Source organism: Zavarzinia marina (assembly GCF_021568905.1).
In the GTDB taxonomy this organism is placed as follows: domain Bacteria; phylum Pseudomonadota; class Alphaproteobacteria; order Zavarziniales; family Zavarziniaceae; genus Zavarzinia; species Zavarzinia marina.
The window spans coordinates 959,929-1,016,185 of record NZ_JAKGSB010000001.1; the positions used below are offsets into that span (position 1 = coordinate 959,929).

Consider the following 56,257-nt stretch of genomic DNA (forward strand, 5'->3'; position numbering starts at 1 on the left):
GAGGATCGGCCACAGCGCCTCCTTCGAGGTGACGTGGTAGAAGCTCTCCACCTGATCGGCGGTCAGCGGCAGGCGCGAGACGGTGAAGCCGCCGTTGACGTCGTTGATGTGGACGACACGGTCGAAATCCACCCCCACCGACGGCTCGAAGATCTTCCAGGCGATCCAGGCGCCGCGCCCGGCCTCGATGCCGTTGAACAGGCTCTTCAGGGTCGGCACGATGCCGTTCGGGCTGCGGTTCGGGCGGAATTCCACACCCCCGTCGACCGCCACCTCCTCATAGGGTTGACGGTGATAGACGATCGCCAGCGACGATTTCTTCATGTTACGCCCCTACCCTGAAATCGAAATGCCTCAGGGCATCGGCGATGCCCCCCGCCCCTTCGAAGGGGCTGTGAAAGACCGTCGGCCGCGTCGCGATCGCGGTGATCAGGTCCGGTTCGGAATTGCCGACGGCGACGCCCTTCAGACCGGTCTCGAACAGCGAGAGGTCGTTCAGCGTATCGCCCGCCACCAGGACCTTGGCCGGATCGAGGCCGAAATGCTCGACCAGGCGCAGCAGGGTCGGCCCCTTGGCGACACCCTTGGGCAGCACGTCGAAGAAGCGCCCGGCCGAGATCAGGCCGTCGAACCCCTCCGCCTCGACCCGCTGGACGAGGTCGGGCGCCAGTTCCGCCGGTTTGCAGTCGTAGGAGACGCGATGGCGGAACGGCGTCGGCTGCAGGGTCAGGCCCGGCTCGTCCTTCAGCATGTCGACCACGCGGTCGCCGGCATCGCCCCAGCGGGTCGCGATCTCGGCCTCGAGCGCCGGGATCGGCTCGAAGGTCTCGCCGTCGTAGATGGAGGTGCCGACGTCGCCGATGATCAGGCGCGGCCGCGGCATGCCCGGCTGGGCCACCAGTTCGGCGATGAAATCGATGTCGCGGCCGGTGACGAAGATCAGCAGCAGGTCGTCGCGGTCCTCGATATGGCCGTAGAGATGGGCGCGCTGCTCCTCGCTGCCGCCGAGGAACGTACCGTCCAGATCGGTGGCCAGGACGCAATTCCACTCACGCGTTTCACTCATGCGGATAATCTTCCCTCTTCGGGTTGTCTTCCCTCTTCGGTCGGTTTGACGTCGTCCCCCGGCGCGGGTGCCGCCGGATGGGGGATCAGCAGGTCGTTCTCCGCCTCCAGCGGTTCGGGGCGCAGGTGGCCGGTCATCAGGCCGGCCATGACCTCGTCGATCGGGGTGCCGTTCAAGACGGCCTCGACGCCTGCGCAGATCGGCATCTCGACCCCCAGGCGGCGCGCCAGGGCGCCCACGGTCGCGGCATTGACGGCACCCTCGACCACCGGGCCGTCCGCCGACATATGGGGGTTCTTGCCTTCGCCCATGGCCTTGCCGAAGGAGAAGTTGCGCGACTGTTCGCTGGAACAGGTGAGCACCAGATCGCCCACCCCGGCGAGGCCGCCGAGACTGTCCGCCCGGGCGCCGAGGGCGACCGCGAGGCGCGTCAGTTCGGCAAGGCCGCGGGTGATGATGGCGGCCCGGGCATTGGAGCCGAGGCCCCGCCCCTCGGCGATGCCGCAGGCGATGGCGATGACGTTCTTTACCGCGCCGCCGATCTCGGCGCCGATCACGTCGTCCGACAGATAGGGGCGGAAGGTCAGGGTGGCGAGGCTGACGGCGACGCGGGCGGCCAGATGGCCGGGGCCGAAGCCGTCGTCCGATTCGGCGGCAATGGTGACCGCCGTCGGCAGTTCGCGCGCCACTTCGGCGGCGAAGGTCGGGCCGGACAGCACGGCCAGCGCATGGCCCGGCAGTTCCTCCGCGACGACGTCGCTCATCAGCGCGCCGGTCTCGCCGTCGACGCCCTTGGCGCAGACGACGACCGGCGTTCCCGCACGCATCAGGCCGCGGCAGCGCCGCGCCATGGCACGCAGGTGCTGGGACGGGGTGACCAGAAGGACGAGGTCGGCATCCTCGAGCACCAGGCCGAGATCGCCGGAAACCATGATGTCGGTCGGAATGTCGATGGGGGCCGGCAGGAAGGGGTTGCGGCGTTCCCGCGCGACCTGTTCCACGACCGCGTCCTCACGCGCCCAGAGGGCGACCCGGCGCCCGGCGCGATGCGCGGTCAGGGCCAGCGCGGTGCCCCAGGCCCCGGCGCCGACCACGGCGATTCTGTCGAAAGCCTCGGGCTCGGCCGAGGCGGCTTCAAGCGAAGCGAAATCCTGCATGGGTACCTCCACATGCGACTATGGCGCTGGCGGGCGCCCGATGTCTCCCCCAATCCACTCGATCATGAGCAAATGACGATTTACAGACCTTCTATCGGATAAATCACAACTTGTCAATATATCACAGTAAATCCACGCACCTTAGAACCACACGATAAATTAATTTCCAGCATCGAATTCGCAAAACATTATTTCGTAAAGAAGCATCAACGGAATTTCGTTGCGTTGCATTGCATTTCTATATTGGCAAGAATTTCGATTATTTTGGACGAATGAATACTTTAACTCAAGAAATTGTGCTGCCGCACGGTCATGTCGCCGCTGCGTACAACCGGGCCGCAGCGCAAAAAAAGCGGCCCGCCGGGCCGCTTTTCCGATGGGATCGGTCCGGCCGATCAGAAGGGGATTTCGTCGTCGAGGCCGGGCCCGCCGCCGAAGCCGCCACCGCCGCCCGAACGGCCGCCGCCGCCGGAAGAGCCGCCCCGGCCGCCACCACCGCCGCCGCCGAAACCGCCGCCCGAGGAGCCGCCGCCATAGCCGCCGAAGTCGCCGCCGCCCATGTCGTCGCCGCCACCGCCACCGCCGCCATCACGGCCGTCCAGCAGGGTGAGCTCGCCCCGGAACTTCTGCAGGACGACTTCGGTCGAATAGCGCTCCTGGCCGCTCTGATCCTGCCATTTGCGGGTCTGGAGCGCGCCTTCGAGATAGACCTTGCTGCCCTTGCGCAGATACTGCTGGGCGATGCGGGCCAGATTCTCGTTGAAGATGACGACGCGGTGCCATTCCGTGCGCTCGCGCCGCTCGCCCGTCATGCGGTCCTTCCAGCTTTCCGAGGTGGCGACCGACAGGTTCACCACCGGGCTGCCGTCCTGCAGGTTGCGGGACTCGGGGTCGCGCCCCAGGTTGCCCACCAGAATGACCTTGTTCACGCTGCCCGCCATGGCTCTCCCCTCGGTCGCGCGCCCCGGGGCGCGCTGATTCATCGCTGACTGAAGATAGACGCCGCCCGGTCAGATGCCGAGGGCCTTGAGGCGGGAATAGAGGGTCGTCGGCTTCATGTCCAGCATCTCGGCGGCACCGCCCCGGCCCGAGACGCGGCCGCCGCAGGCATCCAGGGCGCGGCGAATGTTGTCCCGTTCGAGACGCGCCATTTCGCCGGCCGTCAGCACACGCTCCGGCACCGGTTCCGCCGCCGGCGGCGACTCGGCCTGGCCGCCGAGGCCCGGCAGATCGAAGCGCAGCACGCCGTTCCGCGACAGGATCGCCGCGCGCTCGACGACATTCTGCAATTCCCGCGCATTGCCCGGCCAGCCATAGGATTTCAGGGCCTCGACATGGGCCTTGGTCAATTGCGGCTTGGGCACGTTCAGGCGCGCGCAGGAGAGATCGAGGAAATGGGCGGCGAGGCCCGGGATGTCCGAAGGCCTCTCGCGCAAGGGCGTGCATTCGATCGGAAAGACGTTGAGGCGGAAATAGAGATCCTCGCGAAAGCGCCCTTCCGCCGCCTCGCGCTTCAGGTCGCGGTTGGTGGCGGCGATCACGCGCACGTCCACCGGCCGGCTGCGCCCCTCCCCCACCCGCTCGACGCAGCGTTCCTGGAGAACGCGCAGCAGCTTCGATTGCTGATCCAGCGGGATCTCCCCGACCTCGTCGAGGAAGATGGTGCCGCCGTCCGCCAGCTCGAAACGCCCGACCCGGTCGCGCAATGCCCCCGTGAAGGCGCCCTTGGCATGGCCGAAGAATTCGCTCTCGAACAGGTCGCGGGGGATCGCCGCGCAATTGACGCGGATCAGCGGGCGGTCGCGCCGCGCCGAAGCGTGATGGATGGCGTGGGCGACCAGTTCCTTGCCCGTGCCGCTCTCGCCGGTGATCAGCACATTGGCGTCGGTCGGCGCCACCAGGTCGATCTGCTGCAGGAGCTTGTCGACGGCGCCCGACTGGCCCTTGATGGTGGCATGGTTGGAATGGCTGCGGATCTCTTCCTGGAGATAGGCGTTCTCCTGTTCCAGCCGCTCGCGCAGGCGGGCATTCTCCTCCAGCGTCGCGGTCAGACGCTCCTCGTTGCGCTTTCGCTCCGTGATGTCGCGGAAGATGATCACGGCACCGACATAGGCGCCGGAATCGACGATGGGGGTGGAGGTATATTCGACCCTTATCGTCCGCCCGCTCTTGGTCCAGAACACTTCGTCGTCCACGCGCTTCACCGTGCCCTGGCGGAAGGCGTTGTAGATCGGGCATTCCTCTTCCGGGTAATGGCTGCCGTCGGGCTTGTGGTGATGAATGGCGCCATGCATCGCCTTGCCCACCAGTTCCGACGGGTCATATTCCAGCATGCGCGCCGCCGCCGGGTTGACGAAGGTGGTGATGCCATGGGCGTTGACGCCATAGATGCCCTCGCCCGCCGCCGCCAGGATCAGGCGGTTCTCGCGCTCCAGCTCGCGGAAATAGCGTTCGGCCCGGCGCCATTCGTCGAGGCCCCGGCGGTGATAGGTATTCGCCTCGTCGTCGACCGTGCGCCGCGCCAGCGCCTTCAGGTCTGTGATCCCGACATAGAGACAGGGCTCGCCCTGGAAGGCGACCGCGATCGCGCGATGCTCCAGCCGCAACGGCTTGCCGTCCGCGCCCGAGACCGAAAGTTCGCGGGTATAGGCATGGCCCCGGTCCATCGCCTCCTCGGTGAAGACGTGGAGCGTGCCGCGGGCGTCGCGGTAGAGCTGGTCGATCATGCAGCCCGCCGCCCCGACCTCGGCCAGGCGGAACAGGCGCAGCGCGGCGCGGTTCAGCCGCAGCACGCGGCCCGACAGCGGATCGAGAATGAAGGCCGGTTCCGGATCGCGCTCGAAGGCGGCGCGCAGCACCGCCCCGGTCAGTTCGAGCGGGGCGACATCCGCGAGCGGCCCCGGCACCTCCATGCGCGGCACCAGCGCGCTGTGGCCATCCACCCGTTTCGCCTCGCTGCCATCCGCCATGACGCCCCACCACGAAATTTCGTAAAAGAACTCTACGAAATTTCGTGATTTACGAAAAGCCGTAATTTCGCCATCTCCTCCGATTTTTTACAACCTGTTGAAATTGCTTTCGTTTTTACACCGCCGGCAATTGGCACGCCCCTTGCCCATGGAAGGACAAACGCCGCCCGCCGACGAGGGTGGGCGGCAGGGCTCCAACGAAGGGGACAGACATGGCTTCGAAATCTCTGGGCAACCCGTATGACGGCGACACCGACCTGCGGCACGGCAAGGGCTGCACCTGCACCACCTGCGAGACCGGCTTCAAGGCCGAACAGGTGACGGCGGCGCCCGAGACCAGTGAAGAGATCCTGGAACGGGCGGTCGAAAGCGCCATCGTGCGCTCGGTCTTCGGCCATAACGAACTGTCGCGCCGCTCCTTCGCCAAGATGCTGGGCGGCTCCACCCTCGCCGCCGCGCTCGCCTCCGTGCTGCCGATCGAGAAGGCCAAGGCCGCGATCCTGGACAATCTGGGCACGCCCGAGAAGGCCAAGCTGAACGTCGGCTTCGTGCCCATCACCTGCGCCACGCCGATCATCATGGCGAAGCCCATGGGCTTCTATGAAAAGCACGGGCTGGACGTCGACGTGATCAAGACCGCCGGCTGGGCGGTCGCGCGCGACAAGTCCCTGAACAAGGAATACGACGCGTCCCACATGCTGACGCCCATGCCGCTGGCGATCACCATGGGCGCCGGCTCCACCGCGACGCCGTTCCTGATGCCGGCGGTCGAGAACATCAACGGCCAGGCCATCGTCCTGCACGTCGACCACAAGGACAAGAACGACCCGAAGATGTGGAAGGGTTTCCGCTTCGGCGTGCCCTTCGAATATTCGATGCATAATTTCCTGCTGCGCTACTACGTCGCCGAACACGGCCTCGACCCGGACAAGGACATCCAGATCCGCGTCGTGCCGCCGCCGGAGATGGTCGCCAATCTGCGCGCCGGCAATCTGGACGGCTACCTCTCGCCCGACCCGTTCAACCAGCGCGCCGTCTGGGAGAAGGTCGGCTATATCCATCTTCTCACCAAGGACATCTGGGAGGGGCATCCGTGCTGCGCCTTCGCCTGCAGCCTCGAATTCGCCGAGACCCTGCCGAACACCTATGGCGCCCTGCTGAAGTCGATCGTGGACGCGACGCAATACGCCCACGACCCGGCCAACCGTAAGGAAATCTCTGCCGCCATCGCGCCCGCCAACTATCTGAACCAGCCCGTTCCGGTGATCGAGCAGGTGCTGACCGGGCGCTATGCCGACGGTCTCGGCGAGATCAAGGACGTGCCGGACCGGATCGACTTCGATCCCTTCCCCTGGCACTCCATGGGGGTCTGGATCCTGACCCAGATGAAGCGCTGGGGCTATATCGAGGGCGACGTCGACTACAAGGGGGTCGCCGAGAAAGTCTATCTGGCCGCCGACTGCGCCAAGGTCATGAAGGACCTCGGCATCGAGGCGCCGAGCAAGACCTATGAGGGCTATACGATCATGGGCAAGCCCTTCGATCCCGAGAAGCCGGAGGAATACGTCCAGAGCTTCGCGATCAAGCGGAGCTGACCATGGCGGCGTCGCTCCGCCTGAAGGCGGCGGTCGTCTCGATCCTGCTGCTCGTCTTCGGCCTCGGCCTCTGGGAGGGGCTGACGCCGACGGTGAAATCGGCCGAGGAGATGACCGAATACGAACTCCTCATGGGGGGCGCGGACCAGGAGGCCCGCGTTCCCCCGCCCTCCGACGTGATCGGCAGGGCGTGGGAGGAATTGTCCGATCCCTTCTACGACAACGGCCCGAACGACAAGGGCATCGGCATCCAGCTCGCCTATTCGCTCTACCGGGTGCTGGCGGGTTATTTCCTGGCCGCGCTGATCGCCATTCCGATCGGCTTCCTGATCGGCATGTCGCCCCTGATGTATCGCGCCCTCGATCCCTTCATCCAGATTCTCAGGCCGATCTCGCCGCTGGCCTGGATGCCGCTGGCGCTCTTCATCATCAAGGACAGCCAGGCCTCCGCCATCTTCGTGATCTTCATCTGCTCGATCTGGCCGATGCTGATCAACACCGCCTTCGGCGTCGCCGGCGTGCGCCGCGACTGGGTGAATGTCGCCCGCACCCACGAATTGGGCCCGCTGCGCACCGCCTTCACGGTGATCCTGCCGGCGGCGGCCCCCACCATCGTCACCGGCATGCGCATTTCGATCGGCATCGCCTGGCTCGTCATCGTCGCGGCGGAGATGCTCGTCGGCGGCACGGGCATCGGCTACTACGTCTGGAACGAGTGGAACAACCTGGATCTCACCAGCGTGATCTTCTCGATCCTGACCATCGGCGTCGTCGGCATGCTGCTGGACGCCGCCTTCGGCCGGATCCAGCGAGCCGTGCAGTATCAGGAGTAAGCCCATGGAGCCACGCCCCTTCCTGGAGATCGACGGTCTCGCCAAGCGGTTTCCGGCACCCGCCGGCGGCGCCCCCCTGACCGTTTTCGAGAAAGTCTCCTTCGACATCGCCAAGGGCGAATTCGTCTGCATCATCGGCCATTCCGGCTGCGGCAAGTCGACGATCCTGAACATTCTCGCCGGCCTCGACGAGGCGAGCGAGGGCGCCGTGATCATGGACGGCACCGAGGTTTCGGGCCCCAGCCTCGACCGCGGCGTGGTGTTCCAGAATTATTCGCTGCTGCCCTGGCTCTCGGCCCTGAAGAATGTGACCTTCGGCGTCCGCGCCCGGCACCCCGACTGGTCGAAGGAACAGGTTCTCGAACATTCCTACAAATATCTGGAGATGGTCGGCCTGACCCAGGGGGCGGAGATGCGAAAGCCCTCCCAGCTCTCTGGCGGCATGCGCCAGCGCGTCTCGATCGCCCGGGCTTTCGCGATCCAGCCGAAGCTTCTCCTCCTCGACGAGCCCTTCGGCGCCCTCGACGCCCTGACCCGGGGCACGATCCAGGACGAATTGATCCGCGTCTGGTCCGGTTCCGACCAGACCGTATTCATGATCACCCACGACGTCGACGAGGCGATCCTGCTCGCCGACCGCATCCTCTTGATGACCAACGGGCCCTATGCCCGCGTCGCCGAAAGCGTGGTCGTCGACATTCCCCGTCCGCGCAACCGGGCGGAGATCGTCCATCAGCCCGGCTACTACGAGATCCGCAACCATCTGGTCGATTTCCTCGCCGTCCGCTCCCGCGAGATGGCAGGAAGCGACAAGGGCAATCCCTCGGGCATGAACCGCCCGGTCACGGTCCGCCCCGCCCTCGACGGCGGGGAGGAAGACCCGGTGGAAGGCCCGGGCACCGACAACGTCTTTTCGATCGCGCGCTGAAGAAAGGGTAGCGAGCATGATGACCAAGCTGGACGTCACCGAAATGATCATGGAGCGAAAAAGGGCGACCGGCATGACCTGGGCCGCCATCGCCGAGGCGGTCGGCCTCTCCGAGGTCTTCACCACCTCCGCCTGCCTCGGCATGAATTCCCTGCCGCGCGACAAGGCCGACAAGCTCGTCACCACCCTGGGCCTGCCCCAGGAAGCCGCCGTGGTCCTGGCCGAATTTCCGACCAAGATGTTCGACCAGTCGATCCCGACCGACCCCTGCGTCTATCGTTTCTACGAAATCGTCGGCGTCTACGGCCAGACCCTGAAGGAACTGATCCAGGAGAAGGGCGGCGACGGCATCATGAGCGCCATCGACTTCGACATGTCGGTCGAGAAGATCCCCAACCCCAAGGGCGACCGCATCGAAGTGAAGATGAGCGGCAAGTTCCTGCCCTACAATCGCTGGTAACGAAAAACTCGTCGCCCCGGCGCAGGCCGGGGCCTTTCGACGGAAGATCGCCCTTCTCGATGGAAGATCCCGGCTTGCGCCGGGATGACGATTTCGGTCCGGCCTCCTCTCTCCCTTGACATGAAGCCTCGCACGAACAGAACATATAGGGAACATTTGGCATGAGTCGAAGGTCCGCCATGGCGGCGCCTGCGTATCTGCCCTATATGATGGCGTTTCCCCATCGGCGCCGTTCCGCGTAGCAGAGGCCCCATGTCGTCCAAGTGCATCAGTGTGCGCGGCGCCCGCGAACACAATCTGAAGAACGTCGACGTCGACATCCCCCGGGACAGCCTGGTGGTGATCACCGGCCTGTCGGGATCCGGCAAATCGTCCCTCGCCTTCGACACGATCTATGCCGAGGGTCAGCGCCGCTATGTCGAGAGCCTGTCGGCCTATGCCCGACAGTTCCTGGAACTGATGCAGAAGCCGGACGTCGATCATATCGAGGGTCTGTCGCCCGCGATCTCGATCGAGCAGAAGACGACGTCGCGCAACCCGCGCTCCACCGTCGGCACTGTGACCGAGATCTACGACTATCTGCGCCTGCTCTATGCCCGGATCGGCGTGCCCTATTCGCCCGCCACCGGCCTGCCGATCGAGAGCCAGACCGTCTCCCAGATGGTCGACCGCATCCTCGCCATGGCGGAGGGCACCCGCCTCTATCTGGTCGCGCCTTTCGTGCGCGGCCGGAAGGGCGAGTACCGCAAGGAACTGGCGGACCTGCAGAAACGCGGCTTCCAGCGCGTGAAGGTGGACGGCACGCTCTACGAGATCGCCGAGGTGCCGGCCCTCAATAAGAAGCTGAAACACGACATCGACGTGGTGGTGGACCGCGTCGTGGTGCGCGGCGACATCGCCGGGCGCCTGGCCGACAGTCTCGAAACCGCGCTCGAACTCGCCGACGGCATCGCCATCGCCGAGGATGCGACGAGCGGCGAGCGCACGACCTTCAGCCAGAAATTCGCCTGCCCCGTCTCCGGCTTCACCATCGAGGAGATCGAGCCGCGCCTGTTCTCCTTCAACAATCCCTTTGGCGCCTGCCCGACCTGCGACGGCCTCGGCGTGAAGCTCTATTTCGATCAGGCCCTGATCGTGCCCGACGACGGGCTGAGCCTGTCCCAGGGTGCCATCGCGCCCTGGGCCAAGACCATCTCCGCCTTCTTCACCCAGACCCTGGAGAGCCTGGCGCGGGCTTATAAGTTCAGCCTGAACCGGCCGTGGCGCGAACTGCCGGAGAAGGTGCGCGACCTCCTGCTCCACGGCTCGGGGCGCGAAGCCATCACCATGACCTATCAGGACGGTTCGCGCCGTTTCGAGACGACGAAGCCGTTCGAGGGCGTGATCCCCAATCTGGAGCGGCGCTGGCGCGAGACCGAGAGCGACTGGATGCGCGAGGAACTCTCGGCCTATCAGTCCGCCGCGCAATGCGAAGCCTGCGGCGGCCACCGCCTGAAACCGGAAGCCCTGGCGGTGAAGATCGCCGGCCTCCATATCGGCGAGGTGACGGAGAAGTCGATCGCCGAGGCGGCGGCCTGGTTTCTCGCCCTCGACCACAAGCTGACGGCCAAGCAGGGCGAGATCGCCGCCCGCATCCTGAAGGAGATCAACGAGCGCCTGGGCTTCCTGGTCAACGTCGGTCTCGACTATCTGACCATGGCACGCGCCTCCGGCACGCTGTCGGGCGGGGAGAGCCAGCGCATCCGCCTCGCCTCCCAGATCGGCTCGGGCCTGACCGGCGTGCTCTACGTCCTGGACGAACCCTCCATCGGCCTTCACCAGCGCGACAACGACCGCCTGATCGAGACCCTGAAACGCCTGCGCAATCTGGGCAACACGGTGATCGTGGTCGAGCATGACGAGGATGCGATCCGCACCGCCGATCATGTCATCGACATGGGCCCCGCCGCCGGCGTCCACGGCGGCACCGTGGTCGCGGAGGGCACGCCGGCCGAGATCATGGCCAATCCGAAGAGCCTGACCGGGCAATATCTCTCGGGCGCGCGCACCGTGCCCGTGCCCGCCACGCGCCGCCCCTTCAACAAGAAGCGGGTGCTGTCCGTGATCGGCGCCCGGGCCAACAACCTGCGGAACGTGACGGCGCATATCCCGCTCGGCACCTTCACCTGCGTCACCGGCGTCTCGGGCGGCGGCAAGTCCAGCCTCGTCGTCGAAACCCTGTTCAAGGGCCTGTCGCGGCGCCTGAACGGCAGCCGGGAACTGGCCGGCGCCCATGACGCGATCGAGGGCGTCGAACTGATCGACAAGGTGATCGACATCGACCAGTCGCCGATCGGGCGCACGCCGCGTTCGAACCCGGCCACCTATACCGGCGCCTTCACCCCCATCCGCGACTGGTTCGCCGGCCTGCCGGAAGCCCAGGCCCGGGGCTACAAGCCGGGCCGCTTCTCCTTCAACGTGAAGGGCGGACGCTGCGAGGCGTGCCAGGGCGACGGCGTCATCAAGATCGAGATGCACTTCCTGCCCGACGTCTACGTGCAATGCGACGTCTGCAAGGGCAAGCGCTACAACCGCGAGACCCTGGAGATCACCTTCAAGGACCGTTCCATCGCCGACGTCCTCGACATGACGATCGAGGAGGCGGCGGAATTCTTCAAGGCCGTGCCCTCGATCCGCGACAAGATGGAGACCCTGAAGCGCGTCGGCCTCGGTTACATCAAGGTCGGCCAGCAGGCGACCACCCTGTCCGGCGGCGAGGCCCAGCGCGTGAAGCTGGCCAAGGAACTGTCGCGCCGGGCGACCGGCCGCACCCTCTACATCCTCGACGAGCCCACCACGGGCCTGCATTTCGAGGATGTGCGCAAGCTCATGGAGGTGCTCCAGGCCCTGGTCGAGACCGGCAATACGGTCCTCGTCATCGAGCATAATCTGGAAGTCATCAAGACCGCCGACTGGATCATCGACATGGGCCCCGAAGGCGGCAACGGCGGCGGCGAGGTGGTGGCCGAGGGCACGCCCGAGGACGTCGCCGCCGAGGAACGCAGCTATACCGGGCTCTACCTCGCCAAGATCCTGGGCGCGGCCGGACGGACACCCAAGGGTGAGCCCACGGGCGGCCGCAGGAAGCGCGCCAGAACCGCGTCCCGCGCCTGAACGGATACCCCGCCCGAGGGGACTGGCGCCGCCGTCAGGCCCAGCCCTCGACCACGATCTTGCCGCGCGTGGCGCCGGTTTCGACCCGCCGATGGGCTTCGCGCAGGGTCGCGGCGTCGATCGGCGACAGCACCTCGGCCAGCGTGGTGCGGATGCGTCCCGCGTCGATCTCGTCGGCGACGAAGGACAGCAGACGGTGCTGCTCGATCATGTCGGGGGTGCGATGCATGGCGCGGGCAAACATGAATTCCCAATGCAGGCTGGCCGCCTTGGTCTTCATGCCGGCCATGGGCATCGGCAGATCCGTGTCGTCGATGGAGACGATCCCGCCTTGGGGGCGGATCAGTTCGACCGCTTCGTTCCAATGCCGCATGTCGTTGAAGATCGCGACGTGATCGACCGTGGCGAAGCCCGCGCCCCGCACCTGCGGCACCAGCGGCGCGCGGTGGTCGACGACGTGATCGGCGCCCAATTCGCGCGCCCAGGCGATCGTTTCGGGGCGCGATGCCGTGGCGATGACGGTGAGGCCGGCGCGCCTTGCGAGCTGGATGCCGATCGAGCCGACGCCGCCGGCGGCACCGACGATCAGGATCGACTGGCCGGCGTCGGCGCCGTCGCGATCGATGCCGAGACGGTCGAAGAAGGCTTCATAGGCGGTGATCGTGGTCAGCGGCAGGGCGGCCGCCTCGGCGAAGGACAGGCTGGCGGGCTTGCGGCCGACGATCCGTTCGTCGACCAGATGGAATTCCTGATTGGTGCCGGGCCGCGTGATGTCGCCGGCGTAATAGACCGGATCGCCGACGGCGAAGAGCGTGGCCTCGGGCCCCACGGCCGCGACCACGCCGGCGGCGTCATAGCCGATGACCCGGGGCGTATCCTCCACCGTCGCCTTCGGCGCGCGGACCTTCACGTCCACGGGATTGACCGAGACGGCCTTCACCGCCACCAGGATGTCGCGGCCTGTGGGCACGGGCCGGGGCAGTTCGACGTCGAGCAGGGCTTCCGGATCGGAAACCGGCAGATAGCGGATCAGGCCGACGGCTTTCATGGTTCGCTCCTCATATTCGGGCATCCGACCGGTATCGCCGGGTGCGTCGGGAGCGAAAATAATTATTGCCTGAGCCCCGTATAATGATGAAGGATTCGAAATCGTATTTCGGCATTGGCGAACAATGAATCTCGACGCCCTGGCTCTCTTCCTGCTCATTCTCGAAAAGGGCGGCATGGCGGCGGCCGGGCGGGAAATGGGCCTTGCGCCCGCGTCGGTGTCGGAACGGCTGGCCGCGCTCGAACGGCACTATGGCGCGACCCTGCTGCGGCGGACGACACGGGCCCTCCATCTGACCGACGAGGGGCGCGTGCTGGCGGACGGGGCGCGCCGCCTTCTGGCCGAAGCGGCCGAACTCGATGCCCGGGTCAGGGCCGGCACCGAGACCCTGTCGGGCCAGATCCGGCTGAGCGCGCCGGAGGATCTGGGGCGGCGGCGCATCGTGCCGCTCGTCGATTCCTTCCTCGAACGGCACCCGGCGGTCGCCGTCGACCTCAATCTGACGGATGGCTATGTCGACATCGTCGGTCAGGGACTCGATTTCGCCGTCCGTCACGGCCTTCTGGCGGACAGCAGCCTGAAGGTCCGCGCCCTGGGCGGCAACCGAAGGGTCGCCTGCGCCTCCCCGGCCTATCTCGCCGCGCGGGGCACGCCGCGCCATCCAGACGACCTCGCCGATCACGACTGCATCGTCATGCGTTTCGGCCAGAACATCGACCGTGCCTGGCCTTTCCTGATCGGCGGCAAGCCGCATCGGGTGATGGTGCGCGGACAGCGGGTCGCCAATGATGGTGGCCTCGTGCGCCAATGGGCGCTGGAAGGGCGGGGCATCGCCCTGAAGTCCGTGCGCGATGTCGACGACGACCTCGCGGAGGGCCGTCTGGTGGAGGTCCTGGCGGCCTTTTCGACCGGCGAGACGGCGCTGCAGATCGTCTATCCGCCCCTCGCCGTACAGCCACGGCGGGTCCGCCTGCTGATCGACCACATCGCCGACGCCCTGCGCAGGCCCTGACAACGCCGACCCTGACCGCTCTGGCCCTGACCGCTCTGGCCCTGAGCGCGCCGGCCCTGAGTGCCCTGCGGCTTCAGTCGCCGGGCGCCGGTGCCCGGGCCTTGTTCTCTCGATCCAGGTCCTCGGCCGTCAGGGCGATCATCCGGCAGAAGGCGTCGAGCATGGCGCGGCCCTTGACGGGATCGCGGGCGGCGGCCCAGCGCGCGGCCACGTCGGTCATGTGGATCATCAATTCGATCGTCGCCTCGAGGGTCATGGGATCGATGTTGGGCAGCAGGCCGCGGACCACGCCGAGCAGTGCCCCCGCATTCTTCGAGACATGACCGACGTTGGTCTCGCGCATGTGGCGGTGGGTCAGGATCTCGGTCCAGACGTCGCGCATGGCCGGGTCCTGGTGGAAGACGTCGTAGTAATGGCCGACCGCCTGCTGGGCCTGGCGGATGAAATCCTCGACCGTCTCGACATCGCGCATGGCGAAGGCGAGAACGTCACGATTGGCGCCGTGATAGAAGGCGGCCAGCGCATCGCGCAGCGCCTGGTCGTCAGGAAAGACCGCGCGCGCGGCACCGACGTCGGCCTTGCACAGGTCGGCCGCCGCCGCCACCGTGACATCGGCGAAGGACCGGGTCCGTGCCAATTCCTCGGCAGCCTGCAACAGGCGATCGGAAAGATCGGGCCTGTATGTCATGTTTCGCCGCTCATCCTTGTGCCCTTATGTGTCCTGAGTGCCATCATAAGGTGAAGATGCCCTTAACCAACGCATGATGGGAATCGACCATGCTCGAATTGAGACCGGGCTGTGAGTATTGCGATCGGGATCTGCCGCCCGACAGCATGGATGCGCGCATCTGCTCCTTCGAATGCACCTTCTGCCGCGATTGCGCCGAAGACGTGCTGGGGGGCGCGTGCCCCAATTGCGGCGGCGAACTCGTGCGCCGGCCGATCCGTCCGACGGCGGCGCTGGCCCGTTTCCCCGCCACGGCCACGCGCGTTCACAAGCCGCCGGTGACGCGCGCCTGACCGGTGACGCGCACCCGACCACACGCGCCCGATCACATGCACCCGACCGGCAGCACGGCCGTCGGATTGCACCGCAATCGCCCGAAAGCCGCCTCGCCCCGGCCCGCCTAAGGTGCCGCCTCGACAGAGGGAGAGGCACGATGACACGTCTGGACGGCAAGATCGCGGCAATCACGGGAGCGGGTTCCGGAATCGGCAGGGCGGCGGCGCGCCTGTTCGCGGCGGCGGGCGCGCCCGTCGTCGTCAATGCGCGCCGGGCGGCGCCGCTGGCGGCCCTGGTCGCCGAAATCGAGGGCGCGGGCGGCCGCGCCGTCGCGGTGGCCGGCGATGTAACCGATCCGGACACTCACGCCGCGATCGTGACGACCGCGCGGCGGGCCTTCGGCGGCCTCGACATCGCCTTCAACAACGCGGGCACCGTCGGCGCGGCCCGGCCCGTCGCCGATCTCGACCCCGGCGAATGGGCGGATGTGCTGGCGGTCAATCTGTCGGCGGCCTTCCTCGGCGCCCGGGCGCAGATCCCGGCCCTGCTGGAACGCGGCGGCGGCGCGCTGATCTTCACCGGCAGTTTCGTCGGCAACAGCGTGGGCCTGCCGGGCATGGGCGCCTATGGCGCGGCCAAGGCGGGGCTGATGGGCCTGGTGCGGGGCATCACGGCGGACTACGGCGCCCTCGGCATCCGGGCCAACGCCCTTCTGCCCGGCGGCACCGAGACCGCCATGGCGGGCGATGCGGCCCAGCGCGAATGGGCCGCCGGGCTCCATGCCCTGAAGCGTATCGCGCAGCCGGAGGAGATCGCCCGCGCCGCCCTCTTCCTCGCGAGCGACATGGCGAGTTTCGTCGCCGGTTCCGCGCTCTGGGCCGACGGCGGCAATGCCGCCGTCAAGCTCTGACCTCAGGCGCGCAGGCCGCCCGGCGCGGCCAGCCCGCCGCCCAGCATGGCGCGCCAATTGGCCGGGGTGACGCGGGTCATGTAGTCGCGCTGCATCTCGGGCGTCAGCACTTCGATCATGTAGCGGTTCTCGAGCCAGAGTTCGACCACGCCGAAGACGCCGCCCCGGTCGGCGACCTGCACGCGCCAGCCGTGGCGGGCGCCGATATCGGCGATCTCTTCCGCCGAAAGCGCGCTGGCGATCGCCAGATGATCGCCGACGAAGCCGCGGCTGGGCCGGCCGGTGCCCACGGCGACACCGGCGGGCGACGGTTCCAGGGTGCGGTCGTCCGGATAGACTTCGATCGTCGTCGCCCGCTCGTCGCCGGCGAAGACCACCTGGGCACCCGGCACCGGGGGAAAGGGCATGGCCTCGCCCTGCCAGATTTCCGCCAGGGCGGATGCCACTTTGCCGACCTCGCGGGCCGGGATGGAGGCATGGAACAGCATCATTCGTCTCGCTTCTGCGGTTGAGCGGGCAGGGAATCGGGCATCGGCACGTCGCCCCGCTCGATCGCGGCGAGCAGGCGGTCGATGGCCCAGGTCACGGTTTCGCCGGCGGCCCGGCCGTCGATCTGCCAGAAGTCGCGCATGGTCGCCCAGGCGGTGGCGGAATAGAGAAGCTGCATCAGGGCGCAGACGCGGTCCGCCGCCCCGGGCGGCAGGTCGCGCAGGCGCTCTTCGAGGATGGTGCGATAGGCGGCCTGGCGTTCCGCGTTCACCCGGAGGCGGAAGGCGCGCCCGGCCTCGGAATAGACCAGGGCCGACATCATGCCGGCGCGGCGGTCGAAACCCTCGTAGACCTCGGGCGGGAGGCGGCGAAGCTCCGCCTCGCTCGCCGGGAAGCCGGCGATGCCGGCCTCGCGGTTCACCCAGTCCCAGAAGGCGTCGAGCAGTTCGGGACGCGACGGGAAATGGCGATAGACGGTGCGCTCCTGCACCCCGGCGGCGGCGGCCACGGCGCCGTAGGAGAGGGCGTCCAGCCCGCCCGCCTCCACCACCTGGCCGACCGCTTCGAGGATGGCGTCCCGGGTCGCCGCCTGCTGGCGGCGGCGGAGCGGACTGTCGTATGTCTTGCTCGGTGTATTCATGTCAGTTTTAATGACATGAATACACCGAACCTGTCAACTCACCTGGTGCCGGCCCCCTGTGACCGCGATCACTCCTCGATCGAAAGGTCGCGGAGGTAGAGCGCCACGAGATGTTTGTATTCGCGCACCATGGCATAGCCGACCGCCTCTTCCTCGAGGCTGACGGAGCGCACCAGGCCTTCCGACATATGCACCATGGTCGAGGCGGCGAGCATCAGGCGGTCGTGCCCCAGATGCGGGAACAGGGGTTTCAGCGCCTCGACGATGATCACCGCGACCTGACGGGCGGCGGCATGGTTCAGGGCCTGGAGTTCGCGGTCGGCCAGCAGGCCGAACCAGACGTCGCGAAAGGCGGTGTCGGCCCAGGTGGTGGCGAAGGACTGGTCGATGACCTGCCAGAGCTTGCGCTTCGCATCCTCTATGGTGCGGACGTCGCGCAGCTTGTCCTCGGTCAGGCGGCGGTTGGCGGCCATGTAGCGCTCGGCCAGCGCGCGCAGAATGGCGCCCCGGTCGGCGAAGAACTGATAGATCGAGCCGATGGGCACGTCGGCCGCCGTGGCGATCTCGCTCATCTTCAGGGCGTCGACACCCTTCTGTCGGATCAGCGTCTCGGCCGCCGCCAGGATCTGTTCCACGCGCTTTCGCCCGCGCGCCTGCACCGGGCGGCGGCGCGGCGCCCCGGCCTTCGGCAGGTCCAGCGCACCCGACGGATCCTCGCCCGCCGAGGCGATCTCGTTTTCGTCCTTCGCCACCCTGTCTCTTGCTCTCGTCATTGTCAGTTCCATGATGCCCCTGCGCGATTCTGTCTCATTGCGCGGCACTTGTCCGCGTCTTAGTGCCAGACGCAGCAAGGGGGGACCACGATTTTGCACGGCAGCGACCGAATTCGCCGCGGGAGGATGCGCGGAAAGGCGGCCTGGCTCGCCTGTCTGGCGCTGTTGCTGCAGCTCGTCGCGCCCCTGTCCCCCATGCCCGCGCCCCGGATCCAGGCGGGGGAGATGCCGACCAGCCTGGAAGGCCTGGCCTGGGCGCTTGCCGCCAATCTCTGTTCCACGGCCCTTCCGGCCGACGATGACGGCAAGGCCCCCGGCAAGTCCGGTCAGGGCTGCCAGATCTGCATCACCACCAATCTGGCCGGCCATTTCGTCGCGCCGCTCGCGCCGCCGCTGACCTTCCCCGCCGCCTTCGGCCGCGTCGACTGGCGGCATCAGCCGCTGGCGCCGCCGCGCCTCGCCCATGCCGTGGGTGTCCAGCCGCGCGGCCCGCCGCCTTCCGTCTGACCAACGAGAGAACCGCCTTCTAGGGGCTTCGAGCGCCGGCCGCACGGTCGCGCGCTCCGGGGCCCGCATCTGGTCATACGGAAACCGCCATGAAGATCCATTTCGAACGCGCCGCCTCCCTGGCCGCGCTGCTCACCACCCTCGCCCCCCTGCCGGCCCTGGCGGCCGACCCCCTCGCCTGCGCCGATCCCGCCGCTGAAATCACGCCGACGAAACTGCCCGTGGTGGTGGTGACGGGGCGAAGCGAGCCGGCCGCCGCCACCCTTTCGGCCGACGATATCGCCGAGGCCGGCATCGCCTCCCCCGACAGCGCGCGCCTGCTGGCCGGCCAGCCCGGCGTCAGCCTGAAGACCGGGGGCGCCATTTCCAGCCTGCCCGTGCTGAACGGCCTGGCGGACGACCGGGTGCGCATCCTGGTCGACGGCATGTCGCTCACCGCCGCCTGCCCCAACCACATGAACCCGCCGCTGTCCTATGTCGCGCCCGGCCGGATCCAGAGCATCGAGGCGATCGCCGGCGTCACCCCGGTCAGCCTCGGCGGCGACAGTATCGGCGGCACCATCGTCGTCGAGCCGGCCGCGCCGGTCTTCGCCGCCGGCCCGGGCGAGGAGATCGTCACCGGCCGGGTCTCGACGTCCTATCGCTCCAACGGCGACGGCATCACGGTTTCGGGCGACACCACGGTCGCGACCGACAGGCTCAGCGTCGGTTATGCCGGCTCCTGGTCCCGCACCCTCGACTATGAGGGCGGCGGGCCGAACCGCACCGTGCGCGCCACGGAGTCGGAGAATTACGACCACAATCTGACCTTCGGCATCCGCGCCGCCGACACGCTGATCACCCTTCGCGGCGGCCTGCAGTACACGCCCTACGAGGCGTTCCCGAACCAGCGCATGGATCTGACCGACAACGAGAGCCAATACGCCAACGCCCGCCTGCAGCGCGATTTCGACTGGGGCGGCGTCGACCTGCGGCTCTACTGGCAGCATGTCGAGCACGAGATGGACATGCTGGAGGACAAGGGCGGCGCCATGCCCATGAACACCAGGACCACCGATCTCGGCTATTCGCTGGCGGTGGACATTCCCGTGACCGACGGCAGCCTGAAATTCGGCAGCGAGTTGCACAGCCTGACCCTCGACGACTGGTGGCCGCCGCTCGCCGGCAGCATGATGATGGGCCCGAACACCTTCTGGAACATCAACAACGGCACCCGCACGCGGATCGGCCATTTCGTCGAATGGGACACCCGCTGGTCCGAGGCCTGGAGCGCGCAATTCGGTCTTCGCAACGACATCGTGCTGATGGATACCGGCAATGTTCAGCCCTATTCCACCATGGGCATGATGCATGCGGCGGATATCGCGGCGGCGGCGGCCTTCAACGCCCGCGACCATGAACGCACCGACGTGAATTTCGATGCCACCGCCATGATCCGCTTCGAGCCCGGCCCCGTCACGGCCTACAGTCTCGGCTTCGCCCGCAAGACCCGCTCCCCCTCGCTCTACGAACGCTACACCTGGGGCCGGGGCGACATGGCGCTGGCCATGGTCAATTGGTTCGGCGATGCCAATGGTTACGTGGGCGACATCGACCTCGACCCCGAGGTCGCCTATACCGCCGGCGTCACCGCCGACTGGCATGCGCCGAATGGTGCCTGGCGCGTGAAGGTGACCCCCTATGTCACCTATGTCGAAGATTTCATCGACGCCGATCCCTTCGGCACCTTCGGGCCGGCCAATGAATTCGTCCAGCTCAAGTTCGCCAATCACGACGCCCTGCTCTATGGCTTCGACGTGGCCGGCAGCGCGTCCCTGGCAAGGGGCGGCGTCATCGGCGATCTCGATCTCTCGGGCAGCCTCGGCCTCGTTCAGGGCGAGCGCATCAATACCGGCGACGATCTCTATCACCTGCCGCCGCTGCGCCTTCGGCTCGTGCTCGACCATCGCCTGGGCGACTGGTCGAACGGTATCGAGATGGTCGCCTCCGCCTCGAAGACTGCCGTGAACGCAGCCCGCAACGAGCCGAAGACGCCGGGCTACGCCCTGCTCAACCTCCGCACCGCCTATCAATGGCCGGGCCTGCGGCTCGATGCCGGCATCGACAATGTTCTCGACCAGCGCTGGTACGATCCGCTGGGCGGTGTCGACTATGCCGATTTCGACATCAACGGCGGCCCACTGCGCCCGCTGGAGGGTGAAGGCCGTTCGTTCAACGTGGGCATGACCGTCAGCTTCTGAGCCGTGCCGACAAGGGGCGCGGGCACCGTCCCGCGCCCCTTGCCTTTGGGCCGCAACAACATGAAACTCCGTCACAATAAACGCGGGAGGGAGAGCATGGAGATCGCGGATTATCTGGCCGAGGACGGGATCGGCCTGGGCGGCCTCGTCGCCAAGGGCGAGGTCAGCGCGGGCGAACTGGCGGAATGCGCCATCGCCCTCGTCGAAAAGCACAATCCCGCCCTGAACGGCGTCGTCATGAAGGCCTACGACATGGCCCGCAAGACGGCGGAAAGCCCGGTGGCCGGGCCCTTCTCGGGCGTGCCGCTGCTCTTGAAGGACATCAACGCGCTCTGCGTCGGGCTCGGCACGCGCCAGGGCTCGCGCCTGTTCGACGGCGTGATGGACGACCACGACAGCGAAATCACCATCCGTTACAAGAAGGCCGGCTTCAACATCCTGGCCAAGACCAATGCGCCGGAATTCGGCATCCTGCCGACGACGGAATCGCTTTATCACGGGCCGGCGCGCAATCCCTGGAACACCAATCATTCGACCGGCGGCTCGTCGGGCGGATCGGCCGCGATGGTCGCCGCCGGCTGCGTGCCGCTGGGTCATGCCAATGACGGCGGCGGTTCGATCCGCATTCCGGCCGCGGCCTGCGGTCTGGTCGGCCTGAAGCCGACGCGGGCGCGGGTGCCCCTGGGCCCCGACCTGGGCGACGCCCTCGGCGGCCTGGTCTGCGACCATGTCGTCACCCGCACCATGCGCGACTGCGCCCATGCCCTCGATGCCGTGGCGGGGCCGGACGTCGGCGATCCCTATTTCGCGCCGGCCCAGGCGCGGCCCTTCGCCGAGGCCCTGGAAGGGGTGAAGCGCCCCTTGCGCGTCGCCTTCGCGACCACCGATTTCCTCGGCAATCCGCTGCATGCCGAATGCCTGGAAGCCGTGAACAAGACCGCGAAGACCCTCGAATCCCTCGGCCATCACGTCGAGGAAGGGGTGCCGGCGGCGCCGGCCGACATGGTCTCCCACGCCTTCATGACGCTCTGGACCGCCGGCATGGCCGCGCTCGCCCAGGGGGCGCCCATGCAGGGCGGCGGCATCGCCGGGCCCGACACGCTGGAACCCATGACCCTGGCCCTGGTCGAACACGCCAGCAAGACCACGGCGGCGGAATACGTCATCGCCCAGGTCATGCTGCAGCGGATCTCGCGCTTCATCGCCCAATTCTTCGAGACCGTCGATGTGCTGGTCACCACCACCCTGACCCGGCCGCCGGTCGAGATCGGCTATTTCGACGTCACCTCGTCGGACTGGCAGGCGGAGTTGAACAAGGCCGCGGAATATGTGAACACGCCGGTCTTCAACTTCACCGGCCAGCCGGCGATCAGCCTGCCCCTGCATCAGTCGGCCGACGGCCTGCCGGTCGGCGTGCAGATCGTCGGCCGCTTCGGCGACGAGGATACGCTGATCGCGCTTGGCGCCGATCTCGAGAAGGCGATGCCCTGGGCGGCGCGCAAGCCCGCCATCTGGGGCTGACGAGACAGGCCGACGTCCTGTATAGGGTGGGGCATCATGACCGATAGCCCCATCCCCTCTCTCGTCCAGAGTCAGCCCGTCCATGTCGTCGGCGGCGGCCTTGCCGGTTCGGAAGCCGCCTGGCAGATCAGCCGCCGGGGCGTACCCGTGATCCTTCACGAGATGCGCCCGGTGCGCCAGACCGACGCCCATGCGACCGATGGCTTGGCCGAACTCGTCTGCTCCAATTCCTTCCGCTCGGACGATCCGGTCTCCAATGCCGTCGGCCTGCTGCACGAGGAGATGCGCCGCGCCGGCAGCCTGATCATGCGCGCCGCCGATGCCCATCGGGTGCCGGCCGGCGGGGCGCTGGCGGTCGATCGCGACGGTTTCTCGGCCTCGGTCCAGGCCGACCTGCTGGCCAATCCCCTGGTCACCCTGGTGCGGGAGGAAGTGCCGGATCTGCCGCCGGCCGATTGGACAAACGTGGTGATCGCCACCGGCCCCCTCACCTCGCCCGGTCTGGCGGAGGCGATCCGCGCCTTCACGGGCGAGGAATCGCTGTCGTTCTTCGATGCGATCGCCCCGATCGTCCACAAGGATTCGATCGACATGTCGCGCGCCTGGTTCCAGTCGCGCTACGACAAGGGCGACGGCGCCGACTACATCAATTGCGCCCTTTCGCGTGAGCAATATTACGCCTTCATCGACGCCCTGCTGGCGGGCGACAAGACCGACTTCAAGGATTGGGAGAAGGACACTCCCTATTTCGAGGGCTGCCTGCCGATCGAGGTGATGGCGGAACGCGGGCCCGACACCCTGGCCTTCGGCCCGATGAAGCCCGTCGGCCTGACCGATCCCCACACCAACAGCCGTCCCTTCGCCGTCGTCCAGCTGCGCCAGGACAATGCGCTGGGCACGCTCTACAACATGGTCGGCTTCCAGACCAAGCTGAAGTACGGCGAGCAGACGCGGATCTTCCGCACCATCCCGGGGCTGGAAAATGCCTCCTTCGCCCGTCTGGGCGGGCTGCACAGGAACACCTTCATCAACAGCCCGCGCCTGCTGGACGGCTCGCTCCGTCTCAAGCAGCGCCCGTCGCTTCGTTTCGCCGGTCAGGTGACGGGGGTCGAGGGCTATGTCGAAAGCGCCGCCATGGGCCTGATCGCCGGGCGTTTCGCCGCCAGCGACGCGCTGGGCGAGGCGCTGTCGCCGCCGCCGGCGACGACCGCCCTGGGCGCCCTCCTGAACCATGTGACCGGCGGCGCCGACGAGAAGACGTTCCAGCCCATGAACGTCAACTTCGGCCTGTTCCCGCCCCTCGAGACCCGGAAGCGCAAGGGCGACCGCAGGGCCGCGCAATCGGCCCGCGCCCTTGGCGATCTCGATCTCTGGCTGGGCCGGCGGGACGCGCTCGCGGTCTGATCCGGGCCGTTGCCGGCCGGGCGCTTTCGGGCCAAGGTGGGCCGCTCACAAGATCAGGGGGAAACCATGAGCGAGGGTCTCTACACCATTCCCGTGAAGCGGATCGACGGCAGCGAGGGTGATCTTTCGCCCTTTGCCGGCAAGGTCCTGCTGATCGTCAATACCGCGTCGAAATGCGGCCTGACCCCGCAGTACGAGGGGCTGGAGGCGCTCTACAAGGCGAAACAGGCGCAGGGCCTCGAAATCCTGGGCTTTCCCGCCAACAACTTCATGGGCCAGGAGCCGGGCACGGACGCGGAAATTCAGTCCTTCTGCACCCTGACCTATGACGTCCATTTCCCGCTGTTCTCCAAGATCTCGGTGCTGGGCGACGACCGTCACCCGCTCTACGACCTGCTGACCGGTGAAAAGCCGAGCGCGGAAGGCGACGGCCCGTTCCGCGAGAAGCTGAAGGGCTATGGCATCACCCGCGACGATCCGAGCGACGTGCTCTGGAACTTCGAGAAATTCCTGGTCGGGCGCGACGGCAAGGTGGCGGCCCGTTTCGCCCCCGACATCGCGGCGGACGATCCCCGCCTGATCGCGGCGATCGAGGCGGAACTGGCGAAGGCCGCCTGAGACTATTTGCTCGGCAGTTCGGCGACGAAGGCAAGCGCGGCGTCGAGAAGGCGCGCCCTCAGATCGTCGCCGCCGAAGGCATCGGGCCCGGCGACGATCCAGCCCGCCATGGGCCGGTCGCCGCCGGCCCGCATGACCTCGATGCCCGGCAGGGCGAGCGCCCACGCGTCCCGCCCCTTGCCGAGACGCACCATCATCCCCGTATCCCGCGCCCCGCACAGCAGATTGCCGCGCAGCAGCCACGCCATCCCACCGAACATGGGCTTGACGACGAGGCCGGGACGGTCGCCCAGGTGATCGGCGATCAGGGCTTCGAGGCCGGCGTCGCGTGCCATCGCCCGGCGCCTATTTGCCGATCAGCGCCCGCCATTTGCGGACGTTGGCATTGTGGTCGTCCAGGGTCACGGCGAAGGCGTGCCCGCCCGTGCCGTCGGCGACGAAGAACAATTCCTTGGTCTTCAGCGGATTGACCGCGGCACGCAGCGAGCTCCGCCCGGGGCTGGAGATCGGCCCCGGCGGCAGACCCGCGTTGGTATAGGTGTTGTAGTCCGTCGGGGTGCGGAGTTCGGTCCGCGTCAGGCCGCGACCCAGCGCGCCCTTGCCCTTGGTGATGCCATAGATCACGGTCGGATCGGACTGCAGCTTCATGCCCTTGCGCAGCCGGTTGACGAAGACGCCCGCGATGCGCCGGCGCTCGCTGTCCTTGGCGGTTTCCTTCTCGATGATGGAGGCGAGCACCAGCGCCTCTTCCGGGGTCGAGAACGGCAGGTCGTCCACCCGCGCCTCCCAGGCGGCGGCCAGTTCCGCGACCATGGCGCGGCGCATGCGGTCGATCATGGCCGAGCGATTCTCGCCGCGCGTGAAATTATAGGTTTCAGGCAGCAACGTGCCTTCGGGCGGCATGGGCGGCAGGCTGCCGGAAAGCGCCGGCGTTTCCGCCACCAGGTCCATGATCTGGGCGACGGTCAGCCCCTCGGGCACGGTCAGGCGATGGACGACCACCTTGCCGTCGCGCAGCAGGCGCACCGTGGCGAGCGCGCTGGCGCCCGGCGGAATCTCGTATTCCCCGGCCAGGAGCGGGCGTTCATCGCCCGGCGCGAGGCTGGCGGCGACGATCCAATAGCGCGAGCGGACGGCGCCCGCCTCTTCGAGGACGGCGCCGATCCCTTCGACACCCGTTCCGGGCTCGATGATCACGGTGACCGGCTCGATGCCCGGCCCGGCCCGCTGAATCTCGAAATAGGCGTAGAGGATCCCGGCGCCGGCCAGGAAAATTAAGGTAAACAGACTGAGGAGGAGCGCGCGCAGCATGTTACTGCCCGCGCTCCGGGTCTCAGTCGGCCTGGGCCAGGATCAGCGACGCGTTGGTACCGCCGAACCCGAAGGAATTCGACAGCACGGCGCGGATTTCCCGACGCTTCGGCGTATGCGGCACCAGGTCGATGCCGGAGACGTTGTCGGACGGGTTGTCCAGGTTCAGGGTCGCGGGGGCGACCTGGTCGCGCATCGCGAGCGCGCAGAAGATCGCCTCGACCGAGCCGGCGGCGCCGAGCAGATGGCCGATGGACGATTTCGTCGACGACATGGAGACCGAAGCCGCCGCATTGCCGAACATGCGCTTCACCGCGCCGAATTCGATCTCGTCACCCGCCGGCGTCGAGGTGCCGTGAGCGTTGACGTAATCGATGTCGGACGGCTGCATGCCGGCGCGCTTGAAGGCGGCCTGCATGGCGCGATACCCGCCGTCGCCGTCTTCCGACGGCGAGGTGATGTGATAGGCGTCGCCCGACAGGCCGTAACCCTTCACTTCGCCATAGATCGTGGCGCCGCGGGCCTTGGCGTGCTCGTATTCCTCGAGGACGACGATGCCGGCCCCCTCGCCCATGACGAAACCGTCACGGTCGCGGTCCCAAGGACGGGACGCCTTGTGCGGCTCGTCCGTGAAGCCCGACGACAGCGCGCGCGCCGCCGCGAAACCGGCGATGCCGAGCCGGCCGAGCGCCGCCTCGGTGCCGCCCGCGACCATCACGTCGGCATCGTCGAGCGCGATCAGGCGCGCGGCGTCGCCGATGGCGTGGGCACCGGTCGAACAGGCGGTGACGACCGAATGGTTCGGGCCCTTGAAGCCGTAGCGGATCGAGACCTGGCCGGAGGCCAGATTGATCAGACGGCCCGGGATGAAGAACGGGCTGATGCGCCGCGGCCCCTTCTCGGCGAGAAGGATCGAGGCGTCGTAGATACCGTTCAGGCCGCCGATACCGGACCCGATGAGCACGCCGGTACGCAGCGCCTCCTCGGCCGACGGGCTTTCCCAACCGGCGTCCTTGATCGCCTGGACCGAGGCGGCCATGGCATAGACGATGAAATCGTCGACCTTGCGCTGTTCCTTCGGCTCCATCCACTGGTCGGGATTGAAGGTGCCGTCGGAACCGTCGCCGCGCGGGACATTGGCGGCATATTTGGTCGACAGGTCGGACACGTCGAAGGACGTGATGGGCCGGATTCCCGACTGGCCGTCGAGAAGACGCGACCACGTCTCCTCGACCCCGCAGGCAAGCGGGGTGACCAGGCCGAGACCGGTGATGACGACGCGCCTCATCGGAATATTGCGCGCTGGCTTAGGGGATACGTCGCCCGGATCAGGCGACGTTCTCCTTGATGAAATCGATCGCGTCCTTGACGGTCAGGATCTTTTCAGCGGCCGAGTCGGGGATTTCCACGCCGAACTCTTCCTCGAAAGCCATGACCAGCTCGACCTGATCGAGCGAGTCGGCGCCCAGATCGTCGATGAAGGAAGCGGTCTCGACCACCTTCTCCTCTTCGACACCGAGGTGCTCGACGACGATCTTCTTAACGCGCTCGGCAATGTCGCTCATTCCATTTCCCCTGCTCTATACGCGGCGCCTTGACGCCAGTCTGATGATGCCCCGAAGCAGCTGGCTTCACGATGCCGCCAACCGTAGGTGAATGCGGTCATAATACCGCTAACGGCACGCGTCCGATCGGCAACCGACGGCTGGCTTCGTATCATAATCACACGACCTTTGCCAGCGCCGCCGCCGTGGCGGAAATCCGCGCCTTTCGCCGTCAGATCATGGCCATGCCGCCATTGACGTGGAGGGTCTGGCCGGTGATGTAGCCGGCCTCGCCCGACGCGAGGAAGGCGACCGCCGCCGCGACGTCCTCGGCCTTGCCGAATCGATTGGCCGGGATCTTCGCCAGCGTCGCTTCCTTGATCTTGTCGTTGAGCACGTCGGTCATGGCGGTCTGGATGAATCCGGGCGCCACGCAGTTCACGGTCACGTTGCGCGTCGCGATTTCCTGCGCCAGCGACTTGCTCATGCCGACGAGCGCCGCCTTCGAAGCGGCGTAATTGGCCTGGCCGGCATTGCCCATGGTGCCGACCACCGAGGTGATGGTCACGACGCGGCCGTAGCGCCGGCGCATCATGCCCTTGGTGATCGCCCGGGTCAGGCGGAAGGTGCCGTTCAGATTGACCGAGATCACCTCTTCCCACATTTCGTCGGAAAGGCGCATGAACAGCATGTCGCGGGTCAGGCCGGCGTTGTTCACCAGGATGTCGACCGCGCCGAGCGCCGCCTCGGCCGTCTCGGCCAGCGCCTCGACCTGCGCGGAATCGGACAGTTCGCCCGGCACCACATGGACCCGCTCGCCGCCCAGTTCGGCCGCCAGCGCCTCGAGCGCCGCGACCTTGCGGCCCGAGAGCGCGACCGTCGCGCCATTGCCGTGCAGCGCCTTGGCGATGGCCGCCCCGATACCGCCGGATGCGCCGGTGACCAGCGCCCCCTTGCCCGTCAGGTCGAACATGTTCGTCCCCTTCAATATGTCGTCTGGCACTATGTCGTCCGGCCGTCAGAGAGTCTTGAGGAAGGCTTCGATGTCGGCGGGCGCGTTGATCGTCGCCGACGTCAGTTCCTTGTCGATCCGCTTCACGGTGCCCGTCAGCACCCGCCCGGCGCCGATCTCGACCAGCAGTTCGACACCTTCCGTCTTCAGGCGGAGCACGGATTCGCGCCAGCGCACCACACCGGTCACCTGGGTCACCAGAAGGGCCCGAATCGTCTCCGGATCGGTGACCGGCGCGGCGGTCACATTGGCGATCACCGGCACGGCGGGCGGCAGGATCGCGATCCCGGCCAGCACATCCTTCATGACGTCGGCCGCCGGCTGCATCAGGGGGCAGTGGAAGGGCGCGCTGACGGCCAGCGGCAGGGCGCGCTTGGCACCGCGCTCCAGGGCCAGCGCCGACGCCCGTTCGACCGCGCCCTTGTGGCCCGAGATCACCACCTGGCCGCCGCCGTTGTCGTTGGCCGCCGTCACCTGCTCGTCGGGGCGCGAAGCGTCGGCCGCCACCGCCTCGGCGAAATCGAGCTCGACACCGATCAGCGCCGCCATGGCGCCGACACCGACCGGCACGGCCGCCTGCATGGCGAGGCCGCGGGCCCGCAGCACGCGCGCCGCGTCCCCGGCGGTAATGGCGCCGACGGCGGCGAGCGCCGAATATTCGCCGAGGCTGTGGCCGGCGACGAAATCGGCCATATCGGCGATCTTGCGGCCGGATTCGGCTTCGAGCGCGCGGGCCGCTGCCAGGCTGACCGCCATCAGGGCCGGCTGGGTGTTCTGGGTCAGGGTCAGGTCTTCCGCCGATCCCTCGAAGATCATGGCGGACAGTTTCTCGCCCAGCGCGTCGTCGACTTCCTCGAAGGCCTGGCGTGCGACCGGAAAGGCGTCGCGAAGCTCGCGGCCCATGCCGACGCTCTGCGAACCCTGCCCCGGAAAGATGAAGGCGCGACGCATGAGGGAATACCTGTATCCGTTGTCTATTGGGCGGGGTGTTTGCCCGTCATGACCGGCGCTGTCAAGAAACCATGCGGCGGCCGGGCGTCAGTATCGCCTCCATCGGCGCCTCGACACACCTGTATTCCGGCCGGAAAGCCGGATCAATCGGCGAAAAATCTCGAACCGCCGCGACGGGCGCGAAGCGCGCCGGCGCGACGGCGCGGGCGTTCCCACGGGACCATTGCCCCGAGGCGGCAAATGTGTATAGTGCCGCGCTTCCAACGCTCCTTGCCGGCATGGTGCCGGCTAGGCCCGTTCCGTCGCACGGGATGTTCCCGGGACGCCGGGCCGCTAAAAGCCATAAGGAGAAGCGTGGCATGGCACTCTACGAGCATATTCTGATTGCTCGCCAGGACGTTTCGAACGCTCAGGTCGAAACCCTGGTCGAGGAATATACGACGATCCTCACCGACAACGGTGGTTCGGTCCTGAAGACCGAATATTGGGGTCTGCGCAATCTCGCCTACCGCATCCAGAAGAACCGCAAGGGCCATTATGTGCTGATGCACATCGATGCCCCCCACGCGGCGGTGGCCGAGATGGAGCGCAACCAGCGTCTCAGCGAGGACGTGATCCGCACCCTGACCCTGCGCATGGACGAGCTGCCGGAAGGCCCGTCGATCATGATGCAGGTGAAGGCCGCCCGCGAGGAGCGGGCCCGCCGCGAGGGCGGCGACAATCGCCGCCGCGATCGTGACGGCTATGGCGAACGCGAGGAATTCGGAGGTGCAGCATGAGCGAGCGTAGCGCCGGCGGCGCGGCCCGCCGCCCCTTCTTCCGCCGTCGGAAGTCCTGCCCGTTCTCGGGCCCGAACGCGCCGAAGATCGATTACATGGACGTCAAGCTGCTGCAGCGCTTCATCTCGGAGCGCGGCAAGATCGTCCCGTCGCGCATCACGGCGGTTTCCGCCAAGAAGCAGCGTGAGCTGGCCCAGGCGATCAAGCGCGCCCGTCACCTCGCCCTGCTGCCCTACATCGTGAAGTAAGGAGGCGCCATCATGGAAATCGTCCTCCTGCAGCGGATCGAGAAGCTGGGCCAGATGGGCGACGTCGTCCGCGTCCGCGACGGCTACGCCCGCAATTTCCTGCTGCCGCAGAAGAAGGCGCTGCGCGCCACCAAGGAGAACCTTGCGCGTTTCGAGCGTGACCGCGTTCACCTCGAGGCCCGCAACCTGGAGCTCCGCAAGGAAGCCGAAGCCGTGGCCGAGAAGATGGACGGCCTGTCCATCGTCATGGTCCGTCAGGCCGGCGACACCGGTCAGCTCTACGGCTCGGTCAGCAACCGCGACGTCGCCCTCGCCATCGTCGAGGCCGGCTTCGAGGTCGACCGCCGCCAGGTCCAGCTGGGCCAGCCGATCAAGGTCCTGGGCGTGACCCCGGTCCGCGTCACCCTGCACCCCGAGGTCGCGGTGACGGTGAACATCAACGTCGCCCGTTCGGCCGCCGACGCCGAGCTCCAGGCCTCGACCGGCGAAGCCGTCTTCGAGAACGAGGACGAGGCCATCGTCAACGACGAGGACCTGCTGCCGGCCGCGGAAGAGGAAGACGCGCTCTGATCTGACCCGATCGGAGCCGAACGAACGGCCCGGCGCGGGAAACCGCGCCGGGCTTTTTTTGCCCGCAGCCCATTTTGCCGGGCGCGCATTCGGCGCTACCATGACGGAAAGCCATGCGGGCGCCTGAATCGGAGCTACGCAAGACCACATATTGCATATGCTTAACGCATCACTTTAAATCGGTTCCAGACAGGCCCGGCGCGCGGCCGCCGTCAGGTACGGACGACGCCGAAGTCTGATGCCCTGGAAACCAGGCGCCCTAGTCAAGCAGGGGGTTTGTGATGATGCTCGATGCCTTGCTCAAGAAGGTCATCCGCATTGGTCGGCTGACCGTCATCGGCCCGGACGGCGTTTCCCGGACCTATGGCACGGACGACGGCAGCGGCCGCTGTCCCGCGATCAGGATCCACGACAAGCGCGTGTTGCTGCGGGCCGCGATCGACCCCAGCCTCGGCTTCGCCGAAGCCTATATGAACGGCACCGTCACCGTCGAGGACGGCGACATCTACGACGTCTGCATGATCGTCGTGCATAATTTCGAGAAGGTCGGCCTTTCCGGCCTCGCCAAGGTGAAATCGATCCTGCGGCGCCTGCTTCGGCCGCTCGAGCAGTTGAACCTGGCGAGCGCCGCGCGCCGGAACGTCGCCCATCACTACGATCTCTCGGGCGCGCTCTATGACCTCTTCCTCGATGCCGACCGGCAATATTCCTGCGCCTATTTCGCCCGCCCCGACATGACCCTCGAAGAGGCGCAGGCGGCCAAGAAGGCGCATATCGCCCACAAGCTGCGCCTCGAGCCCGGCATGCGGGTGCTCGACATCGGCTCCGGCTGGGGCGGCCTCGCGCTGACGCTGGCCAAGGATTACGGCGTCGACGTCATGGGTATCACCCTGTCGACCGAACAATTGACCCTGGCCCGCCAGCGCGCCGAGAAGGCCGGCCTCGCCGACCGGGTGAAGTTCGAGATGCGCGACTACCGCCATGTCGCCGAGAGCTTCGACCGGGTCGTTTCCGTCGGCATGTTCGAGCATGTGGGGGTCGGATTCTACGACACTTATTTCAACAAGCTGCGCGATCTGCTGCGGCCCGACGGCGTCGCCATGATCCATACCATCGGCCGCACCGGCACGCCGGGCCCGACCAACAGCTTCATCGCCAAATACATCTTCCCGGGCGGCTATACCCCTTCCCTCTCCGAGGTCATGGCGTCGGTCGAACGGTCGGGCCTGATCGGCTGCGACGTCGAGATCCTGCGCCTGCACTATGCCGAGACCCTGAAGGAATGGCGCCGCCGCTTCCTGGCCAATCGGGACAAGGCCGAAGCACTCTACGACGCCCGATTCTGCCGGATGTGGGATCTCTATCTCGCGTCCTGCGAGGCCTCGTTCCGGGTCGGCGGCCAGGTGGTGTTCCAGCTTCAGCTCGGCCATCACGTCGGCTGCCTGCCGATCACCCGGGACTACCTGTACAAGGGCCCGGTCGAGACCGAACAACCGATGGCGGCGCAATAGCCCCGCTGCTGTCCCCGTCGCGAACAGGCATCCCCGACGTTCACAGGCTGTGGACGAAAAATCTGGGGATCGTCCTGAAGCGCCCCCAACTTCCCCTCGTCTCGCGGCGCCGAGGGGCTAGACTGCCGCGATGGACAATGCTCAAGCCTTCTCTCCCCCGGGCCTGCCCGACGGCACCCCGGGCGAGGACATCCGTTACCGCACGCCGCCCCACAACATCGAGGCGGAACAGGCGCTGCTCGGTGCCATCCTCGTCAACAACGAGGCGATCTCGCGGGTGACGGAATTCCTGATGGCGGAACATTTCTTCGAGCCGCTGCACCAGCGAATCTACGCCCATGCCCTGAAGCTGATCGAGCGCCAGCAGATCGCCAATCCGGTCACCCTGCGCCCCTTCTTCGAGCAGGACCCGGCCATGATCGAGATCGGCGGCCCCGGCTATCTGGCGCGCCTCGCCGCCAATGCGGTCACCATCATCAACGCCAACGAATACGGCCGCGCCCTCTACGACCTCGCGCTCAAGCGCGAATTGATCCAGGTCGGCGAGGAGATCGTGAACACCGCCTATGAGGCGGATATCGACAACAGCGCCGACGAACAGATCCAGGCCGCCGAGGGCCGGCTCTTCAATCTGGCGGAAGCCGGCAGCCGCGAAGGCGGCCTGATGCCCTTCAAGCACGGCCTGACCGAGGCGATCCGCGCCGCCGAACGCGCCTTCAAGTCGGACGGCAAGCTGACCGGCGTCACCACCGGCCTCGTCGATCTCGACCAGAAGCTCGGCGGGCTGCACCGCTCCGACCTGCTGATTCTCGCCGGCCGGCCCTCCATGGGCAAGACCGCGCTCGCGACCAACATCGCCTTCAACGCCGCCCGCGCCGCCCGCTTCGAACAGGACGCCCAGGGCCGCACGGTCGCAAGCGAGGGCGCGGTGGTCGCCTTCTTCAGTCTCGAAATGTCGTCGGAACAGCTCGCCATGCGCATGCTGTCGGAACAGTCGCGCATCGTCTCCGAGAAGATCCGCCGCGGCCTGATGAACACCGACGAGTTCCACCAGCTCGTCGCCGCCGCGCAGGAGGTGGAGCGCCTGCCGCTCTATATCGACGATACGCCGGGCATCACCATCTCGGCGCTGCGCACGCGCTGCCGCCGCCTCAAGCGCCAGTCCGGCCTCGGCCTCGTCATCGTCGACTATCTCCAGCTCGTCAATCCGTCGGGCAAGACGCGGACGGACAACCGCGTGGGCGAACTGTCGGAGATCACGCGCGGCCTGAAGATGCTAGCCAAGGAACTGGACGTGCCCGTGGTCGCGCTGTCCCAGCTCTCGCGCCAGGTCGAGAACCGCGAGGACAAGCGGCCGCAGCTCGCCGATCTTCGCGAATCGGGCACCATCGAGCAGGACGCGGACGTCGTGATGTTCGTGTTCCGCGAGGAATATTACCTCCTGCGCCGCGAACCGCGTACGGGCACCCCCGAGCACGCCGCATGGCAGGACGAGATGGAAAAGGTGCATAATCTGGCCGAGGTGATCATCGGCAAGCAGCGCCACGGTTCCATCGGCACCGTCCGGCTGCGCTTCGATCCGTCCCTCACCCTGTTCCAGAATCTGGCGCGTGAGGATTACCTGCCCGATGTCGACGCCTATTGAGTCCGTTGCTCCGACCGAATCGCCCAGCCTCGAATCCGCCCGCGTCGAGGGGCCCATCGGCGCCACCACCCGCCTGACCGTCGATCTCGGCGCCATCGCCGAGAACTGGCGCCGTCTCGCCGCCCTGGCAACGCCCGCCGTCACCGGCGCCGCCGTCAAGGGCGACGCCTATGGTCTCGGCGCCGCCCGCGTCGCGCCCGCGCTTCACGCCGCCGGCTGCCGCCATTTCTTCGTCGCCCATCTGGGCGAGGCACTGACGCTGCGTCCCCTGTTGCCCGTCGCCAGCGAAGTCCTCGTCCTGCACGGCATTCCCGCCGGCACCGCACGGGAATTCGTCGCCCATGGCGTCACGCCGGTGCTGAACAGCCTGGGCGACATCGAGGCCTGGCACGGCGCCGCGCGCCACGCCGGGCGTCGCCTGGCGGCCATGCTCCATGTCGACACCGGCATGTGCCGGACCGGGCTTTCGGCGGCCGAGGTCGCGACGCTGGCGGCGGAGCCCGAGCGGCTGGACGGGATCGCGCTTTCCGTCGTCATGAGCCACCTGTCCTGCGCCGACGACCGCGACAATCCGATGACGGCGCGCCAGCGCGCGCGCCTGATCGAGATCGCGGCCCGCATCGGCCACCGGGGCCGCCTCGCGCTCGCCAATTCGGCGGGGGTGATGTGGGGTCCCGACTATCATTTCGACATGGTCCGGCCCGGCATCGCGCTCTATGGCGGCAATCCGATTCCCGCCGACCCCAGCCCCGTCGTCCCCGTGGTGCGGCTGGAGGCCGGTATCCTGCAACGGCGCGAGATTGACCGGCCGGAGGCCGTTGGCTACGGTGCCGTCCACAAGGTGGAGCGGCCGACCCGTGTGGCGACGGTGGCGGTCGGCTATGCCGACGGCTATCTGCGCGCGGCGGGCAATCGGGGACAGGCCCTGATCGCGGGGCGGGAGGTCGCCATCCTGGGGCGGATTTCCATGGATCTGATGACCATCGACGTGACCGACGTGCCGGAGCACCTGTGCCGTCCCGGCATGCCGATCACCCTGATCGGCGACGGGCTGACCATCGACCGGGTGGCCGCCGCCATGGATACCGTCTCCTACGAATTGCTCACCCGCCTCGGCCGGCGTTTCGCCCGCCAATATCTCGGTGGTGCCTGATGTATAATCCTCTGGCGCTGGTGGGACGCGCCACGCTTTCCTTCTTCGCGTCGGCGGGACGCCTCGCGATCTTCGCCGGCAACGGCGTGCAGCATGTCGTGCGCCCGCCTTTCTATCCCAGCCTGATCGGCCGGCAGATGATCGCCATCGGCTATTTCTCCCTGCCGGTGGTGGGCCTGACCGCCCTCTTCACCGGCATGGTGCTGGCGCTGCAGATCTATATCGGCTCGTCGCGCTTCAACGCCGAAAGCGCGGTCGCGACCATCGTCGTCATCGGCATCACCCGCGAACTCGGCCCGGTGCTGACCGGGCTGATGGTGGCGGGCCGGGTTTCCGCCGCCATGGCCGCCGAACTCGGCACCATGCGGGTGACCGAACAGATCGACGCCCTGACCACGCTCTCCACCAATCCGTTCAAATATCTGGTGGCGCCGCGCCTGATCGCCGCCACCCTGACCCTGCCGGTCCTGGTGCTGATCGCCGACATCATCGGCGTCATGGGCGGCTATCTGGTCGGCACCGCCAAGCTCGGCTTCAACTACGGCAGCTATCTGAAGTCGACCGTCGACTTCCTGGAGCCGATGGACGTCATCTCCGGTCTCGTCAAGGCGGCGGCCTTCGGCTTCCTGCTGGCCCTGATGGGCTGCTACAACGGCTATTACAGCAAGGGCGGGGCCCAGGGCGTGGGCGCCGCGACCACCAATGCCGTGGTCTCCGCCTCGGTGCTGATCCTCGCCGCCAATTACCTGATCACCGAGATGTTCTTCGCGTCATGACCGTGCCGAAGCTGAAACTCCAGGGCGTCGCCAAGCATTTCGGCCACAAGGTCGTGCTGGACGGCATCGACCTGACCGTGGGCCGGGGTGAATCCCTGGTCGTCATCGGCGGCTCGGGCACCGGCAAGTCGGTGATGCTGAAATGCGTGCTGGGCCTGATACGCCCCGACAGCGGCACGATCGAGGTCGACGGCGAGAATGTCGTCGGCCGGCGCGGTTCGGCGCGCGATGCCTATCTGGCGAAATTCGGCATGCTGTTCCAGGGGGGCGCCCTCTTCGACAGCCTGAAGGTCTGGCAGAACGTAGCCTTCGGCCTGATCCAGGGCCGCGGCATGAAGCGGGCCGAGGCAAAGGAGATCGCGATCGAGAAGCTGGGCCGAGTCGGGCTCAAGGCCGATGTCGGCGAACTCTTCCCCGCCGAGCTTTCGGGCGGTATGCAGAAGCGCGTGGCGCTGGCCCGCGCCATCGCCACCGAACCGGAGATCATCTTCTTCGACGAGCCGACCACCGGTCTCGATCCGATCATGGCCGACGTCATCAACGACCTGATCGTCGAATGCGTGCGCGACCTGGGCGCCAGCACCCTGACCATCACCCACGACATGGCCTCCGCCCGCAAGATCGCCGACAAGGTGGCGATGATCTACAAGGGCCGCATCATCTGGTCCGGCACGCGGGACGAGGTCGATGCCGCAGACAATCCCTATGTCGACCAGTTCATCCATGGCAGGGCCGAGGGGCCGATCACCATGGACGTGCTGAAACCCTGATGGCGCGCGGGCCGGAATCCTGGGTCTGCCAATCCTGCGGCGCCGTCGCGCGCAAATGGTCGGGGCGCTGCGAAGCCTGCGGCGGCTGGAACACCATGGTCGAGGAAGCCGCGGCGCCCGCCCTGCCCGGCGGCCTGACCCAGAAGAGCCGGCGCAAGAGCCAGGCCCCCGCCTTCACCGATTTGCGCGGCGCCGACGCACCGCCGCCCCGCCTGCCCAGCGGCATCGAGGAATTCGACCGCGTCGCCGGTGGCGGCCTTGTGCCGGGCTCCGCCCTGCTGGTGGGCGGCGATCCGGGCATCGGCAAATCGACGATCCTTTTGCAGGTGATGGCCGGCCTCGCCAATGCCGGGCGTTCCGTCGCCTATGTCTCGGGCGAGGAGGCGGTGGATCAGGTCCGGCTGCGCGCCGGGCGCCTCGGCCTCGGTGCCGCCCCCGTGAAGCTCTTGGCCGAAACCAGCCTCGCCGACGTGCTGGCGGCGATCGACGCCGCCGGCAGGGTCGACGTGGTGGTGATCGATTCGATCCAGACCATGTTCGCCGACAATATCGAATCGGCCCCCGGCACGGTCTCCCAGGTCCGCGCCGTCGCGGGCGAACTGGTGCGCCACGCCAAGCGCAAGGGCGTGACCATGATCCTGGTCGGCCATGTCACCAAGGAAGGCCAGATCGCCGGCCCCCGGGTGGTCGAGCACATGGTCGACACCGTGCTCTATTTCGAGGGCGAACGCAGCCATCAGTTCCGCATCCTGCGCGCGGTCAAGAATCGCTTCGGCGCGACCGACGAGATCGGCGTCTTCGAGATGACCGACCGGGGTCTTGCCGAAGTGCCGAATCCTTCCGCCATCTTCCTCGGCGAGCGCCAGGAGGATGTCTCGGGCACCGTCGTCTTCGCCGGGATCGAGGGCACCCGGCCCCTTCTGGTCGAGATCCAGGCGCTGGTCGCGCCGAGTTCGCTGGGTACGCCGCGCCGTGCCGTGATCGGCTGGGATTCGGGGCGGCTCGCCATGGTGATGGCGGTCCTCGAGGCGCGCTGCGGCGTCGCCTTCGGGCCACGGGACGTCTATCTGAACGTCGCCGGGGGCCTGCGCATCGCCGAGCCGGGGGCCGATCTTGCAGTCGCTGCGGCCCTGGTATCCGCCATGGCCGATGTTGCATTGCCGCGAAACATGGTAGTCTTCGGGGAGATCGGCTTGACGGGCGAAGTGAGGCCCGTGGCCCAGAGCGAGGCCCGCCTGAAGGAGGCCGCCAAACTGGGGTTCGATCAGGCGCTTGTCCCGGCCGGCGGGGCAAAACGCAGCCCATCAACCGGCGTTAAGGATATCTCCCGGCTTGCGGACATGGTCCATCGCCTTGTAGGAGATGGATAGGGAACCGATATGGAACACCCTCCCCGGAAGGACCGCCGTTCCCTCAGGAACCACCCGCCAAGGATTCGCTGATCATGTCCGATCTGCCCTTCAATGTCGTCGACGGGGTGGTCATCGCACTCGTCATCCTGTCCGCGCTGTTCGCGTTCTTCCGCGGCTTCACGCGGGAGGTGCTGTCGATCGCGGCCTGGGTCGGGGCGGGCTTCACCGCGCTCTATCTCTACGACAAGGTTCAGCCCTATGCGATGCAGGCGACGGGCAGCGAGACCCTGTCGCTGGCCATCGCCGTCGGCCTGCCCTTCATCGTGTCGCTGCTCGTCTATTCGGTCCTGACCCATCTGATCGCCAGCCGCGTGCAGCAGAGCGCGGCTGGGCCGCTGGACCGCACCCTCGGCTTCGTCTTCGGCGTCGCGCGGGCCCTCGTGGTCGTTTCCGTGCTCTATCTCGCCGTGGTCAACCTGATGCAGGAACCGGAAGACCCGACCTGGATGCGCGAGGCGAAGACCCTGCCCATCATCCGTGCCGGCGCCGAAGTGGTCTTCGACCTGCTGCCCGACAATCTTCGCAGCCCCGAGACCCTGGATCGCCTGCAGGCCCAGGGCGGCGCCGTGCTGGACGGCGCGCGCGCGCTCGAAACCCTGGCGCCGGCGGTGGCCCCCGCGCTGTCCCCGGGCGGCGCCCCCGCGCCGGCCGCCCCGCCGCCGGCGATCCTGACCCCGCCGCCGGGCCCGCAAGGCGCGCTTCCGGGCGGCGGCATGACCGAGACCAGCTATTCGCCGGATCAGCAGAACGACATCAACAGCCTCGTCGACCGTGTCGGCGCGGGCAGCGCCAATTGAAGGAGCAGGGTTCGTTGACGACCCCATTCGACGACGATCATCTCCGCGAGGAATGCGGCATCTTCGGCATCTATCGTCACGCCGAGGCCGCCCGCCACGTCGCTCTCGGGCTGCACGCCCTCCAGCATCGCGGCCAGGAGGCGGCGGGCATCGTCGCCTTCGACGGCGCGCGCTTCCAGGCCCACAGGGCCATGGGCCATGTCGCCGAGGCGTTCGAGACCGACCGGGTGATGGCGGAACTGTCCGGCTATGCGGCCATCGGCCATGTGCGCTACGCGACTTTCGGCGCCACGATCCTGCGCAACGTCCAGCCGCTCTTCGCCGATCTGTCGTTCGGCGGCTTCGCCATCGCCCACAACGGCAATCTGACCAACGCCATGACCCTGCGCCGGCGCCTGGTGCAGGCGGGCTGCATCTTCCAGTCGACGTCCGACACGGAGACGATCCTGCATCTCGTCGCGACTTCCGGCAAGGCGACACCGATCGACCGCCTGGTCGATGCCCTCGGCCAGATCGAGGGCGCCTACAGCCTCGTCGCCCTGTCGGATTCCATGATGCTGGGCGTGCGCGATCCGCTCGGCGTGCGCCCCCTCGTCCTCGGCAAGCTGGGCGACGGTTCCATGGTCTTCGCCTCCGAGACCTGCGCCCTCGACATCATCGGTGCCGACTTCGTGCGCGACGTCGCCCCCGGCGAGGTGGTGATCATCTCGGACGAGGGCATGCGCAGCCTGAAACCCTTCGTCACGCCCAAGCCGCGCTTCTGCATCTTCGAGCACATCTATTTCGCCCGCCCCGATTCGGTGGTCGAGGGGCGCAGCGTCTACGACGTCCGCAAGGCGATCGGCGCCGAACTGGCGCGGGAGTCGGGCGTCGATGCCGACGTCGTGATCCCGGTGCCGGATTCGGGGGTGCCCGCCTCCATCGGTTACGCGGCGGAGGCCGGCATTCCCTTCGAACTCGGCATCATCCGCAATCACTATGTCGGGCGTACCTTCATCGAGCCGACGCAGCAGATCCGCAATCTGGGCGTCAAGCTGAAGCACAACGCCAACCGCCCGCAGATCGAGGGCCGCCGGGTCATCCTGGTCGATGATTCCATCGTGCGCGGCACCACCTCCCTGAAGATCGTGCAGATGGTGCGCGATGCCGGCGCGCGCGAAGTCCACATGCGCATCGCCAGCCCGCCGACCACTCACTCCTGCTTCTACGGCGTCGACACGCCGGAGCGCAGCCAGCTCCTGGCCGCGACTCACGACGTCGAGAGCATGCGCAAGTTCATCCAGGCCGACAGCCTCGCCTTCATCTCCATGGACGGTCTCTACCGCGCCATGGGCGAGCACGGCCGCAACGCCGAGGCGCCGCAATTCTGCGACGCCTGCTTCACCGGTGAATATCCGATCGCCCTGACCGACCATTGGGGCGGCGACGAGGATCAGTCGCGCCGCTCGCGGATGAAGATCGCCGGCTGACGGGAAAGCAAACGTGACAAGACCGCTCGAAGGGCGCCTCGCCCTGATCACCGGGGCGTCGCGCGGTATCGGCTGGGCCGTCGCCCGGGCCTATGCCGCCGCCGGCGCCGATCTCATCCTGCTGGCGCGCACCACCGGCGCGCTCGAGGAATTGGACGACGCCATCCAGGCCGACGGCGGCAAGCCCTCCACCCTCGTCCCCCTCGACCTGACCGACGGCGACGGCATCGACCGTCTGGGCGCCGCCATCTTCGATCGCTGGGGCAAGCTCGACATCCTGGTTTCCAATGCCGGCGTGCTCGGCACCATCTCCCCCCTCGGCCATATCAAGCTGAAGGACTGGGACAGTCTGATGGCGGTGAACGTCACCGCCAATTTCCGCCTGATCCGCTCCCTCGACGTGCTGCTGCGGGCCTCCGATGCCGGGCGCGCGATCTTCGTCACCTCGGGCGCGGCCGACAAGGGCGATGCCTATTGGGGCGGCTACGGCACCTCCAAGGCGGCCTTGAACGCCATGGTGCGTGCCTATGCGGCGGAGACGGAGACGACGAACCTGCGGGTCAATCTGCTCTCCCCGGGCCCGGTCGCCACCCAGATGCGCGCCAAGGCCTTCCCGGGCGAGGACCGCAATACGTTGCCGCAGCCGGCCGACATCGCCCCGCTCTTCGTCGAGCTGGCATGCAAGGAAGAGACGCGACACGGCCAGATCGTGCGTTATAGTCGGTCCTGACGACAACAGGACGAGGGCCGCCATGCCCCACGAGCATCGTCTTCCGGAGCGAACCTTGTTGAAGGCCGCGCCGACCCCGCTGGAAATCGAACGGCGCGGCCCCGGGGCCCCGGCGGACGTCTGGGGTGCCCTGGTGGATCACGCCGGGCGCATCGCCCGGGACGAGCCCCTGCTGACCCGGCTGGCCCGCCACTGGATCCTGTCGAAGCCCGATTTCGCGACGGCGCTGGGCGCCATGCTGGCGGACAAGATGTCCTGCGAGATGACGCCGCGCGACACGGTCGCGGAACTGGTCGCCCAGGCGATCACGGACGAACCGGACATCGCCGCCGCCACCCTGGCCGATCTCTCCGCCATCCTGGAACGCGACCCGGCCGTCGTCGGCGCCGCGCACCCCTTCATGTTCTTCAAGGGTTTCCAGGCCTTGCAGGTGCATCGGATCTCGCATCACCTGTGGCATGCCGGCCGGCACGACGCCGCCCTCTTCTTCCAGAGCCGCTCGGCCGAGGTCTTCGGCGTCGACATCCACCCGGCGGCGCCGCTCGGCCGGGGCGTGATGCTGGACCACGGCACCGGTCTCGTCGTGGGCGAAACCGCCGCCATCGGCAACGATGTCTCGATCCTGCAGAAAGTCACCCTGGGCGGCACCGGCAAGGTCACGGGCGACCGTCACCCCAAGGTGCGCGACGGCGTCCTTCTGTCGGCGGGCGCCATCGTCCTCGGCAATATCGAGATCGGCCGCAACGCCAAGGTCGGCGCCGGTTCCGTGGTGCTGCACGACGTGCCGCCCTGCGCCACCGTCGCCGGCGTGCCCGCCCGCATCGTCGGCTGGTGCAAACAGGGCGCCCCTTCGCTCTCCATGAACCACGATCTGCCGGACGAGTGACGGGCTCTATCGGCCTCGTCAATCGTCGGTATAGGGGTTTTCGTTCTTGCGCAGGTTGATGCGCACCGGCGTCCCTTCCATGTCGAAGGTCTCGCGCAGCCCGTTCATCAGATAGCGCACATAGGATTCGGGCAGTTCGCCCGGCCGGTTCATGAACAGGGCGAAGGTCGGCGGTCGGGCCTTCACCTGGGTCATGTAGCGCGGGCGCAGGCGCCGTCCGCTCACCGCCGGCGCCGGGTGGCGTTCGATCGCCGTGGCCAGCCAGCGGTTCAGCTTCGCCGTCGGCACGCGGCGGTTCCATTTGCGATAGGCGTCGAGCGCCGCCGGCATCAGCTTGTCGAGGCCGCGCCCGGTGCGCGCCGACAGCGTCACCACCGGCAGGCCGCGCACCTGGGGCAGATGGATGTCGAGCTTTTCCTTCAGCGCGACCAGGGCCGCGTTGTGATCCTCGACCGCGTCCCACTTGTTGAAGCCGACGATCAGGGCCCGGCCCTCATAGATCGCGCGGTCGGCGATGACCAGGTCCTGGCGGTCGATGCCCTGGACGGCGTCGATCAGCAGGATCACCACCTCGGCGAATTTCACGGCGCGGATCGTGTCGCCCGCCGAGAGTTTCTCGAGCTTGCTCTCGACCCTGGCCTTCTTGCGCAGCCCGGCGGTGTCGAACAGTTTCACCTCCCGCCCCTGCCAGTCCCAGACGACCGAGATCGAATCGCGGGTCAGGCCGGCCTCGGGCCCGGTGATCAGGCGGTCCTCGCCGAGGAGCCGGTTGATCAGGCTGGATTTGCCGACGTTGGGCCGCCCGACCACGGCGATGCGCAGCGGCTTGCCCGGATCCTCCGGCACGTCGGCATCGGGATCGAAAGCCTCCTCCGCCTCGTCCTCGCCCGCGCCGTCGTCGTCCGGGAAAGGATCGATGCCGCGCGCCTCGAGCTGCTCGACGATCGAATCGAAGAGATCGATCATGCCCTCGCCATGTTCGGCCGAAAGATGGATGCAGTCGCCGAGGCCGAGTTCCCAGGCCCCGGCGGCGCCGATCTGGCCTTCCTTGCCCTCGGCCTTGTTGGCGCAGAGCACCAGCGGCCTGTCGATCTTGCGCAGCACCCGCGCGAAGGCGAGGTCGAGGGGCGTCACGCCGGCACGGGCGTCGAACAGGAACAGGACGACGTCGGCATCCTGCACCGCGCGCTCGGTCTGGCGCCGCATGCGGCCTTCCATGGAATCGTCGATCACGTCCTCGAACCCGGCGGTGTCGAAGACGGTGAAATGCAGTTCGCCCAGGCGGCCCTCGCCCTCGCGACGATCGCGGGTGACACCCGGCGTATCATCGACCAGCGCCAGCTTCTTGCCGACCAGGCGATTGAACAATGTCGACTTGCCGACGTTGGGCCGCCCCACGATGGCGATCCGCAGCCGGGGTTGTTCCGAGACCATCGGGCCTCTCCCTCGTTCCAAAGCAAAACGGCACGCAGCCCGAAGGATGCGTGCCGCCGCGCGTATTCCTCCCGATCAGCGGATGGCGGCGATGCGCCCGTCCGTCATCAGGACATAGACGGTACCGTTGGCGACGACCGGCGAAATGGTCGTGCGTCCCGGCAGTTGAATGGTCCCGAGCGCATCGCCGGTATAGGGCGAGATCGCGGTCATCACGCCCGTGTTGGAGGCGAGCAGCAGGCGGTCGCCCGCCAGCACCGGGCCGGACCAGACGATGGCACCGGTCGCGTCCTCCTCGTCCTCGAAGCGCGGCAGGCGCGTGACCCAACGCACCCGCCCGCCGGCCCGGGTCAGGCAGATGACCTCGTTGTCGTCGGAGATCATGTAGATGAAGTCGCCGCCGGCCCAGGGCGTGTTGCTGGAGCCGATGGAACGGTCCCACAGCCGCGTGCCGGTGCGCAGCTCGATGCCCACCGTGCTGCCGCTGTGGCTGGAAGCAAAGACGTCGCCCCGGTCGACGACGACCTGGCCGCGGATGTCGTTGAGGGCCGCGATCGGCGTCGTCGCGCCGGTGCGGATTAGGTTGTCGGACCAGATCACGCGGCCGTTCTCGACCCGGAGCGCGAAGAGCTCGCCCGAGGAGAAGGGCACCACCACCGCCTCGCCCGAGACCGCCGGGCTGGCGGCGCCGAGGAAGCCGGCGCTTTCCGAAATGCCGACATGGTTCCACAGCACTTCGCCGTCGTCGGTCGAGAGCGCGAAGAGCTGGTTGTCCTGGGTGATGCCGAAAACCCGGCCGCCGTTCACCGTGGGCGCCGAGCGGAAGGGAATGCCGATGGGCCGGCGCCACACTTCGCTGCCGTCGCCGGCATTCAGGGCGACGACGTCGCCGTAACCGGTGGTGACATAGACCCGGCCGCCGTCATAGGCGACACCGCCGAAGAAGCCGGTCGGCGAATCCTCGTCCTCGGGCTGGAGGTTCACGCTCCAGCGGTGCTGACCCTCGAGGTCGAGCGCGTTCACATGGGCGGTGGTGTCGAGCACATAGATCGAATCGCCGGTGACGATCGGCTGCGCGATCAGGCGGGTATCGGACGAATCGCCCGCGCCCGCGCGCGCGGTCCAGGCGACCTTCAGTTCCGGCCCGGTCTGGAGGTGGTAGAGCGCATGGGCGGGGAAACCGCCCGGCTGCGGCCATTCCATGTTCAGATAGGGCGGCGGCAGGCGCACGGCGACATCGGCGATGGCGGCATCCGGTTCGACCGACAGGGACTGATTGCCGAGCACGGCGATGCGCTCGCCCTCGACGCGCTGTACCTCTTCCCCGCCGAAGGGGTTGAGGGACGAACAGGCGCCGAGGAAGCCGGTCAGCAGCACGACGGCCAGCGGCTTCAGCGGGCGGCCGTGGATGTGGGCGCGGCTCTGACTTGGGTTTGCGATCATGGGCGCGGCCCCTCGCTCTCGGACGGTTGATCGGACGTCGGCTGACCGGACGTGGGCTGACCGGGCGTGGCCTGACCGGGCGTGACGGGCGCCTCGGCCGGAAGCCGGCCGCCCAGCGCATCAAGAACCTCCTTCGCGCGATTCTTCAAGCGGGCCGGCGCCGTGGCGTCGTCGACCAATTCGCCGAGAAGGCCGCGGGCGGCCTCGGTAGCCCCTTCCCTGAGGCGGACATAGGCCCTGAGTTCGCGCACCATGGGGGCGAAGCCGGCCTGTTCGCCGACGGCGTCGAGCCGCGCGTCGAGATCGGCGGGAGCGGCGCTGTCCATCAGCGCCTGAACCGCGAGGACGCGCGCCAGGGCGCGCAGCGAACCATCGGTGGCACGCGCCGCGACCTTGTCGTAGAGCGCGACCGCGCCCGCGGCGTCGCCGGCCTCGAAACTCGCCGCGGCGGCATCGAGAAGGGCGAGGTCGGCATAGGCACCGTCCGAATCCTCGGCCAGGGCAACATAGGATTTGGCGGCCGCGTCATATTGGCCGTTACCGAGAAGATCGGCCGCGTCGGCCATGGCGACGGCCTGGGAATCGAGCTTGGCATCGGTGTGATTGCGCCAGGTGATATAGGCGGCGACACCGACCGCGAGCCCGACACCCAAGGCGATGACCGCCGTACCGTAGCGGCGCCAGATCTGCATCAGGCGGTCGCGCCGGAGATCCTCGTCGATTTCCTGAAAAATGTCGGACACTTGTACCCCACCGCAGGCAGCGCAGGCCTTGAAAGGCGTGGAACGATAGCCAAAGCCCGGCGCCTTGGCAAACCGGTCCGGCGCCTATTTCTTGTTTTCGCTTTCGGGCGACTTGTTGTCGCCCTCGAGCTTGCCGGGCGACTTGTTGTCGCCCTTGAGCTTATAGGTGAACTGCTCGCTCGGGAATCGGCGCTCGCGCACCTCGGCGGCATAGGCCGCCGCCGCCTCGCCGATGGCGACGCCGAACTCGGCATAGCGCTTCACGAATTTGGGCGTGCGGTTGGACATGCCCAGCATGTCGTCGATCACCAGCACCTGACCGTCGCAGGCGGCGGAGGCGCCGATGCCGACGGTCGGCACGGGAACGCTTTCGGTGATGCGCACGGCGAGCGGTTCCGCCACCGCCTCGACCACCATGGCGAAGGCCCCGGCCCCGGCGACGGCGACACCGTCGGCGACGATGCCGTCCCAGACCGAGGTATCGGCGGTGCCGAGAGCGGCATAGCCGCCGCTGGCGTTCACCGACTGCGGCATCAGGCCGATATGGCCCATGACGGGGATGCCGCGCCGCGTGAGGAAGGCGATGGTCTCGGCCATCACCCGCCCGCCTTCGAGCTTCACCGCCGAAGCGCCGGTCTCGCGCAGCACCCGGACGGCGTTGCGATAGGCGAGCGCGGGGCTTTCCTCATAGGTGCCGAACGGCATGTCGACGACAACCAGCGCCTTGCTGGCGCCCCGGACCACGGCGGCGCCGTGGGCGATCATCATGTCGAGGGTGACGGGCACCGTGCTCGGCAGGCCGTAGACGACCATGCCGAGGGAATCACCGACCAGCAGCAGGTCCGCATGCGGATCCAGCAATTGCGCCATGGGCGCCGTATAGGCCGTCAGGCACACGATCGGCTCCCCGCCCTTGCGGGCGCGGAGCTTCGGAACCGTATTGGGCTTGACGATGGTCGATTGGGCCGACATGACGCGGAAACCTCGATCGACCGGTGCGCGATGGCTGCCGGCCGAACGGCCGATCAGGCCAGACCGTCGCGCTGGGCCCGCTTGCGCGCCAGCTTGCGGGCGCGGCGGACGGCTTCGGCCTTTTCACGGGCGCGCTTCTCGGAGGGCTTCTCGTAGTGGCCGCGCAGACGCATCTCGCGGAAGATGCCCTCACGCTGCATGCGCTTCTTCAGCGCGCGCAGCGCCTGGTCGATATTGTTGTCGCGCACCAAAACCTGCATTCGCTTTACCTTCTCCTGTCCCCGGCGGTTCTTCCCGGAACCACGCCACGAGGCACGTTCGAAAACAAAAATCCGTTCGGTGAAGGGAATCCCGCTCCACCGGAGGCAGGCTGTATATCACGTGGTCTTCGCGATGGGAAGCGCGACGCGCCGGCCCGCGAAGCCATGCAAATGCCCCGCCCCGGCCCCTTTTGCCGCATCCCGCCACTTTCTTTCCGCAATTCGCATGATAGTGTCCCGTTCATAAGGGGGGAGGCTGTTTCGGACTCCCATTGTCGAACGGAACGGCCGTGGACGACACAACGCACAACATGATCGACGCTTCGGCGGTGCGCGCGCCTTCGATGCTTCTCAAATGGTTGCGCGCGCCTTTTTCGATCGGTGCCGTGGCGCCGTCCAGCCGCCATCTGGCGCGCGAGATGGTGGCCGCGATCGATCCCACCCAGGACGGCCCGGTGGTCGAACTGGGCGGCGGCACCGGGGCCATCACCCGGGTGCTGCTCGAAAAGCTCGGCTACGACCGGCTGATCACGGTGGAATTCGATCCCGAACTGGCGCAGACCCTGCGCCGGCGGTTTCCCCGGCTCCACCTGATCGAGGGCGATGCCGGCGAATTGGTCGAACTGCTGGCTGAACGCGGTTTCGCGGGGGCCGGCAACGTGGTGTCCGGCCTGCCCCTTCTCGGCATGCCGGCGGAAGTGCAGCGGCGCATCGTCGGCGCCGCCTTTTCGGTCATGGGACCGGCGGGCCGCTTCGTCCAGTTCACCTACGGACCGGCGACGCCGCTGCGCCCGGCCGTGATGAGGGAATTGGGCCTGGTCGGTCGTCGGGCGGGTCACGTCCTGCTCAATCTGCCGCCGGCCCGGGTCTGGTGCTACGAACGGACGGCGGCCTGAGGGCACGCCCGCCCACGGCGGCGGACATCGACGTCGGTGGCAGGGGACAGCGGTACTAGGGGACAGCGATAGTAGGGGACCGCCCGCGCGGCGGCCCAGGAGGTCTGGAGAACAAAATGCATAATATGGTGAAGGGCATCGCCCTCGGTTTCGGGCTCGCCTTTTCCGCCGTCACGCTCGGCGCCCCCGTTGCGCCCGCATATGCGCAGCGCGCGGAAGCCGCGACCATCGCCTTCGTCGACGTGCAGCGCGTCATGCGCGAAAGCGCGGCGGCGAAGAGCATCCGCAGCCAGCTCGAACGGCAGGGCAAGGCCTATGAGGCCGAGATCAACGCCCAGTCCGAAAAGCTCGCGGCCGAGGAGGACGCCCTGAAGAAACAGCGCGCCTCGCTTTCGCCGGATTCCTTCGCGGCCAAGCAGCGCGAGTTCCAGGGCAAGGTCGAGGCGGTCCGCCGCCAGGTCGAACGCCGCCGCCAGCAACTGGCCTTCGCCCAGGACGATGCCCTGAAGAAGGTTCAGCCGGTGTTCAACGAAGTGGTGTCGACCGCCGCCAAGGAATATGGCGCGACCATCGTCCTCGACACGGCGCAGGTGCTGGTCTCGTCCAATGGCCTGAACATCACCGACGTCGTGATGCAGCGCCTCGATGCCAAGCTGCCGTCGATCACGGTGAACTTCAACGCCCCGGCCGGCACGGGCAGCGGCGCGCCGCCGCCGCCGCCGCTCGCGCCGCCCTCGCGCTGATCGGGCGCGCGGATCCGGCGGGAATTCGGGGGCCGTTCACCGTGTGGACGGCCCCTTCTCCTTTTCGCACCGTTTCCTTTTGGCGGGGAAAGCGCCATGCTCTCTCGGTTCCGGCTTAAGGCGGTCGATCCCATGGCGATCTCGTCCTCTCCCCTTGCCGCGGCGATCCTCGCCGCGATGATCCTCGGCCTCGCGGCCCCCGCCCGGGCCGAAGGGCCGCCGGTGGAGGTGGCGACGGTCTCGCCCCGCCCGCTCGGCCATCGCGTCGAGGCGGTAGGCAGCCTGCGCTCCGACGAGTCGGTGGTCATCCGGCCCGAGGTCGGCGGCCGCATCACGAAGATCCTGTTCGAGGAGGGCCGCCCCGTCGCCGCCGGCGCGCCCCTGATCGAACTCGACGCATCGACCCAGGAGGCGGAACTGGCGCTCGCCCGGGCCGAACTGAAACTGGCCGAGGCGGATGCCGAGCGCGCGCGCACCCTGTTCGCCCAGAAGACCGGCACGGGCCGCGCCCTGGACGAAGCCCAGGCCCGCCTCGCCTCAGCCCGCGCCTCCGTCGACCTGGCCACCGCGCAATTCGCCAAGACGCGCATCGCCGCGCCCTTCGCGGGTGTGCTGGGCCTGCGCCAGGTCAGCGTCGGCGACGTGATCCAGCCGGGCCAGGCGATCGTCAATCTCGAGGCGATCGATCCCCTGAAGCTCGATTTCGCCGTGCCCGACAGCCTGCTGTCGCAGGTCGCCCCCGGCCAGCTCGTCGAAGTCACGGTCGATGCCCTGCCCGAGCGCCATTTCGCCGGCGAGGTCTATGCCGTCGATCCACTGATCGACGACGGCGACCGGGCGATCGCGCTGCGCGCCCTGGTGCCCAATCCGGACGGCGTGCTGCGCCCCGGCCTCTTCGCCCGCGTCAGCCTCGGCCTCGGCACCACGGAAGGCGCCATCCTGATCCCGGAACAGGCGCTGGTGGCGCGGGACGGCGCCTTCGTGGTCTATCGCCTCGCGGACGGCAAGGTCATGGCCGTGCCGGTCACCCTCGGCCTCCGCCGGGCGGGCGAGGTCGAGATCCTGGACGGCATCGCCGCCGGCGACACCATCGTGACCTCGGGCCAGCAGCGCCTGCGCGACGGCATCGCGGTCGAGGTGGTCGGGCCGGACGGCACGCCGGTATCGCCGCCGCCCCGGACCGACGGGTAGACGGCGATGAACCTGCCCGAACTCTGCATCCGGCGGCCGGTCTTTGCGACCGTGCTCTCCCTGGTGATCTGCCTGATCGGCCTCGTCGCCTATCAGCGCCTGGCGGTCCGGGAATATCCCAACATCGACATCCCGGTGATCAGTGTCCGCACCGATTACACCGGCGCCAGCGCCGGCGTGGTCGAGAGCCAGATCACCCAGATCCTCGAGGATTCGATTTCCGGCCTCGACGGTATCGACACCATCACCTCGAGCAGTCAGGACGGGCGCAGCTCGATCACCATCCGCTTCCTTCTGGGCGTCGACCCCGACGTCGCCGCCAGCGACGTGCGCGATCGGGTGGCGCGGGTGCGCCGCGACCTGCCGGAGGAAGCCTCCGAACCCTCCATCGCCAAGGTGGAGGACGACGCCCAGCCGATCATCTATCTCTCGCTCAACGCCGAAGGCGCGAGCCGCCTCGAAGTGACCGAGGTGGCGGAGACCTATGTCGTCGACCGCCTGCAGACCATCCCGGGCATTTCCTCCGCCGATCTTCGGGGCGAGCGGCGCTTTTCCATGCGCATCTGGCTGGATCCCGCGCGCATGGCGGCCCTGGCGGTCACCACCCAGGACATCGAGGACGCGCTGCGCGCCCAGAACCTGACCGTGCCGGCCGGCCGCATCGAATCGAACCAGCGCGAATTCACCGTCGACGCCAGCACCGACCTGCGCACCCCCGCAGAATTCGCCGACGTCATCCTGCGCCGGACCGGCAACTACATGGTCCGCCTCGGCGATGTCGCCCGGGTCGAGCTGGGGCCGGAGAACGAACGCCTGCTGGCGCGCTACAACGGCCGCGAGTCGGTTTCCGTCGCCATCATCAAGCAGGCGACCGCCAACCCGGTGGAGATCGCCGCAGAACTGCGCCGCCGCCTGCCCGAGATCCGCGACGCCCTGCCCGCCGGCTACGAGATCACCGTCAGCTACGATTCCTCGATCTTCATCGAACGCTCGATCGCGGCGGTGCAGGACGCGATCGTCGAGGCCGTGGTGCTGGTGATCGTGGTGATCTTCCTGTTCCTGCGCAGCGCCCGCGCCACGGTGATCCCGTTGGTCACCATCCCGGTCTCGCTGATCGGCGCCTGTTTCATCATGTATGCCTTCGGCTTCACGCTGAACACGGTGACCCTGCTCGCCTTCGTGCTGGCTGTCGGCCTGGTCGTCGACGATGCCATCGTCGTCCTGGAGAACATCTACCGTCACGTCGAATCCGGCATGGCGCCCCGGGCGGCAGCCATGCGCGGCGCGCGCGAGATCGCCTTCGCCGTGGTCGCCATGACCCTGACGCTGGCCGCCGTCTATGCCCCCGTCGCCTTCGCCGAGGGGCGGATCGGCCGGCTCTTCTCCGAATTCGCCCTGACGCTGGCGGGTGCCGTCATCGTCTCCGGCTTCGTCGCGCTGACCCTGACCCCCATGATGTGCGCGGGCCTGCTGCGCCACCAGACCGGCCACGGCGCCTTCTATCGCTTCGTCGAGGGCGGGCTGGACCGGCTGGACCGGGGCTACGGCAAGCTGCTGGGGCGCGTGCTGAAGCTCTGGCCCGTGGTGATCGCCGTCGGCCTCGCCGTGGTCGGCGCCAATGTCCTTCTGTTCGCCAGCCTGAAGTCCGAACTGGCCCCGACCGAGGACCGCGGCATCATCCGCGTCAGCGGCCGCGCCCCCGAAGGCGCCACCCTGGACTTCACCGTCCGCTACGGCGAGATCGTCGAGAAGCTGGCGGCTGAAATCCCCGATGTCGCGGGCGTGCTCTTCATCGTCGGCGCCCGCAGCGACGTCACCAGTCTCTTCGCCAATCTGATCCTGAAGAACTGGGAGGAGCGCGGCCGCGCCCAGCAGTCGATCACCCAGCAGTTGCGCGGCCGCCTGTCGCGGGTGCCGGGGATCAATCTCTCCGCCAGCAATCCCCCCTCCCTCGGACAGAGCGCCAGCCGGAAGCCGGTCAGCTTCGTCATTCAGTCCAGCGGCGACTTCGCCGAACTGGACGCTGCCGCCCAGACCCTGATCCAGGCCGTCGCCGACAATCCGGGCCTGATCGATACCGAATCCGACCTGACCCTGAACAAGCCCCAACTCGAAGTGGTGATCGACCGCGACAAGGCGGCCAGCCTCGGCATCGAGGCGGGCGTGCTGGCGCGGACCCTGGAGACCTTCTTCGGCGGGCGCAACGTCACCCGTTTCGAGCGCAACGACAAGCGTTACGACGTCATCCTTCAGGTCGACGGCGCCGACAAGCGCGAGCCCTCGGACCTGACCGCGCTCTATGTCCGTTCCGCCTCCGGGGCGATGGTTCAACTCTCCAATCTGGCCACCGTGCGCGAAACCGTCGGGCCGAAGGAATTGCTGCGCTTCAACAAGGCGCGATCCGCCACCATCTCCGCCGATCTGGCGCCGGGCTACAGCCTGGGGCAGGCCCTCGCCGACCTGGAGGCGGCCGCGCGCGACGTGCTGCCGCCGGGCTTCCGCCACGACTACGACGGCCAGAGCCGGGAATTCCGCGAAGCCTCCGGCACGCTCTACATCACCTTCCTGCTGGCGGTCGCCTTCATCTTCCTGGTGCTGTCGGCGCAGTTCGAGAGTTTCGCGGCGCCCATCGTCATCCTGCTTTCGGTGCCGCTGTCGATCGCCGGCGCGCTCGGCGCTTTGCTGCTGACGGGCGGCACCTTGAACGTCTACAGCCAGATCGGCCTCATCACCCTGGTCGGCCTGATCTCGAAGCACGGCATCCTGATCGTCGAATTCGCCAATCAGCAGCGCGCCGACGGGCTTGCCCCGCGCGATGCCGTGATCGCCGCCGCGCGGCTCCGCCTGCGCCCGATCCTGATGACCACCGGCGCCATGGTGCTGGGCGCCGTGCCGCTCGCCTTCGCCGGCGGGCCCGGCGCCGAAAGCCGCCAGGACATCGGCTGGGTCATCGTCGGCGGCATGAGCTTCGGCACCCTTCTCACCCTCTTCGTCGTGCCGGTGGTCTATCTCCTGATCATGGGCCGGAAGTCCGCCGTCCACACGCCTTCGGCCGGCGAACTGCCCGCCGGCCAAGCGCCATCGTGAGCGCGACCTTCCCGACGATCACGCTGCAGCCGGGCCACGACCGACGTCTCTCGGGCGGGCATCCCTGGGCCTATTCCAACGAATTGCGCCTGGATGCCGCCGCCAAGGCCCTGGAGCCCGGCAGCCTCGTGCGTCTCGCCCGGGGCGACGGCAAGCCGATCGGCATCGCCAGCTTCAACCGCAATACATTGATCGCCGCCCGCCTGCTGCTGCGCGATCCGCGCGCGACCCCCGACATGATCGACCGCGCCTTCCTCGAAGCGCGGATCCGCCGGGCGCTGTCGCTGCGCGAGAAATTCTTCGACGGTCCCTGGTACCGCCTGATCCATGCCGAGGGCGACGGCATGCCCGGTTTCATCGTCGACCGTTTCGGCGACACGCTGGTGGTGCAAGCCAATACCGCCGGGGCGGAACGCCTGACGCCGCTGTTTCTCGACGCCCTCGAGGCCGTGATCGCGCCCGCCGCCGTGGTGCTGCGCAACGACAGCGCCTATCGCGAACTCGAAGGCCTGCCCCGCGCCATCGTCCTGGCGCGCGGCGCCCTGCCCGACCGGGTCGAGGCGGTCGAACATGGTGTCCGCCATGGCATCGAGCCGCTGGACGGCCAGAAGACCGGCTGGTTCTTCGATCTGCACGGCGCGCGCGGCCTGATCGCCGGCCTGTCGGCGGGCGCGCGCGTCCTCGATCTCTGCTGCAATGCCGGCGCCTTCGGTCTGGCCGCGCTGAAGGCGGGGGCGGCCTCCGCCCTGCTCGTGGACCGGGCGCAGCAGGCGCTCGCCGCCGCCGAGGCGACGGCGCAGGCCAACGGACTGGCGGCGCGCGCGGCATTCAGCCGCGCCGACATGTTCGACGAGGCGGAACGCCTGGCCGGCCTCGATGCGCGCTACGACGTGGTCATCGCCGATCCGCCCAGTTTCGCCAAGTCGCGAAAGGACGTGCCCCAGGCGCTCCGCGCCTATCGCAAGCTGGCGCGCGCCTCGGCCCGGCTGGTGGCGCCCGGCGGCACGCTCTTCATCGCGTCGTGCAGCCACAATATCGAGCACGACGCCTTCGGCACCGAGGTCGCGCGCGGCATCGCCGCCGCCGAGCGGGAAGCGCGCATCATCGCCTCCGGCGGGGCCGGCCCGGACCACCCGATCCATCCCATGCTGCCGGAAAGCGGTTACCTGAAGTGGCTCGTCTTCGCCTTCGACTGAGCGCCGCCGCCCTCGCCTTCGCGGCGGTCGTTGCACCGGTACGGGCGGAGACCGTCGACACCGCGCTTCTGCTGGCGCTCGACGCCTCGTCCTCCGTCGACCGGGAGGAATATTTCCTGCAGACGGAGGGGATTTCGATCGCCTTCGCCGACGAGGAGATACAGGCCGCGATCGCCGCCGGGCCGACCGGGCGGATCGCCGTCGCCGTCGTCTCCTGGTCCCATCCCGACCGCCAGAGCCTGGACCTCGACTGGCGGATCGTGACCGCCGAGACGGCCCCCGCCTTCGCCGAGACGATGTTCAACCTGCCCCGCAACATCGAAGGCGGCGGCACCGCCGTCGGCGCCGCCCTGCTGCGCGCCGGCCAGGTGATGGAGAGCCTGCCGTTCACCGCCATGCGCCGGGTGATCGACGTTTCGGGCGACGGCAAGACCAGTGCCGGGCCCCTGCCCGCCGTGCCGCGCGATGCCCTGATCGCCCAGGGCATCACCGTGAACGGCCTCGCCATCGTCAACGAAGAGGCGGATGTCGACGATTACTACGCCGCCGAGGTGATCGGGGGCCCGGGCGCCTTCGTCGAGGTCGCCCGGGATTACGAGGATTTCCGCCGTGCCATCCGGCGGAAGCTGTTGCGCGAATTGCGCAGCGACCCCCTCGTCGCCGAGATGACGCCTCTCAGAGCGGCGCCACCGTGAGGCGAGTGCCCTCGGCCGCGACGACGCGCACCTTGGTGCCGGCCGGCAGGTCCGGCCCCGTGACCGACCAGCTCGTATCATCCAGGCGGACCCGGCCGCTGCCTTCGCTGATCGCCTGAATGACCACCGCCTCGCGCCCGATCAGTGTCTTTTCGCGCTGATTGAGGCCCGGGACGGGCGGCGAGATCAGCCAGCCCTTCAGCATCCGCTGGCCGAGCAGCAGGGAGGCGGCACTGGCGATGGCGAAGATCATCAACTGATAGATCACGTCCATCCCGGGCACGAGCAGCAGCACGGTCCCGGCGATCACGGCACCGATGGCGAGCCAGAGGAAGATCACCCCCGGCATCAGGATCTCGAGGATGATCAGGGCGACCGCCAGGGTGTACCAGTACCAGAAGACGATCTCGAAACCGTTCGGCATCGCGGCCCTCCCCTCAGCTCTGGCCCCAGGGCTTCGGCGCCGAGCCGCCGCCCGCGCCGCCCTGTTTGGTCAGATCGGCGATGCCCGAAATGGCGCCCAGGATCCCCGTCGCCTCGAGCGGCAGGAAGGTGATCTTGTTGTTGGGGGCCATGCCGATGCCGGCCAGGGCCTCGATGTATTTCTGGCCCAGGAAGTAGTTGATGGCGCCGGTGCCGCCGGCCGCGATCGCGTCCGAGACCATGGTGGTGGCGCGGGCTTCCGCCTCGGCCGCGCGTTCACGCGCCTCGGCGTCGCGGAAGGCGGCTTCGCGCCGGCCCTCGGCCTCCAGGATCGCCGCCTGCTTCTCGCCCTCGGCGCGCTTGATGCTCGATTCGCGAACGCCCTCGGCTTCGAGGATGGTGGCGCGCTTCTCGCGTTCCGCCTTCATCTGGCGGGCCATGGCGTGGACCATGTCCTCGGGCGGGGCGATGTCCTTCAGCTCGATGCGGGTGACCTTGATGCCCCAGGGCTGGGTCGCCTGATCGATGATGGCGAGGAGCTGATCGTTGATCTCGGTCCGGCGCGACAGCACTTCGTCGAGGCTCATGGAGCCCATGACCGAACGGATGTTGGTCAGCACCAGATTGATGATCGCCGCCGTCAGGTTCTGCACCTCATAGGCCGCCTGGGCCGGGTTGACGACCTGATAGAAGGCGACGGCGTCGCAGGTGACGATGGCATTGTCGAGGGTGATGATCTTCTGCGACGGGATGTCCAGCACCACTTCCTGGGTGGTCATGCGGGCACCGATCTGGTCGATCACCGGAAAGATGAAGTTCAGGCCCGGATAGAGCGTGCGGGTATAGCGCCCGAAGCGTTCGAGCGTGAAGGCACGGCCCTGTGGAACCGTCTTCACCCCCATGAAGACCAGGATCAGAACCAGGGCCACGAGGACCAGTACGAACACGCCGAAGCCTTGCATTTCCCCCTCCACATGCGATTTGGTGCCGGATGGTGCCCTTCATATCACGGTGCGGCCAGAAAAATGGTGAAGTGATTCACAGATGCGCATCCTTTGCATTCAGAACGACATGATGACCCCGCCCGGCCTCGTCGGGCAGGCCATGATCGCCGCCGGCGCGCGGCTCGACGTCGTCGCGCCGCACCATGGCTGGACAAGTCATGCGCCGCTTTCCGGCGGCACCCTGCCGGCGGCGCCGGGGGCATATGACGCCCTCCTGGTGCTGGGCGGGCCGATGCATGCCAATGACGATGCCGGCTATCCCGCGCTGCCCGCCGTGCTG

56 protein-coding genes (2 of these 56 running past the window's edge) are annotated in these 56,257 nt (G+C 67.8%); 33 read left to right on the forward strand and 23 right to left on the reverse strand.

The annotated features are described in order from the left end of the window. From ggpS to L2U69_RS04605, 5 genes are all read right to left on the reverse strand, one after another. Positions 1-324, reverse strand: the start of a protein-coding gene (ggpS, locus tag L2U69_RS04585) for a glucosylglycerol-phosphate synthase (RefSeq protein ID WP_236105370.1). The gene continues 1,194 nt to the left of window position 1, outside the view; only the first 324 of its 1,518 coding nucleotides appear in the window; it begins with the start codon at positions 322-324; the stop codon falls past the left edge of the window. Position 325: 1 nt separating this feature from the next. After that, positions 326-1,066: an HAD family hydrolase gene (locus L2U69_RS04590; RefSeq protein ID WP_236105371.1), complete on the reverse strand. Its 741-nt coding sequence runs from the start codon at positions 1,064-1,066 to the stop codon at positions 326-328. Next, positions 1,063-2,223 carry an NAD(P)H-dependent glycerol-3-phosphate dehydrogenase gene (locus L2U69_RS04595; RefSeq protein ID WP_236105372.1) on the reverse strand — a complete coding sequence of 387 codons (1,161 nt, stop codon included), beginning with the start codon at positions 2,221-2,223 and terminating at the stop codon, positions 1,063-1,065. Before L2U69_RS04595 ends, L2U69_RS04590 begins: the two co-directional genes overlap by 4 nt. Before the next feature lie 395 nt (positions 2,224-2,618). Next, positions 2,619-3,164, reverse strand: coding sequence for a single-stranded DNA-binding protein (gene ssb, locus L2U69_RS04600; protein ID WP_236105373.1), 546 nt, complete (start codon positions 3,162-3,164; stop codon positions 2,619-2,621). Positions 3,165-3,233: 69 nt separating this feature from the next. After that, positions 3,234-5,192 carry a sigma 54-interacting transcriptional regulator gene (locus L2U69_RS04605; RefSeq protein ID WP_236105374.1) on the reverse strand — a complete coding sequence of 653 codons (1,959 nt, stop codon included), beginning with the start codon at positions 5,190-5,192 and terminating at the stop codon, positions 3,234-3,236. Positions 5,193-5,404: 212 nt separating this feature from the next. On the opposite strand from L2U69_RS04605, the gene L2U69_RS04610 reads away from it, so the two are divergent. The 5 genes from L2U69_RS04610 to uvrA all read left to right on the forward strand — a co-directional run bounded on the left by L2U69_RS04610 (position 5,405) and on the right by uvrA (position 12,161). Next, positions 5,405-6,787 (forward strand): CmpA/NrtA family ABC transporter substrate-binding protein, encoded by a 1,383-nt coding sequence (locus L2U69_RS04610; RefSeq protein WP_236105375.1) that lies wholly within the window; start codon positions 5,405-5,407, stop codon positions 6,785-6,787. Between the two features lie 2 nt (positions 6,788-6,789). Continuing rightward, positions 6,790-7,620 (forward strand): nitrate ABC transporter permease, encoded by an 831-nt coding sequence (gene ntrB / locus L2U69_RS04615; RefSeq protein WP_236105376.1) that lies wholly within the window; start codon positions 6,790-6,792, stop codon positions 7,618-7,620. A gap of 4 nt (positions 7,621-7,624) precedes the next feature. After that, positions 7,625-8,548, forward strand: a complete 924-nt coding sequence (locus L2U69_RS04620; RefSeq protein WP_236105377.1) for an ABC transporter ATP-binding protein — start codon at positions 7,625-7,627, stop codon at positions 8,546-8,548. Positions 8,549-8,564: 16 nt separating this feature from the next. Continuing rightward, positions 8,565-9,008 (forward strand): cyanase, encoded by a 444-nt coding sequence (gene cynS, locus L2U69_RS04625; protein ID WP_236105378.1) that lies wholly within the window; start codon positions 8,565-8,567, stop codon positions 9,006-9,008. Positions 9,009-9,260: 252 nt separating this feature from the next. Next, a complete protein-coding gene (uvrA, locus tag L2U69_RS04630; protein WP_236105379.1) occupies positions 9,261-12,161 on the forward strand; it encodes an excinuclease ABC subunit UvrA in 2,901 nt (966 codons plus the stop codon). A gap of 34 nt (positions 12,162-12,195) precedes the next feature. On the opposite strand, the gene L2U69_RS04635 is transcribed toward uvrA, so the two are convergent. Next, a complete protein-coding gene (locus L2U69_RS04635) occupies positions 12,196-13,209 on the reverse strand; it encodes a zinc-binding alcohol dehydrogenase family protein (protein WP_236105380.1) in 1,014 nt (337 codons plus the stop codon). 124 nt (positions 13,210-13,333) lie between these two features. Between L2U69_RS04635 and L2U69_RS04640 the strand changes: the two genes are divergently transcribed. After that, positions 13,334-14,221: a LysR family transcriptional regulator gene (locus L2U69_RS04640; protein ID WP_236105381.1), complete on the forward strand. Its 888-nt coding sequence runs from the start codon at positions 13,334-13,336 to the stop codon at positions 14,219-14,221. Between the two features lie 73 nt (positions 14,222-14,294). On the opposite strand, the gene L2U69_RS04645 is transcribed toward L2U69_RS04640, so the two are convergent. Further along, positions 14,295-14,909 (reverse strand): hypothetical protein, encoded by a 615-nt coding sequence (locus L2U69_RS04645; RefSeq protein ID WP_236105382.1) that lies wholly within the window; start codon positions 14,907-14,909, stop codon positions 14,295-14,297. Positions 14,910-14,998: 89 nt separating this feature from the next. Here L2U69_RS04645 and L2U69_RS04650 point away from each other — a divergent pair, with 89 nt between their 5' ends. Further along, positions 14,999-15,241, forward strand: coding sequence for a DUF1272 domain-containing protein (locus L2U69_RS04650; protein WP_236105383.1), 243 nt, complete (start codon positions 14,999-15,001; stop codon positions 15,239-15,241). Between the two features lie 140 nt (positions 15,242-15,381). Further along, positions 15,382-16,134: an SDR family oxidoreductase gene (locus tag L2U69_RS04655; protein WP_236105384.1), complete on the forward strand. Its 753-nt coding sequence runs from the start codon at positions 15,382-15,384 to the stop codon at positions 16,132-16,134. 2 nt (positions 16,135-16,136) lie between these two features. Here L2U69_RS04655 and L2U69_RS04660 read toward each other — a convergent pair whose 3' ends face one another. From L2U69_RS04660 to L2U69_RS04670, 3 genes are all read right to left on the reverse strand, one after another. Next, positions 16,137-16,625, reverse strand: coding sequence for a hypothetical protein (locus tag L2U69_RS04660; protein ID WP_236105385.1), 489 nt, complete (start codon positions 16,623-16,625; stop codon positions 16,137-16,139). Next, positions 16,622-17,263, reverse strand: a complete 642-nt coding sequence (locus L2U69_RS04665) for a TetR/AcrR family transcriptional regulator (protein WP_236105386.1) — start codon at positions 17,261-17,263, stop codon at positions 16,622-16,624. The genes L2U69_RS04660 and L2U69_RS04665 overlap by 4 nt, the downstream gene beginning before the upstream one ends. Positions 17,264-17,331: 68 nt before the next feature. Next, positions 17,332-18,015: a TetR/AcrR family transcriptional regulator gene (locus L2U69_RS04670; RefSeq protein ID WP_236105387.1), complete on the reverse strand. Its 684-nt coding sequence runs from the start codon at positions 18,013-18,015 to the stop codon at positions 17,332-17,334. Positions 18,016-18,162: 147 nt separating this feature from the next. Between L2U69_RS04670 and L2U69_RS04675 the strand changes: the two genes are divergently transcribed. The 5 genes from L2U69_RS04675 to L2U69_RS04695 all read left to right on the forward strand — a co-directional run bounded on the left by L2U69_RS04675 (position 18,163) and on the right by L2U69_RS04695 (position 24,326). Continuing rightward, a complete protein-coding gene (locus tag L2U69_RS04675) occupies positions 18,163-18,543 on the forward strand; it encodes a DUF2946 family protein (RefSeq protein WP_236105388.1) in 381 nt (126 codons plus the stop codon). An 89-nt stretch (positions 18,544-18,632) separates the two neighbouring features. Then, positions 18,633-20,783: a TonB-dependent receptor plug domain-containing protein gene (locus tag L2U69_RS04680; protein WP_236105389.1), complete on the forward strand. Its 2,151-nt coding sequence runs from the start codon at positions 18,633-18,635 to the stop codon at positions 20,781-20,783. Positions 20,784-20,879: 96 nt separating this feature from the next. After that, complete coding sequence (locus L2U69_RS04685) at positions 20,880-22,304, forward strand: amidase (RefSeq protein ID WP_236105390.1); 1,425 nt, start codon at positions 20,880-20,882, stop codon at positions 22,302-22,304. 36 nt (positions 22,305-22,340) lie between these two features. Beyond that, complete coding sequence (gene trmFO / locus L2U69_RS04690) at positions 22,341-23,708, forward strand: methylenetetrahydrofolate--tRNA-(uracil(54)-C(5))-methyltransferase (FADH(2)-oxidizing) TrmFO (RefSeq protein WP_236105391.1); 1,368 nt, start codon at positions 22,341-22,343, stop codon at positions 23,706-23,708. A gap of 66 nt (positions 23,709-23,774) precedes the next feature. After that, the gene (locus L2U69_RS04695; protein ID WP_236105392.1) at positions 23,775-24,326 is read left to right on the forward strand and encodes a glutathione peroxidase; all 552 of its coding nucleotides are present in this window, start codon (positions 23,775-23,777) and stop codon (positions 24,324-24,326) included. 2 nt (positions 24,327-24,328) lie between these two features. Here L2U69_RS04695 and L2U69_RS04700 read toward each other — a convergent pair whose 3' ends face one another. From L2U69_RS04700 to fabD, 6 genes are all read right to left on the reverse strand, one after another. Continuing rightward, positions 24,329-24,661, reverse strand: coding sequence for a TfoX/Sxy family protein (locus L2U69_RS04700; RefSeq protein ID WP_236105393.1), 333 nt, complete (start codon positions 24,659-24,661; stop codon positions 24,329-24,331). 10 nt (positions 24,662-24,671) lie between these two features. Further along, a complete protein-coding gene (gene mltG, locus L2U69_RS04705; RefSeq protein WP_236105394.1) occupies positions 24,672-25,637 on the reverse strand; it encodes an endolytic transglycosylase MltG in 966 nt (321 codons plus the stop codon). 22 nt (positions 25,638-25,659) lie between these two features. Continuing rightward, entirely contained in the window at positions 25,660-26,925 is a 1,266-nt protein-coding gene (gene fabF / locus L2U69_RS04710) for a beta-ketoacyl-ACP synthase II (RefSeq protein ID WP_236105395.1), read from the reverse strand. A gap of 40 nt (positions 26,926-26,965) precedes the next feature. Continuing rightward, positions 26,966-27,202, reverse strand: a complete 237-nt coding sequence (locus L2U69_RS04715) for an acyl carrier protein (protein WP_236105396.1) — start codon at positions 27,200-27,202, stop codon at positions 26,966-26,968. 211 nt (positions 27,203-27,413) lie between these two features. Then, complete coding sequence (gene fabG, locus L2U69_RS04720) at positions 27,414-28,154, reverse strand: 3-oxoacyl-[acyl-carrier-protein] reductase (RefSeq protein WP_236105397.1); 741 nt, start codon at positions 28,152-28,154, stop codon at positions 27,414-27,416. Between the two features lie 45 nt (positions 28,155-28,199). Further along, complete coding sequence (gene fabD, locus L2U69_RS04725; RefSeq protein WP_236105398.1) at positions 28,200-29,144, reverse strand: ACP S-malonyltransferase; 945 nt, start codon at positions 29,142-29,144, stop codon at positions 28,200-28,202. Between the two features lie 359 nt (positions 29,145-29,503). On the opposite strand from fabD, the gene rpsF reads away from it, so the two are divergent. The 13 genes from rpsF (at position 29,504) to cysE (ending at position 41,890) form a co-directional block, all read left to right on the forward strand. Further along, the gene (gene rpsF / locus L2U69_RS04730) at positions 29,504-29,923 is read left to right on the forward strand and encodes a 30S ribosomal protein S6 (protein WP_236105399.1); all 420 of its coding nucleotides are present in this window, start codon (positions 29,504-29,506) and stop codon (positions 29,921-29,923) included. Then, positions 29,920-30,171 carry a 30S ribosomal protein S18 gene (rpsR, locus tag L2U69_RS04735; protein ID WP_236105400.1) on the forward strand — a complete coding sequence of 84 codons (252 nt, stop codon included), beginning with the start codon at positions 29,920-29,922 and terminating at the stop codon, positions 30,169-30,171. The genes rpsF and rpsR overlap by 4 nt, the downstream gene beginning before the upstream one ends. A 12-nt stretch (positions 30,172-30,183) precedes the next feature. Next, positions 30,184-30,741, forward strand: a complete 558-nt coding sequence (rplI, locus tag L2U69_RS04740) for a 50S ribosomal protein L9 (protein ID WP_329605364.1) — start codon at positions 30,184-30,186, stop codon at positions 30,739-30,741. A 281-nt stretch (positions 30,742-31,022) separates the two neighbouring features. Further along, on the forward strand, positions 31,023-32,252 hold the full coding sequence (locus tag L2U69_RS04745) for an SAM-dependent methyltransferase (protein ID WP_236105401.1): 1,230 nt from the start codon (positions 31,023-31,025) through the stop codon (positions 32,250-32,252). A gap of 130 nt (positions 32,253-32,382) precedes the next feature. Continuing rightward, positions 32,383-33,897, forward strand: coding sequence for a replicative DNA helicase (locus L2U69_RS04750; RefSeq protein WP_236105402.1), 1,515 nt, complete (start codon positions 32,383-32,385; stop codon positions 33,895-33,897). Beyond that, on the forward strand, positions 33,881-35,050 hold the full coding sequence (alr, locus tag L2U69_RS04755; RefSeq protein WP_236105403.1) for an alanine racemase: 1,170 nt from the start codon (positions 33,881-33,883) through the stop codon (positions 35,048-35,050). The genes L2U69_RS04750 and alr overlap by 17 nt, the downstream gene beginning before the upstream one ends. Continuing rightward, positions 35,050-35,826: an MlaE family ABC transporter permease gene (locus tag L2U69_RS04760; protein WP_236105404.1), complete on the forward strand. Its 777-nt coding sequence runs from the start codon at positions 35,050-35,052 to the stop codon at positions 35,824-35,826. The genes alr and L2U69_RS04760 overlap by 1 nt, the downstream gene beginning before the upstream one ends. Further along, positions 35,823-36,596, forward strand: coding sequence for an ABC transporter ATP-binding protein (locus tag L2U69_RS04765; protein ID WP_236105405.1), 774 nt, complete (start codon positions 35,823-35,825; stop codon positions 36,594-36,596). The genes L2U69_RS04760 and L2U69_RS04765 overlap by 4 nt, the downstream gene beginning before the upstream one ends. Then, positions 36,596-37,966: a DNA repair protein RadA gene (gene radA / locus L2U69_RS04770; protein ID WP_236105406.1), complete on the forward strand. Its 1,371-nt coding sequence runs from the start codon at positions 36,596-36,598 to the stop codon at positions 37,964-37,966. Before L2U69_RS04765 ends, radA begins: the two co-directional genes overlap by 1 nt. Before the next feature lie 74 nt (positions 37,967-38,040). After that, positions 38,041-38,805, forward strand: a complete 765-nt coding sequence (locus tag L2U69_RS04775; protein ID WP_236105407.1) for a CvpA family protein — start codon at positions 38,041-38,043, stop codon at positions 38,803-38,805. Positions 38,806-38,819: 14 nt separating this feature from the next. Next, the gene (gene purF, locus L2U69_RS04780) at positions 38,820-40,274 is read left to right on the forward strand and encodes an amidophosphoribosyltransferase (protein WP_236105408.1); all 1,455 of its coding nucleotides are present in this window, start codon (positions 38,820-38,822) and stop codon (positions 40,272-40,274) included. Between the two features lie 13 nt (positions 40,275-40,287). Then, entirely contained in the window at positions 40,288-41,004 is a 717-nt protein-coding gene (locus tag L2U69_RS04785) for an SDR family NAD(P)-dependent oxidoreductase (protein ID WP_236105409.1), read from the forward strand. A 55-nt stretch (positions 41,005-41,059) separates the two neighbouring features. Further along, a complete protein-coding gene (gene cysE, locus L2U69_RS04790) occupies positions 41,060-41,890 on the forward strand; it encodes a serine O-acetyltransferase (protein ID WP_236105410.1) in 831 nt (276 codons plus the stop codon). An 18-nt stretch (positions 41,891-41,908) separates the two neighbouring features. Here the strand turns inward: cysE and der are convergent, their stop codons facing one another. The 5 genes from der to rpsU all read right to left on the reverse strand — a co-directional run bounded on the left by der (position 41,909) and on the right by rpsU (position 46,742). Then, complete coding sequence (der, locus tag L2U69_RS04795; protein ID WP_236105411.1) at positions 41,909-43,324, reverse strand: ribosome biogenesis GTPase Der; 1,416 nt, start codon at positions 43,322-43,324, stop codon at positions 41,909-41,911. A 75-nt stretch (positions 43,325-43,399) separates the two neighbouring features. Continuing rightward, complete coding sequence (locus tag L2U69_RS04800) at positions 43,400-44,767, reverse strand: PQQ-like beta-propeller repeat protein (RefSeq protein WP_236105412.1); 1,368 nt, start codon at positions 44,765-44,767, stop codon at positions 43,400-43,402. Further along, positions 44,764-45,510 carry a tetratricopeptide repeat protein gene (locus L2U69_RS04805; RefSeq protein WP_236105413.1) on the reverse strand — a complete coding sequence of 249 codons (747 nt, stop codon included), beginning with the start codon at positions 45,508-45,510 and terminating at the stop codon, positions 44,764-44,766. Before L2U69_RS04805 ends, L2U69_RS04800 begins: the two co-directional genes overlap by 4 nt. An 84-nt stretch (positions 45,511-45,594) precedes the next feature. After that, the gene (gene panB, locus L2U69_RS04810; protein WP_236105414.1) at positions 45,595-46,482 is read right to left on the reverse strand and encodes a 3-methyl-2-oxobutanoate hydroxymethyltransferase; all 888 of its coding nucleotides are present in this window, start codon (positions 46,480-46,482) and stop codon (positions 45,595-45,597) included. Between the two features lie 53 nt (positions 46,483-46,535). After that, positions 46,536-46,742: a 30S ribosomal protein S21 gene (rpsU, locus tag L2U69_RS04815; RefSeq protein ID WP_236105415.1), complete on the reverse strand. Its 207-nt coding sequence runs from the start codon at positions 46,740-46,742 to the stop codon at positions 46,536-46,538. 290 nt (positions 46,743-47,032) lie between these two features. Between rpsU and L2U69_RS04820 the strand changes: the two genes are divergently transcribed. The 6 genes from L2U69_RS04820 (at position 47,033) to L2U69_RS04845 (ending at position 54,550) form a co-directional block, all read left to right on the forward strand. Beyond that, on the forward strand, positions 47,033-47,638 hold the full coding sequence (locus L2U69_RS04820; RefSeq protein ID WP_236105416.1) for a class I SAM-dependent methyltransferase: 606 nt from the start codon (positions 47,033-47,035) through the stop codon (positions 47,636-47,638). A gap of 116 nt (positions 47,639-47,754) precedes the next feature. After that, positions 47,755-48,381, forward strand: a complete 627-nt coding sequence (locus L2U69_RS04825) for an OmpH family outer membrane protein (RefSeq protein WP_236105417.1) — start codon at positions 47,755-47,757, stop codon at positions 48,379-48,381. Between the two features lie 96 nt (positions 48,382-48,477). Next, positions 48,478-49,572 carry an efflux RND transporter periplasmic adaptor subunit gene (locus tag L2U69_RS04830; protein ID WP_236105418.1) on the forward strand — a complete coding sequence of 365 codons (1,095 nt, stop codon included), beginning with the start codon at positions 48,478-48,480 and terminating at the stop codon, positions 49,570-49,572. Between the two features lie 6 nt (positions 49,573-49,578). Then, complete coding sequence (locus L2U69_RS04835; RefSeq protein ID WP_236105419.1) at positions 49,579-52,659, forward strand: efflux RND transporter permease subunit; 3,081 nt, start codon at positions 49,579-49,581, stop codon at positions 52,657-52,659. Next, on the forward strand, positions 52,656-53,855 hold the full coding sequence (locus L2U69_RS04840; RefSeq protein WP_236105420.1) for a class I SAM-dependent rRNA methyltransferase: 1,200 nt from the start codon (positions 52,656-52,658) through the stop codon (positions 53,853-53,855). The genes L2U69_RS04835 and L2U69_RS04840 overlap by 4 nt, the downstream gene beginning before the upstream one ends. Next, complete coding sequence (locus L2U69_RS04845) at positions 53,831-54,550, forward strand: DUF1194 domain-containing protein (RefSeq protein WP_236105421.1); 720 nt, start codon at positions 53,831-53,833, stop codon at positions 54,548-54,550. Before L2U69_RS04840 ends, L2U69_RS04845 begins: the two co-directional genes overlap by 25 nt. Here the strand turns inward: L2U69_RS04845 and L2U69_RS04850 are convergent. Further along, positions 54,531-54,974, reverse strand: a complete 444-nt coding sequence (locus L2U69_RS04850) for an NfeD family protein (RefSeq protein WP_236105422.1) — start codon at positions 54,972-54,974, stop codon at positions 54,531-54,533. The two genes, L2U69_RS04845 and L2U69_RS04850, sit on opposite strands and share 20 nt — an antisense overlap. 13 nt (positions 54,975-54,987) lie before the next feature. After that, positions 54,988-55,935, reverse strand: a complete 948-nt coding sequence (locus L2U69_RS04855) for an SPFH domain-containing protein (protein ID WP_236105423.1) — start codon at positions 55,933-55,935, stop codon at positions 54,988-54,990. 82 nt (positions 55,936-56,017) lie between these two features. On the opposite strand from L2U69_RS04855, the gene L2U69_RS04860 reads away from it, so the two are divergent. After that, positions 56,018-56,257 carry the 5' end (the start) of a type 1 glutamine amidotransferase gene (locus tag L2U69_RS04860; protein ID WP_236105424.1) on the forward strand. 492 nt of this gene lie beyond the right edge of the window, so the window shows 240 of its 732 coding nt (coding positions 1-240); it begins with the start codon at positions 56,018-56,020; its stop codon lies beyond the right edge, outside the window.

Bases quoted from the DNA above. Each gene is read 5' to 3' on its own strand.
- L2U69_RS04590 (WP_236105371.1), bottom strand. From the start codon at position 1,066: ATGAGTGAAACGCGTGAGTGGAATTGCGTCCTGGCCACCGATCTGGAC.
- L2U69_RS04595 (WP_236105372.1), bottom strand. From the start codon at position 2,223: ATGCAGGATTTCGCTTCGCTTGAAGCCGCCTCGGCCGAGCCCGAGGCT.
- ssb (WP_236105373.1), bottom strand. From the start codon at position 3,164: ATGGCGGGCAGCGTGAACAAGGTCATTCTGGTGGGCAACCTGGGGCGC.
- L2U69_RS04605 (WP_236105374.1), bottom strand. From the start codon at position 5,192: ATGGCGGATGGCAGCGAGGCGAAACGGGTGGATGGCCACAGCGCGCTG.
- L2U69_RS04610 (WP_236105375.1), top strand. From the start codon at position 5,405: ATGGCTTCGAAATCTCTGGGCAACCCGTATGACGGCGACACCGACCTG.
- ntrB (WP_236105376.1), top strand. From the start codon at position 6,790: ATGGCGGCGTCGCTCCGCCTGAAGGCGGCGGTCGTCTCGATCCTGCTG.
- L2U69_RS04620 (WP_236105377.1), top strand. From the start codon at position 7,625: ATGGAGCCACGCCCCTTCCTGGAGATCGACGGTCTCGCCAAGCGGTTT.
- cynS (WP_236105378.1), top strand. From the start codon at position 8,565: ATGATGACCAAGCTGGACGTCACCGAAATGATCATGGAGCGAAAAAGG.
- uvrA (WP_236105379.1), top strand. From the start codon at position 9,261: ATGTCGTCCAAGTGCATCAGTGTGCGCGGCGCCCGCGAACACAATCTG.
- L2U69_RS04635 (WP_236105380.1), bottom strand. From the start codon at position 13,209: ATGAAAGCCGTCGGCCTGATCCGCTATCTGCCGGTTTCCGATCCGGAA.
- L2U69_RS04640 (WP_236105381.1), top strand. From the start codon at position 13,334: ATGAATCTCGACGCCCTGGCTCTCTTCCTGCTCATTCTCGAAAAGGGC.
- L2U69_RS04645 (WP_236105382.1), bottom strand. From the start codon at position 14,909: ATGACATACAGGCCCGATCTTTCCGATCGCCTGTTGCAGGCTGCCGAG.
- L2U69_RS04650 (WP_236105383.1), top strand. From the start codon at position 14,999: ATGCTCGAATTGAGACCGGGCTGTGAGTATTGCGATCGGGATCTGCCG.
- L2U69_RS04655 (WP_236105384.1), top strand. From the start codon at position 15,382: ATGACACGTCTGGACGGCAAGATCGCGGCAATCACGGGAGCGGGTTCC.
- L2U69_RS04660 (WP_236105385.1), bottom strand. From the start codon at position 16,625: ATGATGCTGTTCCATGCCTCCATCCCGGCCCGCGAGGTCGGCAAAGTG.
- L2U69_RS04665 (WP_236105386.1), bottom strand. From the start codon at position 17,263: ATGAATACACCGAGCAAGACATACGACAGTCCGCTCCGCCGCCGCCAG.
- L2U69_RS04675 (WP_236105388.1), top strand. From the start codon at position 18,163: ATGCGCGGAAAGGCGGCCTGGCTCGCCTGTCTGGCGCTGTTGCTGCAG.
- L2U69_RS04680 (WP_236105389.1), top strand. From the start codon at position 18,633: ATGAAGATCCATTTCGAACGCGCCGCCTCCCTGGCCGCGCTGCTCACC.
- L2U69_RS04685 (WP_236105390.1), top strand. From the start codon at position 20,880: ATGGAGATCGCGGATTATCTGGCCGAGGACGGGATCGGCCTGGGCGGC.
- trmFO (WP_236105391.1), top strand. From the start codon at position 22,341: ATGACCGATAGCCCCATCCCCTCTCTCGTCCAGAGTCAGCCCGTCCAT.
- L2U69_RS04695 (WP_236105392.1), top strand. From the start codon at position 23,775: ATGAGCGAGGGTCTCTACACCATTCCCGTGAAGCGGATCGACGGCAGC.
- L2U69_RS04700 (WP_236105393.1), bottom strand. From the start codon at position 24,661: ATGGCACGCGACGCCGGCCTCGAAGCCCTGATCGCCGATCACCTGGGC.
- mltG (WP_236105394.1), bottom strand. From the start codon at position 25,637: ATGCTGCGCGCGCTCCTCCTCAGTCTGTTTACCTTAATTTTCCTGGCC.
- fabF (WP_236105395.1), bottom strand. From the start codon at position 26,925: ATGAGGCGCGTCGTCATCACCGGTCTCGGCCTGGTCACCCCGCTTGCC.
- L2U69_RS04715 (WP_236105396.1), bottom strand. From the start codon at position 27,202: ATGAGCGACATTGCCGAGCGCGTTAAGAAGATCGTCGTCGAGCACCTC.
- fabG (WP_236105397.1), bottom strand. From the start codon at position 28,154: ATGTTCGACCTGACGGGCAAGGGGGCGCTGGTCACCGGCGCATCCGGC.
- fabD (WP_236105398.1), bottom strand. From the start codon at position 29,144: ATGCGTCGCGCCTTCATCTTTCCGGGGCAGGGTTCGCAGAGCGTCGGC.
- rpsF (WP_236105399.1), top strand. From the start codon at position 29,504: ATGGCACTCTACGAGCATATTCTGATTGCTCGCCAGGACGTTTCGAAC.
- rpsR (WP_236105400.1), top strand. From the start codon at position 29,920: ATGAGCGAGCGTAGCGCCGGCGGCGCGGCCCGCCGCCCCTTCTTCCGC.
- rplI (WP_329605364.1), top strand. From the start codon at position 30,184: ATGGAAATCGTCCTCCTGCAGCGGATCGAGAAGCTGGGCCAGATGGGC.
- L2U69_RS04745 (WP_236105401.1), top strand. From the start codon at position 31,023: ATGATGCTCGATGCCTTGCTCAAGAAGGTCATCCGCATTGGTCGGCTG.
- L2U69_RS04750 (WP_236105402.1), top strand. From the start codon at position 32,383: ATGGACAATGCTCAAGCCTTCTCTCCCCCGGGCCTGCCCGACGGCACC.
- alr (WP_236105403.1), top strand. From the start codon at position 33,881: ATGTCGACGCCTATTGAGTCCGTTGCTCCGACCGAATCGCCCAGCCTC.
- L2U69_RS04760 (WP_236105404.1), top strand. From the start codon at position 35,050: ATGTATAATCCTCTGGCGCTGGTGGGACGCGCCACGCTTTCCTTCTTC.
- L2U69_RS04765 (WP_236105405.1), top strand. From the start codon at position 35,823: ATGACCGTGCCGAAGCTGAAACTCCAGGGCGTCGCCAAGCATTTCGGC.
- radA (WP_236105406.1), top strand. From the start codon at position 36,596: ATGGCGCGCGGGCCGGAATCCTGGGTCTGCCAATCCTGCGGCGCCGTC.
- L2U69_RS04775 (WP_236105407.1), top strand. From the start codon at position 38,041: ATGTCCGATCTGCCCTTCAATGTCGTCGACGGGGTGGTCATCGCACTC.
- der (WP_236105411.1), bottom strand. From the start codon at position 43,324: ATGGTCTCGGAACAACCCCGGCTGCGGATCGCCATCGTGGGGCGGCCC.
- L2U69_RS04800 (WP_236105412.1), bottom strand. From the start codon at position 44,767: ATGATCGCAAACCCAAGTCAGAGCCGCGCCCACATCCACGGCCGCCCG.
- panB (WP_236105414.1), bottom strand. From the start codon at position 46,482: ATGTCGGCCCAATCGACCATCGTCAAGCCCAATACGGTTCCGAAGCTC.
- rpsU (WP_236105415.1), bottom strand. From the start codon at position 46,742: ATGCAGGTTTTGGTGCGCGACAACAATATCGACCAGGCGCTGCGCGCG.
- L2U69_RS04825 (WP_236105417.1), top strand. From the start codon at position 47,755: ATGCATAATATGGTGAAGGGCATCGCCCTCGGTTTCGGGCTCGCCTTT.
- L2U69_RS04830 (WP_236105418.1), top strand. From the start codon at position 48,478: ATGCTCTCTCGGTTCCGGCTTAAGGCGGTCGATCCCATGGCGATCTCG.
- L2U69_RS04835 (WP_236105419.1), top strand. From the start codon at position 49,579: ATGAACCTGCCCGAACTCTGCATCCGGCGGCCGGTCTTTGCGACCGTG.
- L2U69_RS04850 (WP_236105422.1), bottom strand. From the start codon at position 54,974: ATGCCGAACGGTTTCGAGATCGTCTTCTGGTACTGGTACACCCTGGCG.
- L2U69_RS04855 (WP_236105423.1), bottom strand. From the start codon at position 55,935: ATGCAAGGCTTCGGCGTGTTCGTACTGGTCCTCGTGGCCCTGGTTCTG.